A 50,730-nucleotide genomic window follows, 5' to 3' on the forward strand; every position below is an offset into this window, starting at 1 on the left:
GACATCCTCGTCGTCGCCCATCCCCGGCTCTATCCGCTGATGTCCGGCCTCCGGGAGCGGGGAACGGCGATCGCCGTGCTGCGGTGCCCGGAGGAGGGCGCCCGCTCGGGCGACCGTCGAATCCTCGCCTTCGAGCATGCCATCGACCGGCTCTGCGTCGACGACCGGAGCGAGGCGGAGCGGCTCTCCGCCGCGGGCTTTCCCGATTCCAAGATCGTCGTCCTGTCTGACGCGGAGGGGGACTTTCGGGACATTCTCGCGGGCCTGTGGGCTTGAACGCGCGCATCCTGTCGCGGAAAGGCCGCATCCCCCGCGGCAAAGCAGGTATTTGGTCGACCAAAGATCGCGCCATGTCCGTGCCCGCCCTTGTGCGGCATCGGCCGCTCGTCTAAGCCTCCGGCCGCGCGCTCCCTGGCATTGGAGAAATTCCAGTGGTCGCCCTCGCGGGGCGCGGCATCACGGATCGGCGCGAGCGTGCGGGGTGCCACATGGACGGCCTTCTTGCGGACTATCTGCCCCTGATCGTGTTCATCGGCGTCTCGCTGGTGATCGCGGTGGCGCTGCTCGTGGCGCCGTTCATCGTGGCCTACAACAGCCCCGATCCGGAGAAGCTCTCGGCCTACGAGTGCGGCTTCAACGCCTTCGACGACGCGCGCATGAAGTTCGACGTGCGCTTCTATCTCGTCGCGATCCTGTTCATCATCTTCGACCTCGAGGTCGCGTTCCTGTTCCCCTGGGCGATCACCTTCGGGGAGCTCGGCTGGTTCGGCTTCTGGTCGATGATGGCCTTCCTCGGCGTGCTGACCGTGGGCTTCGTCTACGAGTGGCGGAAGGGCGCACTGGAGTGGGACTAGGAGCCTCGCGCTCCATATCCCAGCCGTCAGACGCGAGAGCGAACCACCCATGGCCCTGACCCCCGAGATGTCCCGCGCCCCGGCGATCGCGCCGCAGCCCAAGGGCCTCGTCGATCCCTCGACGGGCCGCCCGATCGGCGCCGACGATCCGACCTTCCTGTCGATCAGCAACGAGCTCGCCGACCGCGGCTTCCTCGTCACCTCGACGGACGACCTCATCAATTGGGCCCGCACCGGCTCGCTGATGTGGATGACCTTCGGCCTCGCCTGCTGCGCCGTCGAGATGATGCAGATGTCGATGCCGCGCTACGACTGCGAGCGCTTCGGCTTCGCCCCCCGCGGCTCGCCGCGGCAGTCCGACGTGATGATCGTCGCCGGCACGCTCACCAACAAGATGGCGCCCGCGCTCCGCAAGGTCTACGACCAGATGCCGGAGCCGCGCTACGTGATCTCGATGGGCTCCTGTGCCAACGGCGGCGGCTACTACCACTACTCCTACTCGGTGGTGCGCGGCTGCGACCGTGTGGTGCCGGTCGACATCTACGTGCCCGGCTGTCCCCCGACCGCCGAGGCGCTGCTCTACGGCGTGCTTCTTCTCCAGAAGAAGATCCGCCGCATCGGCACCATCGAGCGCTGAGGCGGAGCCATGAGCAACGGCATCAGCATCCTGGCCCACACCCAGCCGGCCTCCGGCGACGCGGCGCTGTCGGCTCTCTCGGAGCGGATCGTCGGCGCCCTCGGGCCGGCGGTGGTCGAGAGCGCCATCGCTTTCGGTGAGCTGACGCTCGTCGTGCAGGCCTCCGACATCGTCTACGCACTCACCTACCTGCGCGACGATCCGGGTTGCGCCTTCCGCTGCTTCGTCGACATCTGCGGGGCCGACTACCCGCAGCGCGCCAAGCGCTTCGACGTCGTCTACCACCTGCTGTCCCTGCGCCATAACGCGCGCATCCGCGTGAAGGTGCGCACCGACGAGACGACGCCCGTGCCGTCGGTCATCGACGTGTTCCCGGCGGCGAACTGGTTCGAGCGCGAGACCTACGATCTCTACGGCATCCTGTTCTCGGGCCATCCGGACCTGCGGCGCCTCCTGACCGATTACGGCTTCGAGGGTCACCCGCTGCGCAAGGACTTCCCTCTCACCGGCTTCGTCGAGGTCCGCTACGACCAGGAGGAGGCGCGGGTCGTCTACGAGCCGGTCAAGCTCACGCAGGAGTTCCGCAACTTCGACTTCCTCTCGCCCTGGGAAGGCACGGACTACGTGCTGCCCGGCGACGAGAAGACCTCGGCCTGAGGCGCGCCATGCCCGAGGATGGAACCCTCTCCGGTCATTGCCTCTGCGGGGCGGCGCGCTTCACCGCGCGGCCGAAGCAGATGCACATGGATGTCTGCCATTGCGGCCAGTGCCGGCGCTGGTCCGGCGGCACCTGGATGACGGTGGAATGCGAGCCGGAGAGCCTCGCGGTCGAGGATGCCGGCCGGATCGGTGTCTACGCCTCCTCGGATCACGCGGAGCGCGGCTTCTGCGGGACCTGCGGCACCACCCTCTACTGGCGGATGAAGGACGGCAGCCTGCTCACGGTCTCGGCGCAGGCCTTCGAGGCACCCGAGCGCTTCGCCTTCGCGAGCGAGATCTTCATCGACCGCAAGCCCGGCAACTACGCTTTCGCCAACGACACCAAGAAGCTGACCGAGGCCGAGGTCTTGGCTCAGTTCCCGGAGATCGCCGGCTGATGACCGAGCACAACATCCGCAACTTCGCGATCAACTTCGGCCCACAGCACCCGGCGGCGCACGGGGTGCTGCGCCTCGTGCTGGAGCTCGACGGCGAGATCGTCGAGCGGGTCGACCCGCATATCGGCCTGCTCCACCGGGGCACCGAGAAGCTCATCGAGCACAAGACCTACCTTCAGGCGACGCCCTATTTCGACCGGCTCGACTACGTCGCGCCGATGAATCAGGAGCACGCCTTCTGCCTCGCCATCGAGAAGCTGCTCGGGCTTCCGGTGCCGCGCCGGGCCAAGCTCATCCGCACCCTGTTCTGCGAGATCGGGCGCCTTCTCTCCCACCTCCTCAACGTCACCACGCAGGCGATGGACGTCGGCGCGCTGACGCCGCCCCTGTGGGGCTTCGAGGAGCGCGAGAAGCTGATGATCTTCTACGAGCGCGCGAGCGGCGCACGGCTTCACGCCAACTACTTCCGGCCGGGCGGCGTCCATCAGGACCTGCCGCCGGCGCTCATCGACGACATCGAGGCGTTCTGCGACCCGTTCCTGCAGGTGGTCGACGATCTCGACAACCTCGTCATGTCGAACCGCATCTTCAAGCAGCGCAACGTCGACATCGGCATCGTCACGGTGGACGAGGCCATGGCCTGGGGCTTCTCGGGCGTGATGGTGCGCGGCTCCGGCATCCCGTGGGACCTGCGCAAGTCGCAGCCCTACGAGGCCTACGAGGAGATGGAGTTCGACGTCCCCGTGGGGAAGAACGGCGACACCTATGATCGCCAGGTCATCCGCATGGAGGAGATGCGCGAGAGCGTGCGCATCATGAAGCAGTGCGTTGCCAAGCTGCGCGAGCCGGCCGGCCAGGGCCCCATCGCGACGCTCGACGGCAAGGTGGCGCCGCCGCCGCGCCGGGAGATGAAGCGCTCGATGGAGGCGCTCATCCACCACTTCAAGCTCTACACCGAGGGCTTCCACGTGCCGGCCGGCGAGGTCTACGCCGCCGTCGAGGCGCCCAAGGGCGAGTTCGGCGTCTACCTCGTCTCCGACGGCACCAACAAACCCTATCGTTGCAAGATCCGCGCTCCGGGATTCGCCCATCTCCAGGCGATGGACTGGATGTGCCGCGGCCACATGCTCGCCGACGTGTCCTGCGTGCTCGGCACGCTCGACATCGTCTTCGGCGAAGTGGACCGCTGACGGTTCCGAGGTCGACCGATGGCTAACCGCAGACTCGCCCCCGCCGCCGAGCAGCCCGCGAGCTTCGCGTTCTCGCCCGAGAACGCCGAGTGGGCCAAGGGCCAGATCGAGAAGTACCCGGAGGGGCGTCAGGCCTCGGCCGTGATCCCGCTCCTGTGGAAGGCGCAGGAGCAGAACGGCGGCTGGCTGCCTCAGAAGGCGATCGAGGCGGTCGCCGACCAGCTCGGGATGCCGCATATCCGCGTGCTCGAGGTCGCGACCTTCTACACGATGTTCGCGCTGGAGCCCGTCGGCCGCTACTGGATCCAGGTCTGCGGGACGGTGCCCTGCGATTCCTGCGGCTCGCGCGAGCTGAAGCAGATGCTGCACAAGCGCCTCGGCCCTCCCGGCCATGTCAGCCCGGACGGGAACTTCTCCTGGCTCGAGGTCGAGTGCCTCGGCGCCTGCTGCAACGCGCCGATGGCGCAGATCAACCACGACTACTTCGAGGACCTGACGCCGGAGAACCTCGGCAAGCTCATGGACGACCTCGCCGCCGGCCGCCCCGTGAAGGTCGGTTCGCAGACGGGCCGCGTCTCGTCCGAGCCGAAGGACGCGGTGAACACCCTTCAGGACCCGACCCTGTTCGACGGATCGCGGGTCGGCGCCTGGCGCAAGCGCTTCGAGGAGGCCGGCAAGGCCTCCGGCGATGGTGAGGCCGCCTCGACCGAGCAGCGGGCGGCGAGCGAGCCCAAGGTCGCCCGTCCCGATGCCGGCCGCGCCGACGAGCGGCCCGCGGCGGACGCCCCCGCGCAGCGCGCCGCCGCCGGCGAAACGCCGGTGAAGGCCGCCGATCGTGCGGACGCGGCCGAGAACGCCTCGGACAAGGGCGAGCCCGACCGTTCGCCGGCCGGGCGCGTCGCCGCGGCCGAGCCGGCGTCCGCCGAAGCCGGCGCCCAGTCATCCCTGAAGCGCGACGCGGTGCCGCCGCAGCCGGAGGCGTCGGGCGCCAGCGAGGCCGAGGTCGCCGCCGAGGCCGAGGAGGCCCGCGTCGCCAAGGCGCTCGCCGACCTGCCGAAGGACGCGAGCCCGGAGCGCAAGGCCGACGCGGTCGGCACCCGCCCCGCCGGCCTCGACGCGGCGCGGGCCGGCACGCCGGACGACCTCACCCGCATCAAGGGCATCGGCCCGGGCAACGAGCGGCGCCTGCACGGGCTCGGCATCTATCACTTCGATCAGATCGCCGGCTGGACGCGTCCCGAGATCGCCTGGGTCGGCACCTATCTCGCCTTCCCCGGCCGCATCGACCGCGAGGATTGGGTCGGGCAGGCGAAAACCCTGTCCGGAACGGGCAAGTGAGGCGCTGACATGCTCTCCGATCAGGATCGCATCTTCACCAACCTCTACGGCCTGCATTCGCCGGGGCTCGAGGCCGCCAGGAAGCGCGGCGCCTGGGACGGAACCAAGTTCCTCCTGGAGATGGGCCGCGACTGGATCATCGAGGAGATGAAGGCCTCAGGGCTCCGTGGTCGCGGCGGCGCCGGCTTCCCCACGGGCCTCAAGTGGTCCTTCATGCCCAAGAAGTCCGACGGGCGCCCGCACTACCTCGTCGTCAACGCCGACGAGTCGGAGCCGGGCACATGCAAGGACCGGGAGATCATGCGGCACGATCCGCATCTCCTGATCGAGGGTTGCATGTTGGCGTCTTTCGCCATGGGCGCGCATGCCTGCTACGTGTATCTCCGCGGCGAGTACGTCGCCGAGAAGCACGCCCTCCAGCGGGCCGTCGACGAAGCCTACGAGGCGCGCCTCGTCGGGCAGTCGAACGTCCACGACTACCCCTTCGACATCTACGTCCACCACGGCGCCGGTGCCTACATCTGTGGCGAGGAGACGGCCCTCATCGAGAGCCTCGAGGGCAAGAAGGGCATGCCGCGGCTGAAGCCGCCTTTCCCAGCCAACATGGGCCTCTACGGCTGCCCGACGACGGTCAACAACGTCGAGTCGATCGCGGTGGCCGGCACCATCCTGCGCCGGGGCGGCGCCTGGTTCGCGGGCTTGGGCGGCAAGAACAACACCGGCACGAAGCTCTTCTGCGTCTCGGGGCACGTCAACAAGCCGTGCAACGTCGAGGAGGAGATGGGCATCACCTTCCGGGAGCTCATCGACAAGCATTGCGGCGGCATGCGCGGCGGCTGGGACAACCTGCTCTGCTCGATCCCTGGCGGCTCCTCGGTGCCGCTGGTGCCCGGCGAGCAGATCGTCGACGCCAAGATGGATTTCGACACCCTGCGAAACCTCGGCTCCGGCCTCGGCACCGCGGCGGTGATCGTGCTCGACAAGTCGACGGACATCGTCTCGGCGATCGCCCGCATCGCCTACTTCTACAAGCACGAGAGCTGCGGCCAGTGCACGCCCTGCCGAGAGGGCACGGGGTGGATGTGGCGCGTGATGCTGCGCATGGCGGAGGGCCGCGCGCAGAAGCGCGAGATCGACATGCTCCTCGACGTGACGAAGCAGATCGAGGGCCACACCATCTGCGCCCTCGGCGATGCGGCGGCCTGGCCGATCCAGGGCCTCATCCGCCACTACCGTTCCGAGATCGAGAAGCGGATCGACCGCTACAGCGCGAACCCGCACTCCGACCCCGTGCCGATGGCGGCGGAGTGAGCGCGATGGCATCTCCGTTCGGTCCAGCTTTCGAGATGACCCGATGACCAAGCTCCTCATCGACGGCACCGAGGTCGATGTTCCGGCCGAGTTCACGCTGCTCCAGGCCTGCGAGGTCGCGGGCGTCGAGATCCCGCGCTTCTGCTTCCACGAGCGGCTGTCGATCGCCGGCAACTGCCGGATGTGCCTCGTCGAGCTGAAGGGCGCGCCGAAGCCCGTGGCGAGCTGCGCCTACGCGGTGAAGGATTGCCGCCCCGGCCCGAACGGCGAGCCGCCGGAGGTGCTGACGCGCTCGGGCACCACCAAGAAGGCCCGCGAGGGGGTGATGGAGTTCCTCCTCATCAACCACCCGCTCGACTGCCCGATCTGCGACCAGGGCGGCCACTGCGACCTCCAGGACCAGGCGATGGCCTACGGGGTCGACTCGACCCGGTACGGCGAGAACAAGCGCGCCGTCGAGGAGAAGTACATTGGGCCGCTGGTGCGCACGGCCATGAACCGTTGCATCCACTGCACCCGCTGCGTGCGCTTCCTGGCGGAGGTCGCGGGCGTGCCGGATCTCGGCGCCATCGGCCGCGGCGAGGATATGGAGATCACGAGCTACCTCGAGCAGGCGATGCACTCGGAGCTCCAGGGCAACGTTGCCGACCTCTGCCCGGTGGGCGCCCTCGTCCACAAGCCGCAGAGCTACAACGTCCGCCCCTGGGAGCTGTCGAAGACCGAGTCCGTCGACGTGATGGACGCGGTGGGCTCGGCGATCCGCGTCGATTCCCGCGGCCGCGAGGTCATGCAGATCGAGCCGCGGGTGAACGAGGCGATCAACGAGGAGTGGATCTCCGACAAGACCCGCCACGTCGTCGACGGTCTGCGCATGCAGCGTCTCGACCGGCCGTTCCTGCGCGAGAACGGGCGCCTGCGGCCGGCCTCCTGGGCGGAGGCCTTCGGCGCGATCAAGACCCGGCTCCAGGGCGTCGATCCGAAGCGGGTCGGCGCGGTGGTCGGCGATCTCGCCGGTGTCGAGGAGACCTTCGCCCTCAAGGCTCTGATGGCCGCGATCGGGACCCCGAATCTCGATTGCCGCCAGGCCGGCGAGCGGATCGACCCCGCCTGGGGCCGGGCCGCCTACACGCTCGGCGCCGGCATCGCCGGGATCGAGGAAGCCGACGCGATCCTGCTCGTCGGCGCCAACCCGCGGACCGAGGCCTCGCTTCTCAACGTCCGCATCCGCAAGCGCTGGCGCATGGGGCCGCTGCCCGTCGGCGTCATCGGCGAGCCGGTCGATCTCACCTATCCGAGCCTCCAGCTCGGCGCCGGGCCTGAGACGCTCGCCGATCTCGCAGCCGGCAGGCACAGCTTCGCGCAGGTCCTGAAGGACGCGGCCCGTCCTCTCGTCATCGTCGGCATGGGCGCGCTCGCCCGGCCGGACGGCGCGGCGATCCTCGCCGCCGCCGCCGCGCTCGCCCGTGATGTCGGCGCCGTGACGCCGGAATGGAACGGCTTCGGCGTGCTCCAGACGGCGGCCGCCCGCGTCGGCGCCCTCGACCTCGGCTTCGTGCCGGGGGAGGGCGGGCTCGACTTCGCCGGCATGACCGCGGCCGGCGGCCTCGACGTGCTCTTCAACCTCGGTGCCGACGAGGTCGAGGTCGCGCCCGGCGCCTTCGTGATCTACCAGGGCACCCATGGCGATCGCGGCGCGTCCCGCGCCGACGTGATCCTGCCCGGCGCCGCCTACACCGAGAAGAGCGCGACCTACGTCAACCTCGAAGGCCGGGTGCAGATGACCAATCGCGCCGGCTTCCCGCCGGGCGACGCGCGCGAGGACTGGGCGGTGATCCGCGCCCTCTCGGACGTCATCGGCCACCGCTTGCCCTTCGATTCGCTGGGCGCCCTGCGCCGCGCGCTCTACGCCGAGCATCCGCACTTCGCCGGGATCGATGCGGTCGCGACCTCCGACGCGGTTGCGAGCCTGGAGCGCGTCGCCACTCTCGGCGGCAGCACGCAGCGGGACGCTTTCCGCCCCGGCGTGGCCGACTTCTACCTCACGAACCCGATCACCCGCGCCTCGCGCGTGCTCGCGGAATGCTCCGGGCTCGCCCGGAGCCGCGGCCTCGAGGCGGCGGAATAGGGACGCCGACGATGACCTTCCTCGAGGTGCTCGGCACCGTCCTCCTCATCGCGCTGAAGAGCTTCGTGCTCCTCGCCGCCCTCCTGGTGTTCATCGCCTTCGCGCTGCTCGCCGACCGCAAGATCTGGGCGGCCGTGCAGCTGCGCCGGGGCCCCAACGTCGTCGGCCCCTTCGGCCTGTTTCAGTCCTTCGCGGACCTGCTCAAGTTCGTGCTCAAGGAGCCGGTGATCCCGGCGGGCGCCAACAAGGGCCTCTTCCTGCTGGCGCCGCTGGTCTTCGCGATGCTGGCGCTGGCGGGCTGGGCGGTGATCCCGCTCGCCGAGGGCTGGGCGATCGCCGACATCAACGTCGGCATCACCTACATCTTCGCGATCTCGTCGCTGATGGTCTACGGCGTCATCATGGGCGGCTGGGCCTCGAACTCGAAATACGCCTTCCTCGGCGCGCTCCGGTCCACGGCGCAGATGATCTCCTACGAGGTCTCCCTCGGCTTCGTGATCATCTGCGTGCTGATGTGCGCGGGCTCGCTCAACCTCTCGCGGATCGTGCTCGCGCAGGACACGGCGCTCGGGATGTTCGGCTGGTACTGGTTCTGGCTGTTCCCGATGTTCGGCGTGTTCTTCGTCTCGGCGCTGGCCGAGACCAACCGGCCGCCCTTCGATCTGCCGGAGGCCGAGTCCGAGCTCGTGGCGGGCTACATGGTCGAGTATTCCTCGACCCCGTACCTGCTCTTCATGCTCGGCGAGTACGTGGCCATCATGACCATGTGCGCGCTCGGCACGGTGCTCTTCCTAGGCGGCTGGCTCTCGCCGATCCCCTTCGCGCCCTTCACCTGGGTGCCCGGGCTGATCTGGTTCGCGCTGAAGGCGAGCTTCCTGTTCTTCATGATCGCCATGGTGAAGGCCATGGTGCCCCGCTACCGCTACGACCAGCTCATGCGGCTCGGCTGGAAGGTGTTCCTGCCGCTGTCCCTCGTATCGGTCGTCGTCGTCGCCTTCGTTCTCAAGCTCACCGGCCTCGCGCCGGGCGCCTGAGCGGACGGACAAGCATCGGAGATTGCGCCGTGAAGCTCGATCAGGTCGCAAAGAGCCTCCTGCTGACGGAGTTCGTGTCCGGGTTCGTCCTGGCCATGAAGTACTTCTTCAAGCCGAAGGCGACCATCAACTATCCCTTCGAGATGGGCCATCGCGGGCCGCGCTTCCGAGGCGAGCATGCGCTCCGCCGCTATCCGAACGGAGAGGAGCGTTGCATCGCCTGCAAGCTCTGCGAGGCGATCTGCCCGGCGCAGGCCATCACCATCGAGGCGGGCCCCCGCCGCAACGACGGCACCCGCCGCACGACGCGCTACGACATCGACATGGTGAAGTGCATCTACTGCGGCATGTGCCAGGAGGCCTGCCCGGTCGACGCCATCGTCGAGGGGCCGAATCTCGAGTTCTCCGTCGAGACGCGCGAGGAGCTTCTATACGACAAGGAGAAGCTCCTCCTGAACGGCGATCGCTGGGAACGCGAGATCGCCCGCAACATCGCGATGGACGCGCCCTACCGCTAGGGCTGCGACTGTTGTGCCCCCGGGGGCTGGGTTCTATAGACGGGCCGCGTCGCGCGGCCGCACGGCACACGAGGCAGAAGGGGTCGCCCTCAGGGCGGCCGATCCGCAAAGCGCATGACCGCAGCAGCCGCCTTCTTCTACCTGTTCGCGGGTCTCGCGATCGCGTCGGGCTTCATGGTGATTGCTTCCCGCAATCCCGTGTCCTCGGTGCTCTTCCTGATTCTGGCCTTCGTGAACGCGGCCGGCCTCTTCGTCCTGATGGGCGCAGAGTTCCTGGCGATGATCCTGGTCGTCGTCTACGTCGGCGCCGTCGCTGTGCTGTTCCTGTTCGTCGTGATGATGCTCGACGTGGACTTCGCGCAGCTTCGGCAGGGTTTCCAGCGCTACCTGCCGGTCGGCGGCCTGATCGGCGCGATCTTCCTCATCGAGATCGTGCTCGTCGTCGGCTCCTGGACGATCGATCCGGGCCTCGTGCAGGCGCCGCTCGGCAACCCGACCTCGGGCGAGAGCTTCACCAACACCTACGCGCTCGGCCGCGTGCTCTACACGGAGTACGCCTACTTCTTCCAGATCGCCGGGCTCGTGCTGCTCGTCGCGATGATCGGCGCGATCGTGCTGACGCTGCGCGACCGCCCTGGGGTGAAGCGCCAGAACATCGCCGTCCAGAACGCCCGGACCCAGGCCATGGCGGTGGAGACCCGCAAGGTGCCCTCCCGCCAGGGCGTGGAGGTCTGAGCGCCGTGCCAGCAGGAGCCCGCCGATGATCGGCCTCAGCCACTATCTCACGGTTGCCGCGATCCTGTTCACGCTCGGCGTGCTCGGCATCTTCATCAACCGCAAGAACGTCATCGTCATCCTGATGTCGGTCGAGCTGATCCTGCTCGCCGTGAACATCAACCTCGTGGCGTTCTCGACCCATCTCAACGACATCACCGGCCAGGTCTTCGCCCTGTTTGTGCTGACCGTCGCCGCCGCCGAGGCTGCGATCGGCCTCGCGATCCTGGTGGTGTTCTTCCGCAACCGCGGCTCCATCGCGGTCGAGGACGTCAGCATGATGCGCGGCTGAGCCAAGAGGCTCGCCGTCAAGCCAATGCACCCCTGATCGCCGGGCGGCCTCCCGCCCGGCGAGAAAGGACCGCAGGACACGATGTACCACGCGATCGTCTTCTTCCCGCTCATCGGCGCCCTCGTCGCCGGACTGTTCGGCCGATATATCGGCGCGAAGCCGTCCGAGTACGTGACGACGGCCTGCCTCGCCTTCTCGGCGCTGATCTCGTGGGGCGTGTTCTTCGACGGGACCGACATGGTCCGCGTGCAGGTGGCCCACTGGTTCACCGCGGGCGACCTCACCGTCGACTGGGCCTTCCGGATCGACCGCCTGACCAAGGTCATGCTCGTCGTCGTCACCTCGGTCTCGACGCTCGTGCACCTCTACTCCATGGGCTACATGGAGGAGGACCCGCACCGGCCGCGCTTCTTCGCCTACCTGTCGCTGTTCACCTTCGCCATGCTGATGCTGGTGACGGCCGACAACCTCGTGCAGATGTTCTTCGGCTGGGAGGGCGTCGGCCTCGCGAGCTATCTGCTGATCGGCTTCTGGTACGAGAAGCCCTCGGCCAACGCGGCTGCGATGAAGGCCTTCATCGTCAACCGCGTTGGCGATTTCGGCTTCTCGCTCGGCATCTTCCTCGTCTTCGTGCTGTTCGGCTCGGTCGCCTTCGACGGCATCTTCCCGCGCGTGGCCGAGTTCAAGGACACGACCTTCCACTTCCTCGGCTACGACTGGAACGCGCTGACGCTCGCCTGCCTGCTCCTGTTCATGGGCGCGATGGGCAAGTCCGCGCAGTTCCTGCTCCACACCTGGCTGCCGGACGCCATGGAGGGCCCGACCCCGGTCTCGGCGCTCATCCACGCGGCGACCATGGTGACGGCCGGCGTCTTCATGGTGGCGCGCCTGTCGCCGCTGTTCGAGCTGGCGCCGAACGCGCTGATCGTCGTCACGGTCATCGGCGGCATCACCGCGTTCTTCGCGGCGACCGTCGGCCTCGTCCAGAACGACATCAAGCGGGTCATCGCCTACTCGACCTGCTCGCAGCTCGGCTACATGTTCGTGGCGCTCGGGGTCGGCGCCTACGCGGCCGGGGTGTTCCACCTCTTCACCCACGCCTTCTTCAAGGCGCTGCTGTTCCTCGGGGCCGGCTCGGTCATCCACGCGATGCACCACGAGCAGGACATGCGGAACATGGGCGCGCTGCGCCGCTACATCCCCTTCACCACGGCGATGATGGCGATCGGCACGCTGGCGCTCACCGGCTTCCCCTTCACCGCCGGCTACTACTCGAAGGACGCGATCATCGAGGCGGCCTACGCCTCGACCCGTCCGGGCCACACGCTGGCCTTCCTCTGCACGGTGATCGCCGCCTTCTTCACCTCCTTCTATTCCTGGCGCCTGTTCTTCCTCACCTTCGAGGGGCACGCCCGCTGGGCCGGCCACGGCGCGCACGGGCATGACGACCACGCGCATGCTCACGCCGCCCACGGCACGGCCGCGGTCGCCCATCAAGCGGACGGCGCGCCCGGCCATCACGAGGGGGTCGCCCACGACGACAAGGGCCACGACATCGAGCCGGCCTCGCACAGCGCCGTCGAGCATCACGACGACCACCACGCGCACATGCCGCACGAGAGCCCGAGGGTGATGACGATCCCGCTCGCGATCCTCGCGTTCGGGGCGCTCTTCGCCGGCGTGATCTTCAAGGACCGCTTCATCGGCGAGGGCATGGACGCCTTCTGGGGCCACGCCCTCGCGCACGGGCCGGACAACCACATCATGCACGACATGCATCATGTGCCGGCCCTCGTCGCCGCGCTGCCCTTCATCATGATGGTGCTCGGCTTCGCCCTGGCGTTCTGGATGTACATCCGCCGGCCGGAGCTGCCGGGCGCGCTCGCCGCCCAGCAGCCGACCCTGTACCGCTTCCTCCTCAACAAGTGGTACTTCGACGAGATCTACGACCGGATCTTCGTCCGCCCGGCGAAGTGGCTCGGCGTCGTCTTCTGGAAGGGCCTCGACGGCCGCGTGATCGACGGCATGGGCCCTGACGGCATCTCGGCGCGGGTCGTCGACGTCACCCGCGGCGTGGTCCGTCTCCAGACCGGCTACGTCTACCACTACGCCTTCGTGATGCTGGTCGGCGTCGCCGCCCTCGTCACCTGGTACATGATGACCGGCGCGGCCGGAGGGGCACACTGATGTTCGGCCTCGGCATCCTCTCGGGCCTCCTGATCGTCCCGCTCTGCGGCGCGGCCTTCATCCTCACGCTGAGCGGCGAGGAGCGGTCCGTCGCGCGCAACGCCCGCTGGGCGGCGCTCGCCACCACGATCGTCACCTTCCTGCTCTCCCTCGTCGCCTGGGGCCGCTACGACGCGACGTCCGCGAGCTTCCAGCTCGTCGAGAGCCACGCCTGGCTCACGGAGAGCATCCGCTTCAAGCTCGGCGTCGACGGCTTCTCGATGCCGCTCGTCCTGCTGACGACCTTCCTGATGCCCTTCTGCATCGGCGCGTCCTGGACCTCGATCGACAAGCGCGTGAAGGAGTACTTCGTCGCCTTCCTCGTCCTCGAGACGACGATGATCGGCGTGTTCTGCGCCCTCGATCTGGTGTTGTTCTACCTGTTCTTCGAGGCCGGCCTGATCCCGATGTTCCTCATCATCGGCATCTGGGGGGGCAAGCGGCGCATCTACGCGAGCTTCAAGTTCTTCCTCTACACCCTGCTCGGCTCGGTGCTGATGCTGCTCGCCATCATGGCAATGTACTGGCACGCCGGCACCACCGACATCCCGCAGCTTCTCCAGCACCGCTTCCCCGTGGGGATGCAGTGGTGGCTGTGGCTCGCCTTCTTCGCGAGCTTCGCGGTGAAGATGCCGATGTGGCCGGTCCACACCTGGCTCCCCGACGCCCACGTCGAGGCGCCGACCGCGGGCTCGGTCATCCTGGCGGGCATCCTGCTGAAGATGGGCGGCTACGGCTTCATCCGCGTCTCGCTGCCGATGCTGCCGGACGCTTCTCAGAGCTTCGCGCCCCTCGTCTTCGCGCTCTCGGTCGTGGCGATCATCGTCACCTCGCTCACCGCGATGATGCAGACCGACATCAAGAAGCTCATCGCCTACTCGTCGGTCGCCCATATGGGCTTCGTGACGCTCGGCCTCTTCACCCTCAACGAGCAGGGCATCCAGGGCGCCCTGTTCCTGATGATCTCGCACGGCATCGTCTCGGGCGCGCTCTTCCTTGGCGTCGGCGTCGTCTACGACCGTATGCACACCCGTGAGATCGCCGCCTATGGCGGCCTCGTGAAGCGGATGCCGCTCTACGCGGTGGCGATGATGGTCTTCACCATGGCCAATGTCGGCCTGCCCGGTACCTCGGGCTTCGTCGGCGAGTTCCTGGCGATGATGGGTGCCTTCAAGGCCAACCCGACGGTCGCCTTCTTCTCGGTCTTCGGCATCATCCTGTCGGCGGGCTACGCCCTGTGGCTCTACGCACGGGTGATCTACGGGGCCCTCGACAAGCCGAACCTCCAGGGCATCCTCGATCTTGACAACCGCGAGAAGCTCATCCTGGCGCCGCTCGTCGTCCTGACGATCTACTACGGCGTCCACCCGGCCCCGATCCTCGACGTCTTCGCCCCCTCTACCGAGGCGCTGATGGCGAGCATGAAGGCCGCGCTCTCGACCACGCAGACGGCTGCCGCCGCGCTGCCGCTCGCCCGCTGAACGGGACCGCCCGATGAACGCCGCCCCGACCCTGCACGCCGTGCTGCCCACCCTCTCGCCGCTGTTGCCGGAGCTGATCCTCGGCATCGGCGTGCTGGCGCTGATCCTGTTCGGCGCCTTCCGCGGCGAGCGCTCGACGGAGGGCGTCAACGTCGGCGCCCTGATCCTGCTGATCGTGGCGCTCTTCGTCGTGGTGACGCAGCCGACCCACCGGGTGACGACGCTCAACGGCGCCTTCATCTCGGACGCCTTCTCGCGGGTGATGAAGGCGCTGATCCTGCTCGGGTCGTCGGCGACCATCCTGCTCTCGCGGGACTATTTCCAGCGCGAGCGCATCGACCGGTTCGAATACCCGATCCTCGTCGTGCTCTGCACGATCGGCATGATGGTCATGGCCTCGGCCAACGACCTGATCTCACTCTATCTTGGCCTCGAGCTGCAGTCGCTCGCCGCCTACGTCATCGCCGCCTTCCACCGGGACGACCTCAAGTCGACCGAGGCCGGCCTGAAGTACTTCGTCCTCGGCGCGCTCTCCTCGGGCATGCTGCTCTACGGCTCGTCGCTGATCTACGGGTTCACCGGCACCGTCTCCTTCCCCGGCATCGTCTCGGCGCTCCACGCGGGAAGCGGTTTCGGCATCGTGCTCGGCATCGTGTTCGTGGCGGCAGGCGTCGCCTTCAAGATGTCGGCCGTGCCGTTCCACATGTGGACGCCCGACGTCTACGAGGGCTCCCCAACCCCGGTGACGGCCTTCTTCGCCTCGGCGCCGAAGATGGCCGCGGTGGCGATGTCGGTGCGCGTCTTCGCGGGCGCCTTCCAGGACGTCGCGGCGATCTGGCAGCAGATCATCATCTTCATCGCCATCGCATCGATGGCGCTCGGCTCCTTCGCGGCCATCGGCCAGCGGAACCTGAAGCGGCTGATGGCCTATTCCTCCATCGGCAACATCGGCTACGCGCTCATCGGGCTCGCCGCCGCCAAGGAGGACGGCGTGCGCGGCGTGGTGATCTACATGGTCATCTACCTCGCCATGACGCTCGGCGCCTTCGCGATCATCCTGTCGCTGCGCCGCGGCCGCCAGATGTTCGAGTCGATCGACGACCTCGCCGGCCTCTCGCGCACGCATCCCGTGCTGGCCTTCTGCCTGGCGATGATGATGTTCTCGCTTGCCGGCATCCCGCCGCTGGCCGGCTTCTTCGCGAAGTTCTACGTCTTCGCCGCCGCGATCAAGGAAGGGCTCGTAACGCTTGCCGTGATCGGCGTCGTGACCAGCGTCGTCGGCGCCTTCTACTACCTGCGCCTCGTCAAGGTGATGTACTTCGACGAGCCGCAGGCCGGCTACGAGCGCATCCCGCCGGGCTCGGCCATCGTGCTCGGCCTCTCGAGCGTCGTCGTGATCCTGTTCTGGCTGGCGCCGGCCCCGCTCGTCGCCGTCGCGGGTGCGGCCGCCAAGGCCCTCTACTGAAGGCGCCGGTGTCCTATCGGCTCGCCGACGCGGCGCGGGCGGAAGGATACCGCCTCCACGTCCACGAGCGGCTCGAATCCACCAACACCCAGGCGCTCGCCCTCGCGGCGTCGGGGGAGGCGGGGCCGCTCTGGGTCGTGGCGCATCGCCAGGAGGCGGGCCGGGGGAGGCGGGGAAACGTCTGGGTGTCGCCACCCGGCAATCTCGCGGCGAGCCTGCTCTTCCCCGTGAGGGGCGTGCCGCGCGAGCGGATCGCGACCTTCGGCTTCGTCGCCGGGCTCGCCCTGGCCGAGGCGCTGGCGGATCTTTGCGCGCCCGGCGGCGATTGCGCGCGCATGGACGCGTTGCGCGAATTTCGGCTGAAATGGCCGAACGATGTGCTGTATGAGGGGGGAAAGCTGGCGGGCATCCTCCTCGAGACGGAAACCGGACCGGGCGGGCGCCTCGCGCTCGTGGCCGGCTTCGGCGTCAACGTCGAGGCGGCGCCCGAGGGTCTCCCCTATGCGGCGACCTCGCTGAGAGCGGCCGGCCTCGTGGCCGACGCGGCAGGCGTGTTCCAGCATCTCACGGGCCGGATGGCGCAGGCGGTGCGCCTCTGGAACGAGGCACGGAATTTCCCCGCGATCCGGCAGCGCTGGCTCGCGCGGGCGAACGGGCTCGGCGAGCCGGTCAGCGTCCGCAGGGACGGCGGCATCCTCGCGGGGACGTTCGAGACCATCGACGAGGAGGGGCGGCTCGTGATCCTCGCCCCGGACGGCGCCCGGCAGATCGTCACGGCGGGCGACGTGTATTTCGGTGAGGCCGCCACGGCGGCGTGACGATGGACGTGAACGGATGACACAGGGCGAAGGCGAGCTCGTCTTCCTGCCGCTCGGCGGCGTGGGCGAGATCGGAATGAACGCGGCGCTCTACGGCTTCGGGCCGGAGAAGGGCCGCAAATGGATTATGATCGACTGCGGCATGGGCTTCGCCGGGGAAGAGGCGATGCCCGGCATCGACCTGATGTACCCGGACCTCTCCTTCATCGAGGAGCGGCGCAAGGATCTTCTCGGCATCTTCATCACCCACGCGCACGAGGACCATATTGGGGCGATCGGCGAGCTGTGGCCGAAGCTGAAGGTGCCGGTCTACGCGACGCGCTTCGCCAAGAACCTGCTCGAAGCCCGCCGCCTCTCCGAGCCGGGCGCACCGAAGGTGGAGTTGCGCGAGGTCAAGCCGGGGCGCCGCTTCACGGTCGGTCCCTTCGATCTCGAGTTCGTGCCGGTCGCTCACTCGATCCCGGAATCGAACGCCGTCGCCATCCGCACGTCGCACGGCCTCGTCGTCCACACCGGCGACTGGAAGCTCGACGCGACCCCGGTCGCGGGCGACGTGACCTCCGAGGAGAGCTTCCGGGCGCTCGGCGACGAGGGCATCCTGGCGCTCGTCTGCGATTCGACCAACGTCGTGCGCGAGGGCCGCTCGCCGAGCGAGGCGCAGGTCGCCGAGAACCTCTCGCGGATCATCAAGGAGTCTCCCCACCGCGTCGCCGTCACCACCTTTGCCTCGAACGTCGCGCGCATCCGCGCCGTGGCGCTCGCCGCCAAGGAGTGCGGGCGGCAGGTGATCGCCGTCGGCCGCGCCATGGACCGGGTGATCGACGTCGCCCGCGAGTGCGGGTACCTCGACGGGCTGCCGGATTTCCTGTCGGCGGATTCCTACGGCAACCTGCCCCGCGATAAGGTCGTGGCCCTGCTCACGGGCTCCCAGGGCGAGCCCCGCGCCGCGCTCGCCCGCGTCTCGCGCCGCGACCATCCCGCCGTCACCCTGGCGGCCGGCGACCGGGTGATCTTCTCCTCGCGGGCCATCCCCGGCAACGAGCGGGATGTCGGCGCCATCATCAATGACCTCATCGACATGGGCGTCGAGGTCATCACCGACCGCACCGAGCTCGTCCACGTCTCCGGCCACCCGCGCCGGGACGAGATGGCCGACTTCTACGCCTGGACCCGCCCGAAGACGGCGATCCCCGTCCACGGCGAGGCGCTGCACCTCGACGAGCACCTGCGCTTCGCCCGCGCGCAGGGCGTCGGCAACGTCGTGAAGGCGCGCAACGGCAGCGTCGTCCGGCTGGCGCCGGGCACGCCCGAGGTGATCGAGCACGTCAAGGCCGGCCGCCTGTTCAAGGACGGCAATGTCCTCATCGATGACAAGGACCGGGCGATCCCCGAGCGCCGCAAGCTCATGCAGGCGGGCGTCGTCTCGGTCGCCATCGCCATCGACGAGCGCGGCGAGGTGCTCGGCGAGCCGGCGGTGGACATCATGGGCCTCCCCAACCGCGGCCGGGCCGGCGAGGCACTGATCGAGGTGGTGGTGGACACGGTCGGCCGCACCCTCGACGGGCTCGGCCGCAACAAGCGCCGGGACTCGGAAGCGGTGGAGAAGGCGGTCGACCGGGCCGTCCGCTCCGCCGTCAACGAGGCCTGGGGCAAGAAGCCGGCTTGCCACATCCAGGTCGTCGAGGTTTGAGTGCGGCAGCCCCGGAAGAGGGAGCGAGGGAGAGGACGATGATCGGGCGACTCAACCATGTCGGCATCGCGGTGCCCGATCTCGCCAAGGCCTGCGCCCTCTATCGGGACACGCTCGGCGTGCCGGTGACGGCGCCCGCCGAGATGCCCGAGCACGGTGTCACCGTCTCCTTCGTGGAGCTGCCGAACAGCAAGCTCGAGCTTCTCGAGCCGCTGGGCGATGCCTCGCCGCTCCGGGCCTTCCTGGAGAAGAACCCCGCCGGCGGCATGCATCACGTCTGCTATGAGGTCGAGGACATCATCGCGGCCCGCGATACGCTCGTGCAGGGCGGCGCGCGGGTGCTCAGCTCCGGCGAGCCCAAGATCGGTGCCGGCGGCAAGCCGGTGCTGTTCCTGCACCCGAAGGACTTCCTCGGCACCCTGGTCGAGCTGAAGCAGGCCTGAGCATGCTGGCGGTCTCACGCTCGACCCCGGCGACGATCGGGGTCATCGCACTCGTGGCCGCGCTGTTCGTCGCGGTGGCGGTCGCGCTGTTTCGCGTCACCGTCGTCGGCGGCTTCGGGCTCTACTTCGTGATCTGGTGGACGCTGCTCTTCGCGATCCTGCCCCTGCGCAATGGCGCGGAGACGGATGCGGAGCGGCTGGTGCCCGGGCAGGATCCCGGCGCTCCAGCCGCTCCGCGCCTGCGGGAGAAGGCGCTGCTGACCACGGTGGTCGCCGGCGTCGCGCTCATCGTCGCCCTCTCGGTCTTCCCACTCGCGGGACTGTGAGCCGAGAGAGGCCGGCTATCTCGGAAGGTCCGGACGCGAGCGATCATGTGGGCGCGTGTCGTCAAAGGCGAATGCACAAAAAACAAAAAGCAAGGCAAAAGCCTTGCTTTCTGGACCAGTCAATCTTGTTTCGGCTTGAATTACCCTACGCATTGACTGCGTGGCGGCCGATTTTCCTCCCAAGACCCGGACCGCGCGTCGCCTTTGGATCGGCGTCGCGACCATCGCGGGGGTGCTTATAGGAACAACATTTCGCCCTGTCACCTGCCTGGAGCGCAAAATCTGCGCTTTTTTGCAGGGAAAATAAAACTCCCTCGCCGCCGGCCGTCGTGCGGGCGTCACGATCGTCAGGGCGGCGATCCGGCCGAAACGCTTGTGTTTTCGCCGATGCTATGTGTTCTGTCCCCGGCGCCGCGCCCGCTCCGCCGCGGCGTCTCTTCGTCCTTCCAGGGTCCGTGATGCGTCTCTCCCGCTACTTCTTGCCGATCCTGCGTGAGACGCCGAAGGAAGCCGAGATCGTCTCGCACCGGCTGATGCTGCGGGCGGGAATGGTGCGCCAGGAATCCGCCGGCATCTACGCCTGGCTGCCGCTCGGTCTGCGGGTGCTGGAGCGGGTCTGCCGCGTCATCCGCGAGGAGCAGGAGCGATCCGGCGCCGTCGAGCTCCTGATGCCAACCGTCCAGTCGGCGGAGCTGTGGCGCGAGTCCGGCCGCTACGACGCCTACGGGAAGGAGATGCTGCGCCTGAAGGACCGGCACGAGCGCGAGATGCTCTACGGGCCCACCGCCGAGGAGATGATCACCGAGATCTTCCGGGCGAGCGCGCGCTCCTACAAGGACCTGCCCAAGAACCTCTACCAGATCTCCTGGAAGTTCCGGGACGAGGTGCGGCCGCGCTTCGGCACCATGCGCTCCCGCGAGTTCCTGATGAAGGACGGCTACTCGTTCGACTTCGACCAGGCCGGCGCCCGACACGCCTACAACCGGGTGTTCGTGTCCTACCTGCGCACCTTCGCGGGCCTCGGCCTCAAGGCGATCCCGATGCGTGCCGACACCGGGCCGATCGGCGGCGACCTCAGCCATGAGTTCATCATCCTCGCCCAGACCGGCGAGAGCGAGGTCTTCCTCGACCGTGCCTATCTCGACTTCGAGATCCCCGCCGCGACGGTGGATTTCGAGGACGTGGCCGGTCTCCAGGGCATCGTCGATTCCTGGACCTCGCACTACGCGGCGACCGACGAGATCCACGACGCGGCGGCCTTCGCCGAGGTGCCGGAGGCGAGCCGGATGTCCGCCCGCGGCATCGAGGTCGGCCACATCTTCTACTTCGGCACGAAGTACTCCGAGCCGATGGGCGCGGTTGTCACCGGCCCCGACGGGATCGAGCGGCCCGTCCACATGGGCTCCTACGGCATCGGGCCGAGCCGGCTCGTCGCGGCGATCATCGAGGCGAGCCACGACGAGGCCGGTATCATCTGGCCGGACGCGGTGGCGCCCTTCGACGTGGCGCTCATCAACCTCAAGACCGGCGACGCCGGCACCGACGGCGCCTGCGCCGAGATCCAGGCCCAGCTCGAGAGCGGCGGCCTCAGCGTGCTCTACGACGACCGCGACGAGCGCCCCGGCGGCAAGTTCGCCACCGCCGACCTCATCGGCCTGCCCTGGCAGGTCATCGTCGGGCCGAAGGGGCTCGCCGAGGGCAAGGTCGAGCTGAAGCGCCGCGCCACCGGCGAGCGCGAGACGCTGGCGCCTCTCGATCTCCTCGCCCGGATCAAGCGGGCCTGATCCCGCATGGCCGGGCTGATCGCGGGCGCGCTTCGACGGCGCAACGGCGGCGAGCCCGCCGCGCGCACGGGCCGCACGGCGCCCTTCGCCGGCTTCGAGTGGCTGATCGCCGGGCGCTACCTGCGGGCGCGCCGCCGGGGCGGCGGCGTCTCGGTGGTGGCCTTCTTCTCGGTGCTCGGCATCGCGCTCGGCGTCGCGACGCTCATCATCGTGCTCTCGGTGATGAACGGCTTCCGCAGCGAGCTTCTCTCCAAGATCGTCGGCATCAACGGGCACGTCTTCGTCACGCCGATCGACAAGCTCTTCACCGACTATGAGGACCTGACCGACCGCCTCTCCAAGGTCGCGGGCGTGCGCTCGGCGATTCCGCTCGTTGAGGGACAGGCCTTCGCCTCCTCACCCTATGGCGGCAGCGGCGTGCTGGTGCGTGGCGTGCGCGGCGCCGACCTCGAGAAGATCGCCGCCATCGCCGGAAACCTCCGCGGGGGGACGCTCGCGGGCTTCGACGACGGCGCGGGCGTCGCCATCGGACGGCGGCTCGCCGACAGCCTCGGCCTGCAGGCGGGCGACAACATCACCCTCTCGACGCCGAAGGGCGCCACGACCCCTTTCGGCACCGCGCCGCGGACCAAGACCTATCCCGTGAAGGCGATCTTCGAGATCGGCATGACGGAGTTCGACTCGACCTTCGTATTCATGCCGCTCGCCGAGGCGCAGCCCTTCTTCAACCGTGAGGGCGACGTCAGCCTCATCGAGATCTACGTCGACAATCCCGACGCCGTCGCCGAGATGCGCGAGCCGTTGGAGATGGCAGCCGAGCGACCGGTGCTTCTCACCGACTGGCGCCAGCGCAACCGCACTTTCTTCGGCGCCCTGGAAGTGGAACGGAACGTGATGTTCCTGATCCTCAGCCTGATCGTGGTGGTGGCGACCCTCAACATCGTCTCCGGCCTGATCCTGCTGGTGCGCGACAAGTCGAGCGACATCGCCATCCTGCGCACCATGGGCGCGACACCGGGCACGGTGATGCGGGTCTTCCTCATCAACGGCGCGCTCATCGGCATCGTGGGCACGCTGGCCGGCCTCGCGCTCGGCGTGGTGCTGACGCTCAACATCAAGGGAATCCAGCGGGTGCTCTTCCCCGGCGCCTGGGACCCGACGGTGCGCTTCCTCGCCGAGATTCCCGCGGAGATGAACCCGACCGAGGTCACGGTCGTCGTCGTCACCTCCTTCCTTCTCTGCCTCGTCGCGACGCTCTACCCGTCCTGGCGCGCCGCCCGGCTCGATCCGGTGCAGGCCCTGCGCTACGGCTGAGGGGAGCCGCCCGGGTGTCCGCGAGACCAGCGTCATGAGTGCGACAAGCGAGCCCGGCGCCCAGCCGGTGCCGGCCCTGTTCTTCGCCCGCGTCGAGCGGCGCTACCGGCAGGCGGAGGGCAATCTCGAGATCCTGCGCGGGGCCGATCTCGCGATCTGGCCGGGGGAGCTCGTAGCCCTCGTCGCGCCCTCGGGCGCCGGCAAGTCGACGCTCCTGCATCTCGCAGGGCTGCTGGAGCGGCCGGACGGCGGCGAGGTCTATGTCGGCGGCCAGCCCACCGCCGCCATGGCCGATGGCGAGCGCACGCGCCTGCGCCGCGAGGAGATGGGCTTCGTCTACCAGTTCCACCATCTGCTGCCCGAGTTCTCGGCGCTGGAGAACGTGGTGCTGCCGCAGCTCATCCGCGGCCTGTCGCGCAAGGAGGCGAGCGAGCGGGCCGGCGAGCTTCTGAGCTTTCTCGGCCTCAAGGATCGCCTGCCGCACCGGCCCGCGGAGCTCTCCGGTGGCGAGCAGCAGCGGGTCGCCATCGCGCGGGCCGTCGCCAACGGGCCCCGGCTGCTGCTGGCCGACGAGCCCACCGGCAACCTCGATCCGCATACCGCCGACCACGTCTTCGGCATCCTGACGGCGCTGGTGCGCGCCTCGGGGCTCGCGGCGCTGATCGCCACCCACAACCTCGACCTCGCCGCCCGGATGGACCGCCGCGTGACGATCCGGGACGGGCTGATCGAGCAGCTGGGCTGAACGGTTTCTCGCCGGTCAGCTCGGCGCCGGGTTCCAAGCTATCGCAGGCGACGCCGGTTCCCTCCCCCCATCGCATCCGCGAGGGACCCTCCCCCGCAGAGGGGGAGGGAGGGCGTCGCCGACAGAGACCTGAGCCCGGTTGCCCGTCGGGGATAGGGACCGTCGCACCGCCCGCTTCCGAACCGAAGCGATCACTCGATCAAATCATCCGCCGTGAGGCAGCGCCTTCACCCTTCGTCAACCATGCCCGATATCCCCGCTTTACTCAGAACAAAACGGGAACAAAGATCGGTCCGACGAAACAGGAGGCCACCATGACGAAGCGGACGATCCTCACCGGCGCCCTCGAGCTGACCGCGTTCAGCTTGCTCTTCGGCGCCGTCGCCCTCTGGAGCGTTGCCCTCTCACCCATGCACTGATCGGCGTGCCGCGACCATCCGTCCCTGATGCCGCCATGGCACAGGATCGCGGTCATCCACCGCGGATCGCGAGATCGCGGGTGACTCCGCCGCGCGGAGCCGGAATCCTTGGGTCTCAAGCCCGGACCCAGATATGCCCCGCCAGTTGAAGGAGGTCGGATACGTCCACCTCCACGTGCACTCGTCCTACTCGCTTCTCGAAGGCGCGATGAAGGTCGGCGACCTCGTGAAGGCGGCGGCCGGGGACCGTCAGCCGGCGCTGGCGCTGACCGACACCAACAACCTGTTCGGGGCGCTCGAATTCTCGGAGAAGGCGACGGGCTCCGGCATCCAGCCGATTCCCGGCCTCCAGCTCTCGGTGCTATTCGAAGCGCCCGATCCGCTCTCGCGCGCCAGCGCACCGGGGCCGGCGAGCGTGGTGCTGCTGGCCCAGAACGAGGCGGGCTACCGCAACCTGCTGAGCCTCGCGAGCCGTGCCTACTTCGACGGGGCGCTCGGGGAACTGCCCCAGGTGCGCGCCGAGGCCCTCGCCGAGGCCTCCGAGGGTCTGATCGCGCTCACCGGCGGCAGCGGCGGTCCGCTCTACGCGGCCCTGCGCAACGGCCGCGCGGAGCTGGCCGCCTCCCGACTCGACACGCTGCTGAGGGCCTTCGGCGAGGATCGGCTCTACGTCGAGATCCAGCGTCACGGTGCCGAGGGTGAGCGCCGGATCGAGGCCGAGCTGCTGCGGCTCGCCGATCGGCACGGACTCTCGGTGGCGGCGGCCAACGAGCCCTTCTTCGCCCGCGCCGAGGACTACGAGGCGCACGACGCGCTGCTCGCGCTCGCCGAAGGCCGCCTCGTCTCCGACGAGCGTCGTCGCCGCCTGACCCCGCGCCACGCCTTCAAGACCCGCGCGGAGATGGGCGAGCTGTTCCGGGACCTGCCGGACGCGCTCGCCGCCACCGTCGAGATCGCGCTCCGCTGCGCCTACCGGGTGCGCACCCGGAAACCCATCCTGCCGAACTTCGGTGCCGCCGCCGCGAGCTCCGAGCAGGCGGCCGCAGCCGAGGCCACCACCGCGGTGGCTCAGGCCATCGCGCTCGACGAGCCGGAGGAGCTGCGCCGCCAAGCCCGCGCCGGGCTGGAGGAGCGCCTGCGCCAGCACGGCACCGCGCCGGGCTTCACCGAGGAGGCCTACCGGGAGCGCCTCGCCTTCGAGCTCGACGTGATCGTCTCGATGAAGTTTCCGGGCTACTTCCTGATCGTCTCGGACTTCATCAAGTGGGCGAAGGACCACGACATCCCCGTGGGTCCGGGCCGCGGCTCGGGCGCGGGCTCGCTCGTCGCCTACGCGCTCTTGATCACCGACCTTGATCCGCTCCGCTTCGGGCTGCTCTTCGAGCGCTTCCTGAACCCCGAGCGCGTCTCGATGCCGGATTTCGACATCGACTTCTGCGTCGAGGGCCGCGAGCGCGTCATCCAGTACGTGCAGGAGCGCTACGGGCACGAGCAGGTCGCGCAGATCATCACCTTCGGCACGCTCCTCGCCCGCGGCGTGCTCCGCGACGTCGGCCGCGTGCTGGAGATGCCCTACGGGCAGGTCGACAAGCTCACGAAGCTCGTTCCCCAGAACCCGGCCAACCCCGTGACGCTCGCCCAGGCCATCGAGGGCGAGCCGAAGCTCCAGTCTGCGATCGAGGAGGAGCCGATCGTCGCTCGGCTCATGGAGATCGCCAAGAAGCTGGAGGGGCTCCACCGCCACGCCTCGACCCACGCGGCCGGCGTCGTCATCGGCGACCGCCCCCTCCACGAGCTGGTGCCGCTCTACCGGGACCCGAAGACGGGCATGCGCGTCACCCAGTTCAACATGAAGTGGGTGGAGGCGGCCGGCCTCGTGAAGTTCGACTTCCTCGGCCTCAAGACGCTGACCATGCTGCGCTGCTGCACGGACCTGCTCGCGCAGCGCGGCGTCCATGTCGACCTGTCGAGCCTGCCGCTCGATGATCCGAAGACCTACGCGCCCATGGGCCGCGGCGAGACGGTCGGCGTGTTCCAGGTGGAATCTGCGGGCATGCGCAAGGCGCTCTGCGAGATGCAGGCAGACCGCTTCGAGGACATCATTGCGCTGGTGGCCCTCTACCGGCCGGGCCCGATGGCGAATATCCCCGTCTACTGCGAGCGCAAGCTCGGGCGGGACGCCGGCAACGAGCGCAACTGGTACCCGCACGAGAAGCTGGAGCCGATCCTCCGGGAGACGTTCGGCATCATCGTCTACCAGGAGCAGGTCATGGAGGTGGCAAAGCTCCTGGCCGGCTACTCGCTCGGCGACGCAGACCTTCTGCGCCGCGCGATGGGCAAGAAGATCAAGGCGGAGATGGACGCCCAGCGCGACCGCTTCGTGAAGGGCTGCGTCGAGCGTGGGCTCGCCAAGGCGAAAGCGGACGAGATCTTCGATCTGCTCGCGAAGTTTGCCGACTACGGGTTCAACAAGAGCCACGCGGCAGCCTACGCGCTGCTGACCTACCAGACCGCCTACCTGAAGGCGAACCACCCGGTCGAGTTCCTGGCCGCGGCCATGCAGCTCGACATCGACGTCACCGATAAGATCGCCGAGTTCCGTCAGGATGCGCAGCGCCTCGGCATCACCGTCGAGCCGCCCTCGATCAACGCCTCGGGCGTCGCCTTCCAGGTGCACGAGGGGCGCATCCGCTACGCGCTCGCCGCCATTAAGGGTGTTGGCCGTGCCGCCGTGGAATCGATCGTCGCGGCCCGCGGCGACAGGCCCTTCGCCGACCTCGCCGACCTCGCGCGCCGCCTCAACCCGCGCCACGTCAACAAGCGCACGCTGGAGAACCTCGTCGCCGCGGGCGCCCTCGATTGCCTGGAACCCGACCGGGCCAGGGCCTTCGCCGCTGTCGAGCCGATGATGAAGCTCGCTCAGGGCGCGGCCGAGTCGGAGGCGACGGGCATCGCCGACATGTTCGGGGGCCTCGTCTCGGCGGACGTGTCGCTGCGCATCCCGGCCCACGAGCCCTGGCCGATGGCCGACCGGCTGAAGAAGGAATACGAGGCGATCGGCTTCTTCCTCTCCGGCCACCCGCTCGACGAGTACACGCACCTTCTCGAGAAGCTGCGGGTCCAGAGCTGGGCCGAGTTCTGCAAGGCCGTCCGTGCCGGCTCGGCGAGCGTCGGAAAGGTGGCGGCCTCGGTGCTCGACCGCGCGGAGCGGCGCACCAAGAGCGGCAACAAGCTCGGCATCGTCACCCTCTCGGACCGCACGGGCCACTTCGAAGCGATCATCTTCTCGGAAGGGCTCGGCCAGTACCGCGATATCCTGGAGCCCGGAAAGCCGCTGGTGCTGACCATCCAGGCAAACCTCGAGGGCGAGGACGTGCGCGCCCGCATCATGACGGCCGAGCCCCTCGACCAGGCGGTCGCCAAGCACCAGAAGGGCATGCGCATCTACCTGCGCGACGACCGGCCGATCGGCTCCGTGCAGCAGCGCCTCGCCACGCGGGGCGAGGGCGAGGTCTCGCTGATTCTCATCCTCGACGGCGGCGAGCGGGAGGTCGAGGTGAAGCTGCCCGGCAAGTACCAGGCCTCGCCCCAGGTGGCCGGCGCGATACGGGCCGTGCCGGGGGTGGTGCAGGTGGAGGTGAACTGAGGCGCCTACGGGTCTTTCGGCGTGTCGAGTTCCTCGAACGGCCGCGTACGGTGCCCCTGGCAGACCTCGTCGTCGTCCAGCACGGTGAGGAGGCCGGCCTCCTCCCGGAACACCGCCTTCGGCCGTTCCGCCTTGCCGAAGGTGCGACCCTTCATGTGGCTCGACACGCAGTAGAGCCGGCGCCCGCCATCCTCGAAGGGGCCGGCGAGCCGGCTGTTCTCGAACCGCACCGGCAGCAGCGAGATCGAGCCGAACGCGACCTGCTTGAGGGCGAGCGCCGCGATCCGCCGGCGCATCTCCGGCGAGGGTTCCTCCGGCTTGCCCGCAGGCGCCTTGCGCGCGGACTTCTTCGCCGTGGCCGGAATCTCCTTCGATGCCTCGTCCCGCGCCGAGGCCGGCAGGGCGAGGAGCAACGCGATGGCAACCGAGAGGAGGCGCATGGCCTTTGGTGCGGGATGCGCGCGCGGCCGGCAACACGGTCTCGACGGAAGAGCGAAAATCCTTGCGGATACGGCGCTTTCCCTCACGAAACGCGCCGGGAACCGCTATCTCTCGTTCCATGCAATGGAGCGACGAGGGGCTGGTCATCGGCCTGCGCCAGCACGGCGAATCGGGGGTGATCCTCGAGGCGATGACGCCGGAGCACGGCCGCCATCTCGGCCTCGTCCACGGCGGCCGCTCCCGGCGGATGCAGCCGGTCCTCCAGCCCGGCAACCGGGTGCGGCTCGTCTGGCGGGCGCGGATCGACGAGGGGCTCGGCTCCTTCGCCGTCGAGCCGCTTCAGCTCGTGGCGCCGCGGCTGATCGGATCGGCGCTCGCCCTCTACGGCCTCTCGCATCTCGGTGGGCTGCTACGGCTGCTTCCCGAGCGCGATCCGCATCCCGGCCTCTACGAGGCGGCGCAGGTGCTGATCTCGTATCTCGACGATCCTGCCGTGGCGCCCGCGTTGATGGTGCGCTTCGAGCTGGCGTTGCTCGCCGAGCTCGGCTTCGGCCTCGCTCTGGAGGCCTGCGCGGCGACCGGGGCGAACGATGCGCTCATCTACGTCTCGCCGCGGAGCGGGCGCGCCGTCAGCGCTTCCGCCGGCGAGCCCTATCGCGATAGGCTGTTGCCGCTCCCCGCCTTCCTGCGCGAGGCGGCGAGCCCCGGCCATGCCCCGCGGGTGCAGGACGTGCGCGACGGCTTCGCCTTGACCGGCTACTTCCTCAACCAGCACATCTGGGGACCTCGCGCCCTGCCGCCCCCCGGCGAGCGGACGCGATTCGTCGCGCTGGGGCTCGATGCGCCACCGGCACGTTCGTGATATGTTCTGTTTCTCGCCGGCATGCCCGGCCGATCGGTAAAGCGTGATGGGTCAGATCTTCGAGCCCCCGGGCGGGGACGGCATCGAGAGCGTCGAGCTGAAATCGGCGCTGGAGGAGCGCTACTTCGCCTACGCACTCTCCACGATCACGCAGCGCGCGCTGCCCGATGCCCGGGACGGGCTGAAGCCCGTCCACCGCCGCATCCTCTACGGGATGCGCCTGCTCCGGCTCGACCCGAACACCGCGCACAAGAAATGCGCCAAGATCGTCGGCGACGTGATGGGCGACTTCCACCCCCACGGCGACCAGGCGATCTACGACGCCCTTGTGCGCCTGAGCCAGGATTTCGCGCAGCGCTATCCGCTGGTCGACGGGCAGGGCAACTTCGGCAACATCGACGGCGATGGCCCCGCCGCCTACCGCTACACCGAGGCCCGGCTCACCGAGGTCGCGAGGCTTCTCCTCGACGGCATCGACGAGGACACCGTCGATTTCCGCCCCTCCTACAACGGCGAGAAGGAAGAGCCGGTCGTGCTGCCGGCGGCCTTCCCGAACCTGCTCGCCAACGGCAGCCAGGGCATCGCGGTCGGCATGGCGACCTCGATCCCGCCCCACAACGCGGCGGAACTCTGCGATGCGGCCCTCTACCTGATCGGCCATCGCGAGGCGACCTCCGAGCAGCTCGTCGAGACCTTCGTCCAAGGGCCGGACTTCCCGACCGGCGGCATCCTGGTCGATTCCCGTGCCTCCATCGTCGAGGCCTACCGCACCGGACGCGGCGCCTTCCGAGTGCGGGCGCGCTGGGCGAAGGAGGATCTCGGCCGCGGCACCTGGACCATCGTCGTTACCGAGATCCCCTACGGCGTGCCGAAGGGGCGGCTCATCGAGAAGCTCGCCGAGCTTCTCCAGGAGAAGAAGCTGCCGTTGCTCGCCGACGTGCGCGACGAGTCCGCCGAGGACGTGCGCATCGTGCTGGAGCCGCGCTCCCGCAGCGTCGACCCGGTCATCCTGATGGAGTCGCTGTTCCGCCTGAGCGAGCTGGAGTCGCGGGTCTCGCTCAACATGAACGTCCTCGTCGGCGGGCAGGTGCCCCGCGTCATCGGGCTGGCCGAGGCGTTGCGGGAATGGCTCGACCATCGCCGCACGGTGCTCCAGCGCCGCTCCCGCTACCGGCTCGGGCAGATCGAGCGGCGGCTCGAGATCCTCGGCGGGTTGCTCATCGTCTATCTCGACCTCGACGAGGTGATCCGCATCATCCGCGAGGAGGACGAGGCGAAGCCCGCGCTCATGGCGCGCTTCAGCCTCACCGAGATCCAGGCCAACGCCATCCTCGACACCCGCCTGCGGGCGCTGCGCAAGCTCGAGGAGATGGAGCTGAAGCGCGAATTTACCGACCTCACCGCCGAGAAGGAGGGGATCGAGAGCCTTCTCGGCTCGGACGCGCTCCAGTGGAAGACGATCACAGGCCAGATCAGGCAGGTGAAGAAGACCTTCGGCCCCGAGACCAAGATCGGGCGTCGCCGCACCACCCTGGAGAACCCGCCGGACACCGCCGGTATCGACCTCACGGCGGCGCTGGTCGAGCGCGAGCCGATCACCGTGATCGTGTCGGCGAAGGGCTGGATTCGCGCGCTCAAGGGCCATGTCGCGGACCTCTCGGGCATCGCTTTCAAGGGCGACGACAGCCTCAAGATCGCCTTCCCGAGCGAGACGACGGCGAAGGTGCTGGTGCTCGCCTCCAACGGCAAGGTCTACACGCTCGACGCCTCGAAGCTGCCGGGCGGGCGCGGCTTCGGTGATCCGATCCGCCTGATGGTCGATCTCGACGACGGCACCGAGATCGTCGCGGCGCTGCCCTATCAGCCGGAGGGCAAGCTTCTGATCGCGGGGTCGGATGGGCGCGGCTTCCTGGCGCCGGCGGATGCGCTCGTCGCCAACACCCGCAAGGGCAAGAGCATCCTCGGCCTCGACGGAAGCGCAACCGCGACGGTGCTCGTTCCCGCGAACGGCGACCATGTCGCCGTGTGCAATTCGGACCGGCTGCTCTTGGTCTTCCCCGCGAGCGAGCTGCCGGAGCTGTCGCGCGGCAAGGGCATGCGGCTTCAGCGCTGCCGGACCGCAAGCCTGACGGATGCCTGCGTGTTCGCCATGGCGGAGGGGCTGCCCTGGCGGGAGACGGGCGGGGTGAGCCGGCTCGCCAACGCGGGCGTTCTGGAGCGCTGGGTGGGCCACCGGGCCGATGTCGGCGCGCTGATGACCCGCAGCTTCCCGAAATTCGAGCGGTTCGGGAAGTGAAAGAGCGACAGGCCGCCTTCGGCCGAAGGAAAGACCGGTTCGGCGAAGGTCGGGGGCGGCCTCAGCGGCGGCGGAACTGACCGCGGACGGGGGGGCGGGGGCCGGAGCGCTCGTCCTTGTGGCGGAACACGAGGCGGCCCTTCTCGAGATCGTAGGGCGACATCTCGACCGTCACCCGGTCGCCGGCGAGCGTCTTGATGCGGTTCTTCTTCATCTTGCCCGCCGTGTAGGCCACGATCTCGTGGCCCTGGTCGAGCTGCACGCGGTAGCGCGCGTCGGGCAGGATCTCGAGAACGAGACCGTCGAACTGCATCAACTCTTCTTTCGCCATCCACCGTCTCCGGCCCGGCCGCTCGGGCCCTTCGGAGAATCCGGGGCCGACTTTCCTGGGCAATCAGCAAAACGCCCGTGGCGGCGGGTCCGATCCGGGTGGGATCGCGCGCGAAGCCTTCAGACGTGCCCCGCATGTAGTCTTCGCACTACTCCGGCGCAAGCTTGCCGGCCGGGACGGCGCTTCCCATCGACAGCTTTCGAGCCTCGGGTCTGCCATGCCGGCCGCCGCTTGGCGGAACCGGCGGGGAATCCTACCTCCTCTCCCGACAGGCCCCGCGACGCGGGCCGGGACGCAAAGCCAGCATGATCGCCACCGACACCGATATCCTCGCCGCGGCCGAATCCTGGCGGCGCGAGGGACGCCAGGCCGTGCTCGCCACGGTCATCGAGACCTGGGGCTCGGCGCCGCGCCCGGTGGGCAGCCACCTCGTGGTGGACGGGGAGGGGGGCTTCCAGGGCTCCGTCTCCGGCGGCTGCGTCGAGGGCGCCGTGGTCGAGGAGGCGATGGAGGTGATGACCGAGGGCACGGCCCGCGTGGTCGAGTTCGGCGTCGCCGACGAGACAGCCTGGCGGGTCGGGCTCTCCTGCGGCGGCCGCATCCGCATCTTCCTCGAGCGGATCGACTGAGCATGCATCTCGACACCCTCGCAAGGCTCAACGCCGAGCGCGCCGCCCGCCGCGCTACCGTGCTGGTGACGGATACCGGCGACGGCACGCAGCGTCTCGTCACGGAAGCCGAGATCGACCGCGATCCCCTGGCCGACACCCTGCGCAAGGCGCTCGCCGCCGGCCGCAGCGGCCTCGTGGAGGCGGACGAGCGACAGATCTTCCTGACCGTCCAGGCGCCGCCGGTGCGCCTCGTGGTGATCGGCGCCGTGCACATCGCCCAGGCGCTGGCGCCGATGGCGCGGGCCGTCGACCTCGCCGTCACCGTCATCGACCCCCGCACCGCCTTCGCGACGCCGGAGCGCTTCCCCGAGATCGACCTCGTTCCGGAATGGCCGGATGCGGTGCTCGGCAACCGGGTGCCCGCCCTCGACCGCTACTGCGCCGTCGCGGCGCTGAGCCACGATCCGAAGATCGACGACCCGGCGCTGAAGGCGGCCCTCGGCGCCGGCTGCCTCTATGTCGGCGCCCTGGGCTCGCGGAAGACCCACGCCGCGCGGGTCGAGCGGCTGACGCAGGCCGGCTTCCCGCCCGAGGACATCGCCCGGATCAGGGCGCCGATCGGCCTCGACATCGCCGCCGTCAGCCCCGCCGAGATCGCCGTCGCCATCCTGGCCGAGATCGTCTCCACCCTCCGCCGGCCCCGGCAGGACCGATGAGGTTCGGCCCCGTCCCCCTGTCCGAGGCGGAAGGCGCGATCTCCGCCCATACCGTGCGCACGCCCGGGCTGGTGCTGCGCAAGGGCGAGACCATCGCGCCGGAGGCGGCGTTGCGGCTCGGCGCGGAGGGGATGCGCGAGATCGTCGCCGCGCGCCTCGATGCCGGCGACGTCGGCGAGGACGAGGCGGCCGCCGCCCTGGCCGGGCGGCTGACGGGAGAGGGATTGCGCGTCGAGGCGCCGGCCACCGGGCGCTGCAACCTCTTCGCGTCGGTCGACGGCCTCGTCCTCGTCGAGCGCGCGGTGATCGACGCCGTGAACAGCGTCGACGAGGGGCTGACGGTGGCGACGCTGCCGCCGTTCCGGCCGGTGACGGCCGGCGAGATGGTCGCGACCGTCAAGGTCATTCCCTACGCGGTTCCGGGCGCGCTCCTGCGCGAGGCCTGCGCGGCCGCGGGCTCCGCAGCGCTCGGCGTCGCGCCCTATCGCCGCCGCCGGGTGGGCGTGGTCTCGACGCTGCTGCCGGGCCTGAAGCCGGCGACGGTCGAGAAGACCCTTCGCGCGCTGCGCGGCCGGCTCGATCCCGCCGGGGCCGTCATCGCCGCCGAGGAGCGGGTCGCCCACGGCGCCGGAGCGGTCGCCGAGGGGATCGCGGCCGTGCGAAAGGCGGGCATCGAGCTCGTCGTGCTGTTCGGCGCCTCGGCGATCGCCGACCGCCGCGACGTGATCCCGGGCGGCATCGAGCTGGCCGGCGGCACGGTCGAGCATCTGGGCATGCCGGTCGATCCCGGCAATCTGCTGCTCCTCGGCTCGCTCGGCGACCTGCCGGTGATCGGCGCGCCAGGCTGCGCCCGCTCGCCCCACGAGAACGGCTTCGACTGGGTGCTGCGGCGGCTTCTGGCCGGCCTTCCCGTCACGCGGGCCGACATCGTCGCCCTCGGCGTCGGCGGTCTCCTCCTCGATACCGTCCGGCGGCCGCACCCGCGGATCGTCCGGTGAGTGCGCCGCGGATCGGAGCGATTCTGCTTGCGGCCGGCAGCGGTAGCCGCTTCGGCGGCGATGGCAAGCTGCTGGCGGAGCTCGACGGGGCGCCGCTCGTCCGCCACGCCGCCCTCGCCATTCGGGATGCCGGCTTGGCTCCGGCCGTCGCGGTGCTCGGCGCGCGGGCTGAGGCGGTCCGCGAGGCCCTGCGGGCGATGCCTCTTCGCTTCGTCGTGAACGCTGGGCACGCGGACGGCCTGTCGGGCTCCCTCAAGGCCGGGATCGCCGCACTGCAGAGAGACGCCGATGCGGCGGTCGTCGTGCTCGGCGACATGCCCCGCATCGATGCGGCGCTTCTGGGCCGCCTCGCCGCCGCCTACCGCGCCGCGCAGCCGCGTCCCGGCGCTGTGGTGCCGGTGCATGGCGGCCGGCGCGGAAACCCGGTCCTCCTCGATCTCGCGATCCTCGCGTCCGAACTCGAAGCGCTCACCGGCGATGCCGGGGCCGGGCGCTCGCTCGCCCGGCGCGACGACGTCATTGAGATCGAGGGCGGACCGGGCTGCCTGCTCGACATCGACACCGCCCAGGCGCTCGACGCCCTGCGCCGGCGCTGAGCGACCCCTCAGTCCCGGCGGTCGCCGGCGGAAGCCGCGCTCCGCTTCGCCTCGCCCCGGCATCGGTCCGAACAGTACCGGACCTCGTCCCAGACCCGCTCCCACCTCTTGCGCCACGCGAAGGGCCGGCGGCACTGCGCGCAGATCTTCTCGGGCAGGTCGCCCTTGCGGCGCATCCGCGCCACGCTCAGCGACCGATGCCGGCGGCGTCGACCAGGGAGACCGGGCTCCAGCGGTTGATCTGGATGAACCCGTCGCAGGCCGCGACCACGATCGCCCGGCGATAGCGATGGACGACCGTGCCCGGCGTCAGCCCGTGCGCCTCCTGCCAGCCCTGCGCCTCGATCACGAACACCCGGTTGTCGCCGAGCCGGGCGACGGTCTCGATGGCGCCGAAGGCCCGCACCCGGCGCAGGACGCTGGCCACGTCCCCTCGGAAGTCGAGGGTGCGGTCGGCGTCGGTGACGCGGGGCCAGTAGGAGCCGTCGCCTTGCGGCTCGGCCCGGCGCCAGAGAGCGGGCAGCTCTTGCGCGAGCGGGCCGGAGGCGAGCCGGGCCGCAGCCATCTGGCAGCGGGCAAGCAGCGTCTCGTGGGTGTCGCGCTCGGAGAGCGGGAACAGGTCCTGCGCGAGGATGTCGCCGGTGTCGAAGCCCTCCTCGGCGAGCACATGGGCGGTGACGCCCCAGGTCTCGTAGCCCTCCGCGAGGGCGCGGAAGAGCGGGTAGGGGCCGCGTCCCGTGGGCAGGGGCGAGGGGTGGATGTTCAGGGCGTAGCGAACCCGGCTCTTCCAGCCGGTGATCCTCCACGGGTAACCCGCTACGACGAGCGCCCAGTCGCGTCCGTGCGCCGCGTGCAGGGCCTCGAGATCGCCCGGCAGCAGGCGCGACATCTGGATCGGCACCCGGAAGCGCCGCGCCTGGGCGATCACCGCCTCGTTATGGTCGTAGACGCCGTCGCAGGGACGGGTGAAAAGCTTGATCGGCGTCCACCCCGCCCCGACGAGCCCGTCGAGGACGCCGCCGAGGAAGTCGATGCCGGCGAACGCGAACTTCATCTGACGCCTCGGACGGTCTCGAAGGGCCTGCCTGCGACCTTAGCGCAACCGGCTTGGACTCGGAGCCGGCGGCGTGCGCGATACCTAAGCCGTCGACGCGATGAAGACAGGGGCCGAGGCGTGCGACGAATCCTGAACGCCATCGACCGGCGGCCCTGAGCGCATGACTGGATCGCACCGCGGCGGCGTCCTGCGTTTCGTTCTCGGCGACCAGCTCAACCGGCGGCTGGCGAGCCTGCGCGACATCGATCCGGAGCAGGACACCGTGCTCCTCGTCGAGGTCGAGGCCGAGGCGACCTATGTCCGCCACCACAAGCAGAAGATCGCCTTCCTGTTCTCGGCCATGCGCCACTTCGCGGCCGAGCTCGAGGCGGAAGGCATCGCGGTCGACTATGTGCGCCTCGACGCGCCGGGCAACACCGGCAGCTTCACCGGCGAGCTGGCACGGGCCGTCGCGCGCCATCGCCCGGAGCGGATCGTCACCGTCGAGCCCGGCGAGTGGCGCGTCCTCGAGATGATGCAGGCTTGGCGCGATGACCTGCCCGTCCCCGTGGAGATCCGCGAGGACGACCGCTTCCTCTGCCCGCGCCGTTCCTTCGAGGCCTGGGCGGAGGGCAAGGCGTCGCTGCGCATGGAGACGTTCTATCGGGCCATGCGCCGCCGCACAGGCCTCCTGATGGAGGAGGGCGAGCCGGTCGGAGGCCAGTGGAACTTCGACCGCGACAACCGCAAGCCCCTGCCGCGGGAGCTGGTGCCGCCCCGCCGCGCGGGTTTCCCGCCGGACGCGATCACGCGCGAGGTCATCGCCCTCGTGGCGGAGCGCTTCCCCGATCATTTCGGCAACCTCGACGCCTTTGCCTGGCCGGTGACGCGGGCCCAGGCGCTCGAAGCCTTCGCGGCCTTCCTGGAGGAGGGCCTGCCCCTCTTCGGCGACTACCAGGACGCGATGCGCACCGGCGCGCCCTTCCTCTATCACGCGCTGATCGCGCCGGCGCTCAACGCCGGGCTGCTGACGCCGGGGGAGGTCTGCGAGGCCGCCGAGCGCGTCTGGCGGGAGGGCGGGGCGCCGCTCAACTGCGTCGAGGGCTTCATCCGCCAGATTCTCGGCTGGCGGGAATACGTGCGCGGCGTCTACTGGGCGCGGATGCCGGACTATGCCGGCACCAACGCGCTCGACGCCAGGCGCGACCTGCCCTGGTTCTACTGGTCCGGGGAGACGCGCCTGAACTGCATCGCCCAGGTGGTGCGGGACACGCGCGAGCACGCCTACGCCCACCATATCCAGCGCCTGATGGTGACGGGCAACTTCGCCCTGATCGCCGGGCTCGACCCGGCCCAGGTCGAGGAATGGTATCTCATCGTCTTCGCCGACGCCTACGAATGGGTCGAGCTGCCGAACGTCCACGGCATGGTGCTGTTCGCCGATGGCGGCGTGCTCGGCTCGAAGCCCTACGCGGCGTCGGGCGCCTACATCGACCGCATGTCGGACTATTGCGGCCGGTGCAGCTACGAGGTGTCGAGGAAGGAGGGCGAGCGGGCCTGCCCGTTCAACTACCTCTACTGGAACTTCCTCATCGAGAACGAGGCGCGGCTCTCCGGCAACCCGCGCCTCGCGATGCCCTACCGGACCCTCGCCCGCATGAGCGAGGCGCGCCGCAGCCACATCGCGGCGGACGCCGCGCGCTTTCTCGGCTCGCTCTCGGCCGAGCCCGTGCCTCAGAGCGGCGTCCAGGCGGAGATGCCGATATAGGGAGCGTAGCGCACGCCGCTCGATTCCTTCTGGACGCCGGCGGAGAGGCGGAAGCTGTAGCCGGCCACCGCGAAATCCGTGGCGTGGAGGCCGGCGGCCCATTTCCGGTAGCCGGTGCGGTCGGCGTAGAGGCTCGCCTCGGGCCCGAGATAGGCGCTCCACAGGCGATATCCCCAGCTCGCGCGGACCCAGGCGTCAGTGCGCGCGGTGCCGAGGATCGCCGTACCCGTCACAAGGGTCTCGTCGGTCGGCCGCGCCCAGACCTCGCCGTGGAAGCGGACGCCGACGCGGACCGGCAGGGCGGCGACGGCCCGCCCGTCGCTCAGCGCCTCGAAGGCGGCCTCGGGGCCGAGGAAGGCCCCAACAACGCCCCAATCCTGAAACCACTGGTACCCGACGAGAGCGGAGCCGTGGGCGGTGTAGCGGGAGAGATCGGAGGATCCGGCGAAGGCGGCGCAGGCGCAGGGGCGCTCGGTGCGGCGGCCCGCGCCGACGCTGACGAGGGCGGCGAAGCCGGGCCGGTCGAGGCTCTCGAGGGCGATCTTGGCACCCGCCGAGAGGAAGGTCGCCGCCCCGGCATCGAGGCTGCCGAAGACGAGGGTATCGAGGGAGGCGTCGCCGGCCCGGGCGCCGGAGGCCGCGGAGGATAGGAGCAGGGTCGCGACGAGGCGCGCCGATCTTCGCCGGGCCGGGGCGAGTGATGGGTTCCGAGCCTGCAAAGGGGGTAGGTCCGATGGAAGGGACAGGTTCGCGACTTCAAGTTGTTTTGCCAAGTTGCGGCCGAACTCTGTCCACCACTCAAATCGTCGTCCGGTTCGATTACAGACCAGATCATCTCATCGACTGAAAATAACTTCAGGTTATCAAATGCTGCAAAAGGCATCCTCAGCGATACGATCTCGGCTTCTCTTCCTGCCGTCGCGGCAGGCCGCCCGGAGCCGGGCCGCTGCCATGCGCCCGCGCTTGGCGGGGCCGGTGAACTCGGCTAGAGCCCCGGCCGGGACAGAAGCCAACGGCCAAGCCTCCTTGACATCCGGCGCACGCACCTCCGACGTCCTGACCGTGCTCGCGAGCCAGGAAGGCGATCGGCTGACGGTCGGCGACATCGTGGCCGTCCTCAAGGACCGCGCCTTCGCGCTGCTCGTCGTCATCCTCGGCCTGCCGAACTGCCTCCCGATGCCACCGCCGATCCCGCTGATCTGCGGGCTGCTGCTGCTGCTCGTCGCCGTGCAGCTCATCGCGGGCATGTCCTCGCCCTGGCTGCCGAAGGCGCTCCTGCGCCGCTCTGTCGCCCGGCGGGACGTGGAGCGGGCGGCGAACCGCGCCGTGCCGCTGCTGCGTCGCCTGGAGCGCTGGTCGCGGCCGCGGCTGGCCGTGTTCGACAGCGCCCTCGGCATGCGCGGGATCGGCGTGATCCTGCTGACGCTCTCGGCCGCCCTCGTCGTCGCCGCGCCGATCGTCGGGCAGATCCCCCTCGGGATCGCGGTCTGCCTCGTCGGCCTCGGCCTGGTGGAGCGGGACGGGATCGTGGTTCTGGCCGGTCTCGCCGTCGGCGCCTTCGGCGTCGCGGTGAATGCCGGCTTCGTCTACGCCGTCGTCTCCGGCCTCATGAGCCTGTTCGCGCTCTGAGGCTCACGCCTCGAGGTGCCGGCGCCGGATCAGCCGGTGGGCGAGCCCGCCCCGGGGCCCGATCAGCAGCGACAGGACGTAGAGGCCGCCGGCCGCGAGCACGATCGCCGGGCCGGCCGGCAGGTCGAGATGGTAGGCGAGGGCGAGCCCGCTCAGGCTCGCGACGACCGCGGCGAGGATCGAGGCGGGGATCAGCCCCGTGAGGTCGCTCGCCCAGAAGCGGGCGGTGACCGCCGGCAGCAGCATCAGCCCGACGGCGAGCAGCGTGCCGAGCGCCTGGAAGCCGCCGACGAGATTCATCACCACAAGCCCGAGGAAGGCGAAGTGGACCGGCCCGCCGGCCCGGCTGACGGTGCGCAGGAACAGCGGGTCGACGCACTCCATCACCAGCGGCCGGAAGATCGCCGCCATCACCACGAGCGTCACCGTCGCGATGCCGCCGAGCAGGACGAGGGCGCCGTCGTCGAGGGCGAGCACGTTGCCGAACAGGATGTGCAGCAGGTCGAGCTGCGAACCGCGCAGCGAGATCAGCAGGACGCCGCCGGCGAGCGCGATCAGGTAGAAGGCCGCGAGGCTCGCATCCTCCCGCACCATGGTCGTGCGGGTCACGGCCGCCGCCAGCAGCGCCACGACGAGCCCGGCCGCGAGCCCGCCGAACGTCATCGCCGGCAGCGACAGCCCGGCTACGATGAACCCCGTCGCGACGCCGGGCAGGATCGCGTGGCTCATGGCCTCGCTCATCAGGCTCATGCGCCGGAGCATCAGGAAGACGCCGACCGGGGGCGCCGACACCGACAGCACCAGGCAGCCCACGAGGGCGCGGCGCATGAACCCGAACTCGAGGAAGGGCGCGAGAAGGCTCTCGCTCATCCGGCCTTCCTCGCGGGCGCGTGGTCGTGGTGATGGTGCCCGTGGCCGGCATGGATCCGATCGTCGTGGCGGTGGGCCTCAGCGCCTTGTGCCTCAGCGCCTTGGGCCTCGGTGTCTTGGGCGTCGTCATGCGCGTGGCCGTGGCCGTCGTCGCGTCCGCAGACGGCGGCGGTCTCGTCCCAGGCCTCGGAGAGGCGCCCGGCGCGGGAGAGGTTGGCGGGGGTCAGCACCGCGGCGGTCGCACCCCAGGCCACGGCCTCGCGGGCGAGCAGCAGCGTGCGAGGGAAGTGGGCGCGCACCTGCGCCATGTCGTGGAGGGCGGCGAGCACCGTGCGCCCCTCTCCGTGCCAGCGCAGGATCAGCCGGATCAGGTCGTCGGTGGTGCGGGCGTCGATCCCCCGGAACGGCTCGTCGAGGAGGATGACCGCGGCGTCCTGCACGATCAGCCGCGCGAACAGGGCCCGCTGGAACTGGCCACCGGAGAGCGTGCCGATCAGCCGGCCCTCGAAGCCGCCGAGCCCTACCGTCTCGATCGCCGCGGCGAGCGCGGCGCGGCGGCTGCCCTGGCTGCGCCAGGGCCCGGTCCGGCTCCACAGGCCCATGGCCACAAGGTCGAGGACGCTCAAGGGGAAGGTGCGGTCGATCTCGTCGGCCTGCGGCAGGTAGGCGAGCGCGCCGTCGCCGCGGCCGATCGCGCCTTCGAGGCACGGCACGTCGCCGACGATGGCCTTGAGCAGGGTCGACTTGCCGGCGCCGTTGGGGCCGACGATCGCGAGGAGCTCGCCCCGGTCCACCGTGCCGTCGAGGTGGTGAACGGCCGGGTGCCGGTCGTAGCCGAGAGTCAGATGGCGGAAGGCGAGGGCCGCGCTCACGGCCGCGTCGCCCACAGGATCGCGAGCCAGATCGCGCCCGAGAGGAGGAGCGCGGCGCCGAGGCGCGGCCCGAGCCCCGAGCGCAGCAGCGACGTCCGGGTCGTGCGGTCGGTGCGTGTCACGGGGCGGCGGGTCCGGAGAAAGGGGCTGTCGGCGGAGCGTAGCGCCTGATACACTGTAACATCGTTACCCAGCAATGGCGTCGGCGGAGAGCGGGATGGACGAGCGGGGATCGGCCGAGGCCGGCTCGGAGTGCCGGGGCCACGATCACCATCACCACGGGCACGACGCCGAGGAGATGATGGCGCGGGCCGAGCGCCTGTGCGGGGAGCGCGGCCTCCAGTTCACGCATCTGCGCCGCGAGGTCCTGCGCGCGGTCGCGGCCGACGGGCGGCCGCTCGGCGCCTACGACATCGCCGAGCGCATCAGCGCCCCCGGCCGGCGGGTGGCGCCCGTATCGGTCTACCGCGCCCTCGACTTCCTGACGGAGAACGGCCTCGTCCACCGCATCGCCACCCGCAACGCCTTCGTGCCCTGCGTCCACGATCATGGCGACGGGGCCGGCCTCGTGTTCATGATCTGCCGGAACTGCGGCAGCATCGACGAGACGACCTCGCCGGAGATCGAGCGGCAGATCGACCGGACGCTCGCCCTCTCGGGCTTCAAGGCGCGGAGCCGGATCCTCGAGGTCGAGGGCGAGTGCGGCGCCTGCACCGCCCGCGCGGCCTCCTGAGCGGGCTCTCAGAACGCGTTGCGATAGGCCTTGGGCGAGAAGGTGCGGATCATGATCTGGATGTCGAACCAGATCGACCAGTTGTCGATGTAGTGCAGGTCGTGGCTGACGCGTCGCTCCATGTCGAGGTCGGTGAGCGTCTCGCCGCGCAGGCCGTTCACCTGCGCCCAGCCGGTGATGCCGGGACGGACGTTGTGGCGGCGGGCGTACTGGGCGATGCGCCGCTCGAAGCTGATGTCGTGGGCCAGCGCGTGCGGGCGCGGGCCGACGAGGCTCATGTCGCCGAGGATCACGTTGATGAGTTGGGGCAGCTCGTCGAGGTTCGTCCGGCGCAGGAAGGCGCCGACGCGGGTGATGCGGCTGTCGTTGCGCGTCGCCTGCACGAACTTGGCGTTCTTCTCGGTGCGCATGCTGCGGAACTTGAAGACGCCGAAGGGCTCCTGGTTGAAGCCGTAGCGCCGCTGCCGGAAGAACACCGGGCCGGGGCTGTCGAGCTTGATCGCCAGGGCCACGAGCGCCATCAGCGGGGAGATCGCGAGGAGGCCGAGGCTGGCGACGCAGATGTCGAAGGCGCGCTTGACCAGGATCTCCCCGATGCTGAGCGGGCGCCGCCCGATGTTGATGCCCGACAGCCGGCCGACGCGGGCCACCTGCATGTCGGGGAAGCGGTCGAGCACGCCCCCGGGCCGCAGGTGGATCGCGGCGGGTGTGCGCAGGAAGGTGTCCACGCAGCGGTCGACCTCGGCGGCATCGCCCCACGGCACCAGGATGAACACGTCGTCCGGGCGCAGGAAGCGAACGACCGAGACGGCGAGGTCCAGGTCCTCGTCGAGCTGGGCGCGCCGCGTGTTCGCGTCGGCGTCGCGCTCGACCCGGCGCAGGTAGCTCGTCCCAACCACGCGCAGGCCCAGCGCCTCGGCATCGTGGCTCTCGTAGAAGCGGGCGATGTCCTCCTCGTAGCCGACGAGGTGCACGCGGCTCACGGAGGCCGCCTCCGGGGTGATCGTCCGGCGCACCAGGGCGAGCATCGCCGCCCGCAGGCCGATCATGGCCGGGAGCCCGGCCACGAACAGGCCGAGCACGACGACGCGGGAGAAATCGTTGGTGGTCTTGGTGGCGAAGCCGAGGACGAGCATCGCGCCCCAGGCCATCAGCCAGGTCGTGGCGGCCCGGCGCAGGTGCGGCTTGCGGGAGAGGGCGTTCTCGATCCCGTACTCCTCGCGAAGGGCGTTGGCGAGGACCACGATCAGCGTCAGCGTGCCGGCCAGCGCCAGAGCCCGGCTCTCGGCGGACGGGATCAGGCCGCCCTCCGTCAGCGCGTAGTAGCCGAGCTCCAGGCCGATCCCGAGGCCGCAGATGGTGAGCGCGTCGGCCACCGCCAGCGTCGCCGAGATGGCGATCCGGAACGCGGCACGTCCCCGCCGGGGCATCAGAGCGGACCAGACCTCGCGGCGACGGCTGAGCGGGCCGGCGAGCCTCTGGTAGTTCTGAGGAGGAACCTGGTGGAACATCTTGCGATGTCTCGTCCCGTGATGAGCCAAGCCTGTCTCAGATCGGCACGAGTATTTGCCGGGCTTCGACCTGCACGCCTCGATCAGCAACAGAGATGCCTATTGCTCCCTCGCCGCTTTCGCATTTCTTTCGCTTCGGCCCACCGGGCGCCTGCGTGCCGCCGACATTGGCAATGTCGTTACCGTTCCTTTGCCGAGGGTGAGGAACCACGAGTCGCGGTCCGTCCGCCGACGCTCCGCAAATGCGGCTTTCAACGCAAAGTAGAAAGTACCGAGACGAAAGATGCTGCAAAACCGCTCTCGCAAAGTTGATTTTTGTTGTTCGAGAGTGCCAACGTAGAAGGCCATTCGCGCCAAGGGATCATCGAGGCACACGGTCGCCGCCGCTGCTTCGATCACGACGATCGGACATTCAGGTTGTACCGGGTATACCAGCGCCAAGATTCGGCCCAGGCTCATCCGATCTTCCGGAAACGTTGTCCGATCGCGCTCAAGAGTGAGGATGGGGAACGGAAAAATTCGCCGAAAGTCGGTGCTCACGATCTCGTGATCAACGAAATTAGCATATTGTTAAGTTCGTTCACGAACGTGATGGATCGATTCAGACAGCTTATGGCGCCCCATCAGGGACATGATGACACGCCGGGCCTAATGCCCGTGGCGGAGGACAGGCCCGGACGATGATGCCCAAGCAAACGACAGATGTAGACCGGCTGGTGGGGTTGCGGATCACGGCGCTCCGCAAGGCCAGGGGGTTGAGCCAGACCGCGCTGGGAACGGCGGTCGGCGTGACCTTCCAGCAGGTCCAGAAGTACGAGAAGGGCCAGAACCGCGTCGGTGCCGGCCGTCTGCGCGAGATCGCCCGGCTGCTCGAGGTGCCGGTCTCGGCCTTCTTCGAGGAGGGCGATGCCGCCGCGCCGAAGGAGGACGTGTTCGGCTTCCTGAACGCTCAGGGCGCCATCGAGCTCCTGCGCGCCTTCTCGCAGATCGGCGACGAGCAGACCCGCCGCGACGTGCTCTCGATCGTGCGGACCGCGGCGAAGCTCAGCCACTCCACGCCGCAGCCGGACCAGGCCGCCAACGACGCCGAGTGAGTCGGCCTCACGCCGCCCGCGCGGCGATGAGGTGGAAGAAGCTGCCCGTGACGCGTCCGACGCGATGGCCGGCGCGGCGTCCGAGAGCGGCGCCCTCCGCGTCCGTCACCTGTGCGAGGGCGACGTCCTCGGCAGGCGGAGGCGAGGTCTCGCTGGCGTAGTGGAACTCGTGCCCCACGAGGCGCGCGCCCGCTCGCCCGAGCACGCAGTCTGCGGCGAGCGTCGCCACCCGATAGCCGAGGTGCAGACGGCGCGACCGGTAGGAGGTCGCGACAGGGAGCAGGCCGGCCATGGCGTGGCCGACGCCCTCGGCATCCTCCAGGCTCTCGCCGAGCACCATGTAGCCGCCGCACTCGCCGTGCAGCGGCCGCGTTCGCGCGAAGCGGCGCAGGCCGTCGAGGAATCGCCCGGCCGCCGCGAGCCGGCCCGCATGCAACTCCGGGTAGCCGCCGGGGAGCCAGCAGGCGTCGCAATCCTCAGCGGGCGCCTCGTCGGCCAGCGGCGAGAAGGGTACGAGCTCGGCGCCGGCCTCCCGCCAGCCCGCCGCCATATGCGGATAGAGGAACGAGAAGGCCGCATCGGAGGCCACGGCGACCCGCTGTCCCGGTGGGGAAGGCAGACCGCCGGGGGCGGCGTCCGGCACGCCGCCGCCCGCGCAGGCGAGGATGGCGTCGAGATCGAGACCCGCCTCGGCGAGGTCGCCGAGACGGTCGAGGCGCTCCTCGAGCCCCGAGGTCTCGCGGGCCTGGACGAGGCCGAGATGCCGCTCCGGCAGGATGAGGCCGGCATCCCGCATGATCGCCCCGAGGATCGGGATCCCGACCCGGCGCAGCCCGTCCTCGACGAGGCGGCGATGGCGCGCGCTCGCAACCTTGTTGAGGACGACGCCGGCGAGCCGCACCCGCGGATCGTAGGCCCGGCAGCCGAGGGCGACCGCGGCCGCCGACTGCGCCGCGCCCGAGACGTCGAGCACCAGCACCACCGGCCAGCCGTAGCGGGCGGCGATGTCGGCATTCGCCCCCGTGCGCCCGGCGCCCGCGACGATGCCGTCGTGGAGGCCCATGGAACCCTCGGCGACGACGATCCCGGCATCCCGCGCCGCCAAGGCCGCCGTCGCGTCGAGGAGCGCATCGTTCATGGCGAAGGAATCGAGGTTGACGCTCGGATGCCCGGTCGCCGCCTCGTGGAAGGCGGGGTCGATGTAGTCCGGCCCGCATTTGGCGCCACGCACCGCGACGCCCCGGCGGCGCAGGGCCCGCATCAGGGCGAGCGTCACGGTCGTCTTGCCGGAGCTCGAACGCGGCGCGGCGACGAGGATGCCACGGCCGCTCACCGTCCGCCTCCGGTCGGGCGGAAGCGGCGGTCGTAGCCGGCGGAGTAGAGGGCGCTCTCGGCGGCGCCGGTATCGCCGAGCGCCGGCCCGACCAGGATGAGGGCGGTGCGCTCCAGGCCCGCCTCGGCGACCCGGCCGGCGATGTCGGAAAGCGTGCCTTCGATCACCCGCTCGTCGGGCCAGGTCGCGCGGAACACCACCGCCGCGGGACAGCCGGCGCCGTAGAAGGGCGTCAGCTCGGCGGCGACGGTCTCGATCACGTGGATCGAGAGATGGATCGCGAGCGTCGCGCCGCTCTGCGCGAAGGTCGCGAGGCGCTCGCGCTCCGGCATGGCGCTGGCCCGGCCGGAGGTGCGCGTCAGGACGACGGATTGCGCGAGCCCGGGCACCGTCAGCTCCCGCCGGAGGGTCGCGGCGGCGGCGGCGAAGGAGGGCACCCCCGGCGTCACCGTATAGGGAATGCCGAGGCGGTCGAGCCGGCGGGTCTGCTCGGCGAGCGCGCTCCAGATCGAGAGATCGCCGGAATGGAGGCGGGCGACATCCTGGCCGGCCGCGTGGGCGTCCCGCATCAGCGCGAGGATGGCGTCGAGGTCGAGGGGGGCGGTGTCGACGATCCGCGCGCCCTCCGGGCACCAGCCGAGGATCTCCGGCGCCACGAGGGAGCCGGCATGCAGGCAGACCGGGCAGGCGGCGATCAGGTCGCGGCCGCGCACGGTGACGAGATCGGCCGCGCCCGGCCCGGCGCCGATGAAATGGACGGTCATGGGGCCTCCCCGCTCCACGGCGCGGCGAGCGCGCAGGTGGCGCCGGCACTGGCGATCCGGGGCAGCACGATCCGGCCACCGGGTCCGCAGGTTGCCAGCGCCGCGGCCTCCGCGAGGGAGCCGACGCCCCGCGTCGCCTCCATGCGGGGCGAGCGCGTCGGCACGCGCGCGTCGGCTTCCCGGAGCGCGGCATCGGGCACGGCGCTCAGGGGCAGGCCGAGGGCGGCAGCGGCAGTGACGACAGGCGCTTCTCCGGCCCGGTCCTCGGCGGTCGCGAGGGCGCCGAGCCGCGCCGCATCGAGCCCGGCCTGCGCCTGAGCCTCGCGCACCAACGCGACGATCTCCTGCGCCCCCGTGCCCTTCCGGAAGCCGATGCCGGCGACGACGACCGCGCTCACGGCTTCCTCCACGCCCACTGGATCACCGGCATCCCCGGACGCCAGGCGTGGAGGCCGCCGACAGGCTCGGCCCGGTCGATCCCGATGCGCCGCAGGGTTCCGCCCCGGCTCGCGAAGGCCGCGAGCAGCGCGGCCTCGCCCTCCAGCGTCACCGCGTTGGCGACGAGCCGCCCCCCGGAGGGCAGCGCCTGCGCGACGGTATCGATCAGACCCGGCTCCGAGACGCCGCCGCCGATGAAGGCCGCGTCCGGCGCGGGCAGGCCGGCCAGGGCCTCGGGCGCGCGGCCTTCGATCACCGCGAGGTCCGGCACGCCGAGGGCGGCGGCGTTGCGCCGGATGCGCGCCGCCCGGTCCGCGCGCCGCTCGACCGCCGTCGCCGACAGGCTCGGATGGCGTAGCATCCACTCGATCGAGACGGAGCCGGCGCCGCCGCCGATGTCCCACAAATGCTCGCCGCGCCGGGGGGCCAGCGCCGCCAGCGTCACGGCGCGGATTTCCGCCTTGGTGAGTTGGCCGTCGTTCTCGAACCATCCGTCGGCGAGGCCCGGCGCCAGGGGGACGATCCGCGCATCCGGCGCGGCGACGACTTCGACGGCCAGCGTGTTGAGCGGGTCGACCCCTTCGAGAGCGAAACCGTCCGCCGTCCCCCCGCGGATGCGCTCGCGGGGGCCCCCCATGGCTTCGAGCACGGTCAGAGACGAGGCGCCGAGGCCGCGCTCCGCGAGCAGCGCCGCCACAGCCGCCGGCGTCCCGCCGTCCCAGGAGAGGGCGAGCAGACGGGCGCCGGGCTGGAGGTGCGGCACGATCCGCTCCAGCGCCCGGCCGTGGAGGGTGAGGCAAGCGGTCTCCGCCAGCGGCCAGCCGAGCCGTGCGCAGGCGAGGCTGAAGGCCGAGGGCTGCGGATAGGCGGCGATCTCGCAGGCCGGAACCAGCCGGGCGATCTCGGCGCCGATGCCGTAGTGGAACGGGTCTCCGGTAGCGAGGATGCAGACGGGGCGCCCGCGCAGCGCCAGGATGCCCAGATAGGCGTCGGCGATCGGGCTCGGCCAGGGGCGGCACTCGGCCGCCAACGGGGCGGCGAGGGCGAGATGCCGGCGCCCGCCGTAGACCACGGCGGCGCCCTCCAGCGCGGAGAGCGCGGCGGCCGAGAGCCCCTCGCGGCCGTCCTCGCCGATTCCGACGATGGACAACCATCGGGGCGCGCTCGACACGGCGGGGCGCTCAGGCGACACTTTCGCCATGCGCATTCTCATTCTCGGCGGCACGAGCGAGGCCAACGCCCTCGTCGACGCGCTGCCGGTGCGGCCGGACCTCGACGTGACGGTGTCGCTCGCCGGGCGTACGGCGGCGCCCCGCCTGCCGGCGCGGGACACGCGGATCGGCGGCTTCGGCGGCGTCGACGGCCTGTCGGAGTACCTGCGCCAGAGGCGGGTCGACCTCCTGGTCGACGCGGCCCATCCCTTCGCCGCCAACATCTCGGCGAACGCCGCCGCCGCGAGCGCCCGGACGGGCGTGCCGATTCTGGCGATCCGCCGACCGCCCTGGCCGCGTCTCTCCGGCGACGACTGGACCGAGGTCGACAGCATCGCCGACAGCGTCGCCGCCCTCGGGACGGCGCCGCGGCGCGTGTTCCTGACGGTCGGCCGCACGGATATCGCCGTCTTTGCCCGCGCGCCGCAGCACGACTACGTCGCCCGCACCATCGAGCCGGTCGGCGGCGCGCTGCCGGTGCCGCGCATCACGACGCTGCTCGCCCGCGGGCCGTTCGACGAGGAGAGCGAGGTCGAGGTGCTGCGCAGCCAGCGCATCGCGGTCGTCGTTACCAAGAACGCCGGCGGTCCGGCGACCTACGGCAAGGTCGCCGCCGCCCGCCGCCTCGGCATCCCGGTGGTGATCGTGCGCCAGCCCCATAAGCCGGCGGTGCCGCAGGTGGCTGATGCGAAAGCCGCGCTGGCGCGCATCCTGGCGCTCGCCGACGGACCTCGCGAGCAAGGTCACGCCGCCTCCGGCGCGGGCACGCTGCGGCGGGTGTAGACGATCGGCGCCAGCCCTTCACCCCGCGCGATCAGGCGGGTGCCCGAGGCACCGAGGACGACGACGGTCGCCATGTCGGCTGGCGCGTTCCGGGCCTCGCCGAGCGGCAGGACGCGGATCGCCTCGTCGGGCCGCGTCACTGCGCGGGCGAGCACCACCGGCGTGTCGGCCGGGCGGATGCGTAGCGCGAGATCGAAGGCGGCGCCGAGCTGCCAGGGCCGCGCCTTGGAGATCGGGTTGTAGAGCGCCACCACGAGGTCGGCGCGCAGCACCGCCTCCAACCGCGCCTCCACGACGGCCCAGGGCTTGAGGTTGTCGGACAGCGACAGGGCGCAGAAGTCGCCGCCGAGCGGCGCCCCGACGCGGGCGGCCGCCGCCAGCATCGCGGTGATTCCGGGCTCGACGGCCACGTCGAGGCCGCGCCAGGCCGGATCGCCGGCCTCGATGGCCTCGAACACCGCCGCCGCCATGGCGAAGACGCCGGGATCGCCCCCCGAGACCACGGCGACGCGCCGGCCCGAAGCGGCCAGCTCCAGGGCATGACGTGCGCGGTCGAGCTCGACCCGGTTGTCGCTGGCATGCCGGCGCTGGCCCGGCCGTTCGGGAACGCGGGCGACGTAGGGCTCGTAGCCGACGAGGTCCTGCGCCTCCTCCAGCGCCTGCGCGGCGGCGCCCGTCAGCAGGCGCGGGTCGCCGGGCCCGAGGCCCACGACGGTCAGGCGGCCCCGGCCGCTCACGGCCGGCGGCCCTCGCCCGGCACCAGCACCATGGAGAAATAGGGCGCCTCGTCGTCGGGCTTCTCGATGAGCGGCAGCACGCGCTCGCCCGCCATGGTGCCGCGCTCGACATAGACGGCGCGGGCGAGAAGCCCGGCTTGGCCGAGCGCCGCGCGCACCTTCGGCAGGTGGCGCCCGAGCTTCATCACCACGGCGGCGTCGGTGCCGCGCAGCCGCTCGGTCAGCACGGCGGCCGGGAGCGTGGCGGGCAGCACGGTCAGCACGTCGTCGCCCCAGGTGATCGGGGTGCCGGCCCGCGTCCAGCAGCCGGACATGCCGGTGACGCCGGGGACCACCTCGACGGGGAAGCGGTCCTTCAGCCGCCGCCAGAGATGCATGAAGGAGCCGTAGAAGAACGGGTCGCCCTCGGAGAGGATCGCCACGTCGCGGCCCGCGCCGAGATGGTCGGCGAGCCGCGCCGAGGCGTCGTCGTAGAAGCCAGCGAGCGCCGAGACGTATTCCGGGTGCTCCGGCGGCAGCTCGGTGGTGTATGGGTAGGCCAGCGCCAGCTCGCGGGCCGGATCGCGCACCAGCGCATCGGCGATGGTGCGGGCGTTGCCGCGCCGGCCCCTCTTGCAGAAATGGACGAGCACCGGCGCCCGCTCCAGCACGCGCACCGCCCGCACGGTGAGGTAGTCCGGATCACCCGGGCCCATGCCGACGCCGTAGAGCGTGCCGGTCTTTGCCGCGACGGGCCTCTCGCCCAGGCCTTCGGCGCCGGCGAGGATGAGCGGCTCTACGGTCTCCATCACTCGACCTCGCTGGCCAGCGCGTTGACGGCCGCCGCGGCCATGGCGCTGCCGCCGCGCCGCCCGTGAACGACGACGAAGGGCACGCGGCCGTCGCGGGCGAGCGCCTCCTTCGATTCCGCGGCCCCGACGAAGCCGACCGGAATGCCGATCACCGCGGCCGGCGCGCCGACGCCCTCGTCGAGCATCTCGAGAAGGCGGAAGAGCGCGGTGGGCGCGTTGCCCACGGCCACGATGCTGCCGGGCAGGTGCTCGCGCCACAGCTCCATGGCGGCGGCGGAGCGGGTCGTGCCCATCTCGGCGGCGAGGCCCGGCACCCGCAGGTCGCCGAGGGTGCAGACGACCGGATTCGCGGCCGGCAGCCGGGCGCGGGTGACGCCGTCGGCGACCATGCGCACGTCGCAGAGGATCGGGGCGCCGGCCTTCAGCGCCGCCTCGCCGCGCTCGGCGAAGTCGTCGGACATCTCCACGTCGGCGGGCAGGTCGGTCATGCCGCAGGCGTGGATCATGCGCACCACCGTGCGCTCGGCCGTGCCGTGGAAGCGGGCGAGGTCGGATTCGGCGCGGATCATGGCGAAGGAGCGGGCGTAGATGGCCTGGCCGTCGCGCAGATAGTCGAGGCGCGAACTCATGTCGGAACCTTGAAAACGTCGGCGAGGGGCTCGGCCGGAGCCGCCCTCCTTACGCGCTCCAGCGCCGCCTCGAAAGACAGATGCGCGCGGGGCGATGCGGAGGCGGGACCGCCCAGGACGATACCGTAGCCGCCGGCCTCGCCGACCAGCGTG

General features: G+C 70.3%; 52 protein-coding genes. 35 read left to right on the top strand and 17 right to left on the bottom strand.

The features are described 5' to 3' along the window. The 24 genes from MFF04_RS11730 to dnaE form a co-directional block, all read left to right on the top strand. The coding region (locus MFF04_RS11730) for a hypothetical protein (RefSeq protein ID WP_238275968.1) at positions 1 to 276 on the top strand (276 nt) is incomplete at its 5' end. A gap of 212 nt (positions 277 to 488) precedes the next feature. Beyond that, the gene (locus MFF04_RS11735) at positions 489 to 854 is read left to right on the top strand and encodes an NADH-quinone oxidoreductase subunit A (protein ID WP_238275970.1); all 366 of its coding nucleotides are present in this window, start codon (positions 489 to 491) and stop codon (positions 852 to 854) included. A gap of 49 nt (positions 855 to 903) precedes the next feature. Further along, positions 904 to 1,491 carry a NuoB/complex I 20 kDa subunit family protein gene (locus tag MFF04_RS11740; protein WP_238275972.1) on the top strand — a complete coding sequence of 196 codons (588 nt, stop codon included), beginning with the start codon at positions 904 to 906 and terminating at the stop codon, positions 1,489 to 1,491. A 9-nt stretch (positions 1,492 to 1,500) separates the two neighbouring features. Continuing rightward, a complete protein-coding gene (locus tag MFF04_RS11745; protein ID WP_238275973.1) occupies positions 1,501 to 2,148 on the top strand; it encodes an NADH-quinone oxidoreductase subunit C in 648 nt (215 codons plus the stop codon). Between the two features lie 8 nt (positions 2,149 to 2,156). After that, positions 2,157 to 2,588, top strand: a complete 432-nt coding sequence (locus MFF04_RS11750; protein WP_238275975.1) for a GFA family protein — start codon at positions 2,157 to 2,159, stop codon at positions 2,586 to 2,588. Beyond that, positions 2,588 to 3,778, top strand: coding sequence for an NADH-quinone oxidoreductase subunit D (locus tag MFF04_RS11755; RefSeq protein ID WP_238275977.1), 1,191 nt, complete (start codon positions 2,588 to 2,590; stop codon positions 3,776 to 3,778). Before MFF04_RS11750 ends, MFF04_RS11755 begins: the two co-directional genes overlap by 1 nt. Before the next feature lie 18 nt (positions 3,779 to 3,796). Continuing rightward, positions 3,797 to 5,116, top strand: a complete 1,320-nt coding sequence (nuoE, locus tag MFF04_RS11760) for an NADH-quinone oxidoreductase subunit NuoE (protein WP_238275979.1) — start codon at positions 3,797 to 3,799, stop codon at positions 5,114 to 5,116. A 9-nt stretch (positions 5,117 to 5,125) separates the two neighbouring features. After that, positions 5,126 to 6,427 (top strand): NADH-quinone oxidoreductase subunit NuoF, encoded by a 1,302-nt coding sequence (gene nuoF / locus MFF04_RS11765; RefSeq protein WP_238275981.1) that lies wholly within the window; start codon positions 5,126 to 5,128, stop codon positions 6,425 to 6,427. Positions 6,428 to 6,470: 43 nt separating this feature from the next. Continuing rightward, complete coding sequence (nuoG, locus tag MFF04_RS11770) at positions 6,471 to 8,552, top strand: NADH-quinone oxidoreductase subunit NuoG (protein ID WP_238275983.1); 2,082 nt, start codon at positions 6,471 to 6,473, stop codon at positions 8,550 to 8,552. A gap of 11 nt (positions 8,553 to 8,563) precedes the next feature. After that, on the top strand, positions 8,564 to 9,586 hold the full coding sequence (nuoH, locus tag MFF04_RS11775; RefSeq protein ID WP_238275985.1) for an NADH-quinone oxidoreductase subunit NuoH: 1,023 nt from the start codon (positions 8,564 to 8,566) through the stop codon (positions 9,584 to 9,586). A gap of 29 nt (positions 9,587 to 9,615) precedes the next feature. Further along, positions 9,616 to 10,104 (top strand): NADH-quinone oxidoreductase subunit NuoI, encoded by a 489-nt coding sequence (nuoI, locus tag MFF04_RS11780; RefSeq protein WP_238275987.1) that lies wholly within the window; start codon positions 9,616 to 9,618, stop codon positions 10,102 to 10,104. A gap of 114 nt (positions 10,105 to 10,218) precedes the next feature. Further along, positions 10,219 to 10,839, top strand: coding sequence for an NADH-quinone oxidoreductase subunit J (locus MFF04_RS11785; RefSeq protein WP_238275989.1), 621 nt, complete (start codon positions 10,219 to 10,221; stop codon positions 10,837 to 10,839). A gap of 25 nt (positions 10,840 to 10,864) precedes the next feature. Then, positions 10,865 to 11,170 (top strand): NADH-quinone oxidoreductase subunit NuoK, encoded by a 306-nt coding sequence (gene nuoK, locus MFF04_RS11790; protein WP_238275991.1) that lies wholly within the window; start codon positions 10,865 to 10,867, stop codon positions 11,168 to 11,170. 81 nt (positions 11,171 to 11,251) lie between these two features. Next, a complete protein-coding gene (gene nuoL, locus MFF04_RS11795) occupies positions 11,252 to 13,357 on the top strand; it encodes an NADH-quinone oxidoreductase subunit L (RefSeq protein ID WP_238275993.1) in 2,106 nt (701 codons plus the stop codon). Next, the gene (locus MFF04_RS11800; protein WP_238275995.1) at positions 13,357 to 14,877 is read left to right on the top strand and encodes an NADH-quinone oxidoreductase subunit M; all 1,521 of its coding nucleotides are present in this window, start codon (positions 13,357 to 13,359) and stop codon (positions 14,875 to 14,877) included. The genes nuoL and MFF04_RS11800 overlap by 1 nt, the downstream gene beginning before the upstream one ends. A gap of 13 nt (positions 14,878 to 14,890) precedes the next feature. Continuing rightward, positions 14,891 to 16,342, top strand: coding sequence for an NADH-quinone oxidoreductase subunit NuoN (gene nuoN, locus MFF04_RS11805; RefSeq protein ID WP_238275997.1), 1,452 nt, complete (start codon positions 14,891 to 14,893; stop codon positions 16,340 to 16,342). Between the two features lie 8 nt (positions 16,343 to 16,350). After that, positions 16,351 to 17,160 (top strand): biotin--[acetyl-CoA-carboxylase] ligase, encoded by an 810-nt coding sequence (locus tag MFF04_RS11810; protein ID WP_238275999.1) that lies wholly within the window; start codon positions 16,351 to 16,353, stop codon positions 17,158 to 17,160. Positions 17,161 to 17,176: 16 nt separating this feature from the next. Beyond that, on the top strand, positions 17,177 to 18,850 hold the full coding sequence (locus MFF04_RS11815; protein ID WP_238276001.1) for a ribonuclease J: 1,674 nt from the start codon (positions 17,177 to 17,179) through the stop codon (positions 18,848 to 18,850). Between the two features lie 38 nt (positions 18,851 to 18,888). Further along, positions 18,889 to 19,293 (top strand): methylmalonyl-CoA epimerase, encoded by a 405-nt coding sequence (gene mce / locus MFF04_RS11820; protein ID WP_238276003.1) that lies wholly within the window; start codon positions 18,889 to 18,891, stop codon positions 19,291 to 19,293. 2 nt (positions 19,294 to 19,295) lie between these two features. After that, a complete protein-coding gene (locus MFF04_RS11825; protein WP_238276005.1) occupies positions 19,296 to 19,619 on the top strand; it encodes a DUF1467 family protein in 324 nt (107 codons plus the stop codon). Positions 19,620 to 20,077: 458 nt separating this feature from the next. Continuing rightward, on the top strand, positions 20,078 to 21,403 hold the full coding sequence (gene proS, locus MFF04_RS11830) for a proline--tRNA ligase (protein ID WP_238276006.1): 1,326 nt from the start codon (positions 20,078 to 20,080) through the stop codon (positions 21,401 to 21,403). A gap of 6 nt (positions 21,404 to 21,409) precedes the next feature. Then, positions 21,410 to 22,717: a lipoprotein-releasing ABC transporter permease subunit gene (locus MFF04_RS11835; protein WP_238276008.1), complete on the top strand. Its 1,308-nt coding sequence runs from the start codon at positions 21,410 to 21,412 to the stop codon at positions 22,715 to 22,717. 34 nt (positions 22,718 to 22,751) lie between these two features. After that, the gene (locus tag MFF04_RS11840; protein WP_238276010.1) at positions 22,752 to 23,462 is read left to right on the top strand and encodes an ABC transporter ATP-binding protein; all 711 of its coding nucleotides are present in this window, start codon (positions 22,752 to 22,754) and stop codon (positions 23,460 to 23,462) included. A 552-nt stretch (positions 23,463 to 24,014) separates the two neighbouring features. Next, positions 24,015 to 27,527 (top strand): DNA polymerase III subunit alpha, encoded by a 3,513-nt coding sequence (gene dnaE, locus MFF04_RS11845; RefSeq protein WP_238276012.1) that lies wholly within the window; start codon positions 24,015 to 24,017, stop codon positions 27,525 to 27,527. Between the two features lie 5 nt (positions 27,528 to 27,532). Here the strand turns inward: dnaE and MFF04_RS11850 are convergent, their stop codons facing one another. Beyond that, positions 27,533 to 27,967, bottom strand: a complete 435-nt coding sequence (locus MFF04_RS11850) for a hypothetical protein (RefSeq protein ID WP_238276014.1) — start codon at positions 27,965 to 27,967, stop codon at positions 27,533 to 27,535. A 119-nt stretch (positions 27,968 to 28,086) separates the two neighbouring features. On the opposite strand from MFF04_RS11850, the gene recO reads away from it, so the two are divergent. Then, entirely contained in the window at positions 28,087 to 28,830 is a 744-nt protein-coding gene (gene recO / locus MFF04_RS11855; RefSeq protein ID WP_238276016.1) for a DNA repair protein RecO, read from the top strand. Positions 28,831 to 28,876: 46 nt separating this feature from the next. After that, positions 28,877 to 31,126 carry a DNA topoisomerase IV subunit A gene (parC, locus tag MFF04_RS11860; protein ID WP_238276018.1) on the top strand — a complete coding sequence of 750 codons (2,250 nt, stop codon included), beginning with the start codon at positions 28,877 to 28,879 and terminating at the stop codon, positions 31,124 to 31,126. A 61-nt stretch (positions 31,127 to 31,187) separates the two neighbouring features. Here the strand turns inward: parC and infA are convergent, their stop codons facing one another. Continuing rightward, a complete protein-coding gene (infA, locus tag MFF04_RS11865) occupies positions 31,188 to 31,457 on the bottom strand; it encodes a translation initiation factor IF-1 (RefSeq protein WP_238276019.1) in 270 nt (89 codons plus the stop codon). Between the two features lie 305 nt (positions 31,458 to 31,762). On the opposite strand from infA, the gene MFF04_RS11870 reads away from it, so the two are divergent. Genes MFF04_RS11870 through MFF04_RS11885 form a run of 4 tightly spaced genes read left to right on the top strand, consistent with a single transcriptional unit; the run spans position 31,763 to position 34,378 of the window. Further along, entirely contained in the window at positions 31,763 to 32,086 is a 324-nt protein-coding gene (locus MFF04_RS11870; RefSeq protein WP_238276020.1) for an XdhC family protein, read from the top strand. A gap of 2 nt (positions 32,087 to 32,088) precedes the next feature. Beyond that, positions 32,089 to 32,784, top strand: coding sequence for an XdhC family protein (locus MFF04_RS11875; RefSeq protein ID WP_238276021.1), 696 nt, complete (start codon positions 32,089 to 32,091; stop codon positions 32,782 to 32,784). Continuing rightward, positions 32,781 to 33,782: a molybdopterin-binding protein gene (locus MFF04_RS11880; RefSeq protein ID WP_238276022.1), complete on the top strand. Its 1,002-nt coding sequence runs from the start codon at positions 32,781 to 32,783 to the stop codon at positions 33,780 to 33,782. The genes MFF04_RS11875 and MFF04_RS11880 overlap by 4 nt, the downstream gene beginning before the upstream one ends. Further along, positions 33,779 to 34,378, top strand: a complete 600-nt coding sequence (locus MFF04_RS11885) for a nucleotidyltransferase family protein (RefSeq protein ID WP_238276023.1) — start codon at positions 33,779 to 33,781, stop codon at positions 34,376 to 34,378. The genes MFF04_RS11880 and MFF04_RS11885 overlap by 4 nt, the downstream gene beginning before the upstream one ends. 8 nt (positions 34,379 to 34,386) lie before the next feature. Here the strand turns inward: MFF04_RS11885 and MFF04_RS11890 are convergent, their stop codons facing one another. Then, on the bottom strand, positions 34,387 to 34,563 hold the full coding sequence (locus MFF04_RS11890; RefSeq protein ID WP_238276024.1) for a DUF2256 domain-containing protein: 177 nt from the start codon (positions 34,561 to 34,563) through the stop codon (positions 34,387 to 34,389). 2 nt (positions 34,564 to 34,565) lie between these two features. Beyond that, positions 34,566 to 35,432: a methionyl-tRNA formyltransferase gene (locus MFF04_RS11895; protein ID WP_238276026.1), complete on the bottom strand. Its 867-nt coding sequence runs from the start codon at positions 35,430 to 35,432 to the stop codon at positions 34,566 to 34,568. A 163-nt stretch (positions 35,433 to 35,595) separates the two neighbouring features. On the opposite strand from MFF04_RS11895, the gene MFF04_RS11900 reads away from it, so the two are divergent. Further along, positions 35,596 to 37,182: a cryptochrome/photolyase family protein gene (locus MFF04_RS11900; RefSeq protein WP_238276028.1), complete on the top strand. Its 1,587-nt coding sequence runs from the start codon at positions 35,596 to 35,598 to the stop codon at positions 37,180 to 37,182. Here MFF04_RS11900 and bcsS read toward each other — a convergent pair. Continuing rightward, positions 37,149 to 37,901, bottom strand: coding sequence for a cellulose biosynthesis protein BcsS (bcsS, locus tag MFF04_RS11905; protein WP_238276030.1), 753 nt, complete (start codon positions 37,899 to 37,901; stop codon positions 37,149 to 37,151). The two genes, MFF04_RS11900 and bcsS, sit on opposite strands and share 34 nt — an antisense overlap. 307 nt (positions 37,902 to 38,208) lie before the next feature. Here bcsS and MFF04_RS11910 point away from each other — a divergent pair, with 307 nt between their 5' ends. Next, positions 38,209 to 38,811, top strand: a complete 603-nt coding sequence (locus MFF04_RS11910; RefSeq protein ID WP_283206366.1) for an exopolysaccharide biosynthesis protein — start codon at positions 38,209 to 38,211, stop codon at positions 38,809 to 38,811. 3 nt (positions 38,812 to 38,814) lie between these two features. Here the strand turns inward: MFF04_RS11910 and MFF04_RS11915 are convergent, their stop codons facing one another. The 3 genes from MFF04_RS11915 to MFF04_RS21940 are packed head-to-tail and all read right to left on the bottom strand — an operon-like array spanning position 38,815 to position 40,675. Next, positions 38,815 to 39,681 carry a metal ABC transporter permease gene (locus MFF04_RS11915; protein WP_238276033.1) on the bottom strand — a complete coding sequence of 289 codons (867 nt, stop codon included), beginning with the start codon at positions 39,679 to 39,681 and terminating at the stop codon, positions 38,815 to 38,817. Beyond that, positions 39,678 to 40,553: a metal ABC transporter ATP-binding protein gene (locus MFF04_RS11920; protein WP_238276034.1), complete on the bottom strand. Its 876-nt coding sequence runs from the start codon at positions 40,551 to 40,553 to the stop codon at positions 39,678 to 39,680. The genes MFF04_RS11915 and MFF04_RS11920 overlap by 4 nt, the downstream gene beginning before the upstream one ends. Further along, a complete protein-coding gene (locus MFF04_RS21940; RefSeq protein WP_283206367.1) occupies positions 40,550 to 40,675 on the bottom strand; it encodes a hypothetical protein in 126 nt (41 codons plus the stop codon). The genes MFF04_RS11920 and MFF04_RS21940 overlap by 4 nt, the downstream gene beginning before the upstream one ends. 95 nt (positions 40,676 to 40,770) lie before the next feature. Here MFF04_RS21940 and MFF04_RS11925 point away from each other — a divergent pair, with 95 nt between their 5' ends. Further along, a complete protein-coding gene (locus MFF04_RS11925; RefSeq protein WP_373320027.1) occupies positions 40,771 to 41,286 on the top strand; it encodes a Fur family transcriptional regulator in 516 nt (171 codons plus the stop codon). Positions 41,287 to 41,294: 8 nt separating this feature from the next. On the opposite strand, the gene MFF04_RS11930 is transcribed toward MFF04_RS11925, so the two are convergent. Together MFF04_RS11930 and MFF04_RS11935 are read right to left on the bottom strand one after the other, a co-directional pair. Then, a complete protein-coding gene (locus tag MFF04_RS11930) occupies positions 41,295 to 42,797 on the bottom strand; it encodes an undecaprenyl-phosphate glucose phosphotransferase (RefSeq protein ID WP_238276035.1) in 1,503 nt (500 codons plus the stop codon). Between the two features lie 99 nt (positions 42,798 to 42,896). Then, complete coding sequence (locus MFF04_RS11935; RefSeq protein WP_238276036.1) at positions 42,897 to 43,337, bottom strand: hypothetical protein; 441 nt, start codon at positions 43,335 to 43,337, stop codon at positions 42,897 to 42,899. A 140-nt stretch (positions 43,338 to 43,477) separates the two neighbouring features. Here MFF04_RS11935 and MFF04_RS11940 point away from each other — a divergent pair, with 140 nt between their 5' ends. Continuing rightward, the gene (locus tag MFF04_RS11940) at positions 43,478 to 43,891 is read left to right on the top strand and encodes a helix-turn-helix domain-containing protein (protein WP_238276037.1); all 414 of its coding nucleotides are present in this window, start codon (positions 43,478 to 43,480) and stop codon (positions 43,889 to 43,891) included. Positions 43,892 to 43,898: 7 nt separating this feature from the next. Here the strand turns inward: MFF04_RS11940 and MFF04_RS11945 are convergent, their stop codons facing one another. The 4 genes from MFF04_RS11945 to cbiE are packed head-to-tail and all read right to left on the bottom strand — an operon-like array spanning position 43,899 to position 47,627. Then, positions 43,899 to 45,224 carry a cobyrinic acid a,c-diamide synthase CobB gene (locus MFF04_RS11945; protein ID WP_283206368.1) on the bottom strand — a complete coding sequence of 442 codons (1,326 nt, stop codon included), beginning with the start codon at positions 45,222 to 45,224 and terminating at the stop codon, positions 43,899 to 43,901. Next, positions 45,221 to 45,988: a precorrin-4 C(11)-methyltransferase gene (cobM, locus tag MFF04_RS11950; protein WP_238276038.1), complete on the bottom strand. Its 768-nt coding sequence runs from the start codon at positions 45,986 to 45,988 to the stop codon at positions 45,221 to 45,223. Before cobM ends, MFF04_RS11945 begins: the two co-directional genes overlap by 4 nt. After that, the gene (locus tag MFF04_RS11955; RefSeq protein WP_238276039.1) at positions 45,985 to 46,386 is read right to left on the bottom strand and encodes a cobalamin biosynthesis protein; all 402 of its coding nucleotides are present in this window, start codon (positions 46,384 to 46,386) and stop codon (positions 45,985 to 45,987) included. Before MFF04_RS11955 ends, cobM begins: the two co-directional genes overlap by 4 nt. After that, positions 46,383 to 47,627 carry a precorrin-6y C5,15-methyltransferase (decarboxylating) subunit CbiE gene (gene cbiE, locus MFF04_RS11960; RefSeq protein WP_238276040.1) on the bottom strand — a complete coding sequence of 415 codons (1,245 nt, stop codon included), beginning with the start codon at positions 47,625 to 47,627 and terminating at the stop codon, positions 46,383 to 46,385. The genes MFF04_RS11955 and cbiE overlap by 4 nt, the downstream gene beginning before the upstream one ends. Between cbiE and MFF04_RS11965 the strand changes: the two genes are divergently transcribed. Next, on the top strand, positions 47,626 to 48,420 hold the full coding sequence (locus tag MFF04_RS11965; protein ID WP_238276041.1) for a cobalt-precorrin-6A reductase: 795 nt from the start codon (positions 47,626 to 47,628) through the stop codon (positions 48,418 to 48,420). The two genes, cbiE and MFF04_RS11965, sit on opposite strands and share 2 nt — an antisense overlap. On the opposite strand, the gene cobJ is transcribed toward MFF04_RS11965, so the two are convergent. The 3 genes from cobJ to MFF04_RS11980 are packed head-to-tail and all read right to left on the bottom strand — an operon-like array spanning position 48,381 to position 50,577. Further along, entirely contained in the window at positions 48,381 to 49,157 is a 777-nt protein-coding gene (cobJ, locus tag MFF04_RS11970; protein WP_238276042.1) for a precorrin-3B C(17)-methyltransferase, read from the bottom strand. The two genes, MFF04_RS11965 and cobJ, sit on opposite strands and share 40 nt — an antisense overlap. After that, on the bottom strand, positions 49,154 to 49,945 hold the full coding sequence (locus MFF04_RS11975) for a precorrin-2 C(20)-methyltransferase (protein WP_238276044.1): 792 nt from the start codon (positions 49,943 to 49,945) through the stop codon (positions 49,154 to 49,156). The genes cobJ and MFF04_RS11975 overlap by 4 nt, the downstream gene beginning before the upstream one ends. Continuing rightward, the gene (locus MFF04_RS11980) at positions 49,945 to 50,577 is read right to left on the bottom strand and encodes a precorrin-8X methylmutase (protein ID WP_238276046.1); all 633 of its coding nucleotides are present in this window, start codon (positions 50,575 to 50,577) and stop codon (positions 49,945 to 49,947) included. The genes MFF04_RS11975 and MFF04_RS11980 overlap by 1 nt, the downstream gene beginning before the upstream one ends. Positions 50,578 to 50,730 lie beyond the last annotated feature (153 nt).

Origin of the sequence: Methylobacterium jeotgali, assembly GCF_022179345.1 — a bacterium.
Classification (GTDB): domain Bacteria; phylum Pseudomonadota; class Alphaproteobacteria; order Rhizobiales; family Beijerinckiaceae; genus Methylobacterium; species Methylobacterium jeotgali.

What these genes read in the sequence shown, in the direction of transcription:
- MFF04_RS11735 (WP_238275970.1), top strand. Translation starts at nt 489, where the DNA reads ATGGACGGCCTTCTTGCGGACTATCTGCCCCTGATCGTGTTCATCGGC.
- MFF04_RS11740 (WP_238275972.1), top strand. Translation starts at nt 904, where the DNA reads ATGGCCCTGACCCCCGAGATGTCCCGCGCCCCGGCGATCGCGCCGCAG.
- MFF04_RS11745 (WP_238275973.1), top strand. Translation starts at nt 1,501, where the DNA reads ATGAGCAACGGCATCAGCATCCTGGCCCACACCCAGCCGGCCTCCGGC.
- MFF04_RS11750 (WP_238275975.1), top strand. Translation starts at nt 2,157, where the DNA reads ATGCCCGAGGATGGAACCCTCTCCGGTCATTGCCTCTGCGGGGCGGCG.
- MFF04_RS11755 (WP_238275977.1), top strand. Translation starts at nt 2,588, where the DNA reads ATGACCGAGCACAACATCCGCAACTTCGCGATCAACTTCGGCCCACAG.
- nuoE (WP_238275979.1), top strand. Translation starts at nt 3,797, where the DNA reads ATGGCTAACCGCAGACTCGCCCCCGCCGCCGAGCAGCCCGCGAGCTTC.
- nuoF (WP_238275981.1), top strand. Translation starts at nt 5,126, where the DNA reads ATGCTCTCCGATCAGGATCGCATCTTCACCAACCTCTACGGCCTGCAT.
- nuoG (WP_238275983.1), top strand. Translation starts at nt 6,471, where the DNA reads ATGACCAAGCTCCTCATCGACGGCACCGAGGTCGATGTTCCGGCCGAG.
- nuoH (WP_238275985.1), top strand. Translation starts at nt 8,564, where the DNA reads ATGACCTTCCTCGAGGTGCTCGGCACCGTCCTCCTCATCGCGCTGAAG.
- MFF04_RS11785 (WP_238275989.1), top strand. Translation starts at nt 10,219, where the DNA reads ATGACCGCAGCAGCCGCCTTCTTCTACCTGTTCGCGGGTCTCGCGATC.
- nuoK (WP_238275991.1), top strand. Translation starts at nt 10,865, where the DNA reads ATGATCGGCCTCAGCCACTATCTCACGGTTGCCGCGATCCTGTTCACG.
- nuoL (WP_238275993.1), top strand. Translation starts at nt 11,252, where the DNA reads ATGTACCACGCGATCGTCTTCTTCCCGCTCATCGGCGCCCTCGTCGCC.
- MFF04_RS11800 (WP_238275995.1), top strand. Translation starts at nt 13,357, where the DNA reads ATGTTCGGCCTCGGCATCCTCTCGGGCCTCCTGATCGTCCCGCTCTGC.
- nuoN (WP_238275997.1), top strand. Translation starts at nt 14,891, where the DNA reads ATGAACGCCGCCCCGACCCTGCACGCCGTGCTGCCCACCCTCTCGCCG.
- MFF04_RS11815 (WP_238276001.1), top strand. Translation starts at nt 17,177, where the DNA reads ATGACACAGGGCGAAGGCGAGCTCGTCTTCCTGCCGCTCGGCGGCGTG.
- mce (WP_238276003.1), top strand. Translation starts at nt 18,889, where the DNA reads ATGATCGGGCGACTCAACCATGTCGGCATCGCGGTGCCCGATCTCGCC.
- MFF04_RS11825 (WP_238276005.1), top strand. Translation starts at nt 19,296, where the DNA reads ATGCTGGCGGTCTCACGCTCGACCCCGGCGACGATCGGGGTCATCGCA.
- proS (WP_238276006.1), top strand. Translation starts at nt 20,078, where the DNA reads ATGCGTCTCTCCCGCTACTTCTTGCCGATCCTGCGTGAGACGCCGAAG.
- MFF04_RS11835 (WP_238276008.1), top strand. Translation starts at nt 21,410, where the DNA reads ATGGCCGGGCTGATCGCGGGCGCGCTTCGACGGCGCAACGGCGGCGAG.
- MFF04_RS11840 (WP_238276010.1), top strand. Translation starts at nt 22,752, where the DNA reads ATGAGTGCGACAAGCGAGCCCGGCGCCCAGCCGGTGCCGGCCCTGTTC.
- dnaE (WP_238276012.1), top strand. Translation starts at nt 24,015, where the DNA reads ATGCCCCGCCAGTTGAAGGAGGTCGGATACGTCCACCTCCACGTGCAC.
- MFF04_RS11850 (WP_238276014.1), bottom strand. Translation starts at nt 27,967, where the DNA reads ATGCGCCTCCTCTCGGTTGCCATCGCGTTGCTCCTCGCCCTGCCGGCC.
- recO (WP_238276016.1), top strand. Translation starts at nt 28,087, where the DNA reads ATGCAATGGAGCGACGAGGGGCTGGTCATCGGCCTGCGCCAGCACGGC.
- parC (WP_238276018.1), top strand. Translation starts at nt 28,877, where the DNA reads ATGGGTCAGATCTTCGAGCCCCCGGGCGGGGACGGCATCGAGAGCGTC.
- infA (WP_238276019.1), bottom strand. Translation starts at nt 31,457, where the DNA reads ATGGCGAAAGAAGAGTTGATGCAGTTCGACGGTCTCGTTCTCGAGATC.
- MFF04_RS11870 (WP_238276020.1), top strand. Translation starts at nt 31,763, where the DNA reads ATGATCGCCACCGACACCGATATCCTCGCCGCGGCCGAATCCTGGCGG.
- MFF04_RS11875 (WP_238276021.1), top strand. Translation starts at nt 32,089, where the DNA reads ATGCATCTCGACACCCTCGCAAGGCTCAACGCCGAGCGCGCCGCCCGC.
- MFF04_RS11880 (WP_238276022.1), top strand. Translation starts at nt 32,781, where the DNA reads ATGAGGTTCGGCCCCGTCCCCCTGTCCGAGGCGGAAGGCGCGATCTCC.
- MFF04_RS11895 (WP_238276026.1), bottom strand. Translation starts at nt 35,432, where the DNA reads ATGAAGTTCGCGTTCGCCGGCATCGACTTCCTCGGCGGCGTCCTCGAC.
- MFF04_RS11900 (WP_238276028.1), top strand. Translation starts at nt 35,596, where the DNA reads ATGACTGGATCGCACCGCGGCGGCGTCCTGCGTTTCGTTCTCGGCGAC.
- MFF04_RS11915 (WP_238276033.1), bottom strand. Translation starts at nt 39,681, where the DNA reads ATGAGCGAGAGCCTTCTCGCGCCCTTCCTCGAGTTCGGGTTCATGCGC.
- MFF04_RS11925 (WP_373320027.1), top strand. Translation starts at nt 40,771, where the DNA reads ATGGACGAGCGGGGATCGGCCGAGGCCGGCTCGGAGTGCCGGGGCCAC.
- MFF04_RS11930 (WP_238276035.1), bottom strand. Translation starts at nt 42,797, where the DNA reads ATGTTCCACCAGGTTCCTCCTCAGAACTACCAGAGGCTCGCCGGCCCG.
- MFF04_RS11940 (WP_238276037.1), top strand. Translation starts at nt 43,478, where the DNA reads ATGATGCCCAAGCAAACGACAGATGTAGACCGGCTGGTGGGGTTGCGG.
- cobM (WP_238276038.1), bottom strand. Translation starts at nt 45,988, where the DNA reads ATGACCGTCCATTTCATCGGCGCCGGGCCGGGCGCGGCCGATCTCGTC.
- MFF04_RS11965 (WP_238276041.1), top strand. Translation starts at nt 47,626, where the DNA reads ATGCGCATTCTCATTCTCGGCGGCACGAGCGAGGCCAACGCCCTCGTC.
- cbiE (WP_238276040.1), bottom strand. Translation starts at nt 47,627, where the DNA reads ATGGCGAAAGTGTCGCCTGAGCGCCCCGCCGTGTCGAGCGCGCCCCGA.
- MFF04_RS11975 (WP_238276044.1), bottom strand. Translation starts at nt 49,945, where the DNA reads ATGGAGACCGTAGAGCCGCTCATCCTCGCCGGCGCCGAAGGCCTGGGC.
- MFF04_RS11980 (WP_238276046.1), bottom strand. Translation starts at nt 50,577, where the DNA reads ATGAGTTCGCGCCTCGACTATCTGCGCGACGGCCAGGCCATCTACGCC.